Origin of the sequence: Streptomyces sp. NPDC050504 (assembly GCF_044458065.1) — a bacterium.
Lineage (GTDB): Bacteria > Actinomycetota > Actinomycetes > Streptomycetales > Streptomycetaceae > Streptomyces.
In genome coordinates, this window is the sequence record NZ_JBITHO010000010.1 from 109,856 (window position 1) to 166,302 (window position 56,447).

53 protein-coding genes (1 of these 53 cut by a window edge) are annotated in these 56,447 nt (G+C 74.1%); 31 read left to right on the forward strand and 22 right to left on the reverse strand.

The features are described 5' to 3' along the window. Positions 1–196: 196 nt before the first annotated feature. The 11 genes from ACIBNE_RS32480 (at position 197) to ACIBNE_RS32530 (ending at position 10,960) form a co-directional block, all read left to right on the forward strand. On the forward strand, positions 197–610 hold the full coding sequence (locus tag ACIBNE_RS32480; protein ID WP_399277971.1) for a DUF3151 domain-containing protein: 414 nt from the start codon (positions 197–199) through the stop codon (positions 608–610). A 123-nt stretch (positions 611–733) separates the two neighbouring features. Then, positions 734–1,420, forward strand: a complete 687-nt coding sequence (locus tag ACIBNE_RS32485; protein ID WP_399277973.1) for a DUF3152 domain-containing protein — start codon at positions 734–736, stop codon at positions 1,418–1,420. Between the two features lie 101 nt (positions 1,421–1,521). Continuing rightward, a complete protein-coding gene (locus tag ACIBNE_RS32490) occupies positions 1,522–2,349 on the forward strand; it encodes a tryptophan 2,3-dioxygenase family protein (protein WP_399277974.1) in 828 nt (275 codons plus the stop codon). Then, positions 2,342–3,568 carry a kynureninase gene (kynU, locus tag ACIBNE_RS32495; RefSeq protein ID WP_399277976.1) on the forward strand — a complete coding sequence of 409 codons (1,227 nt, stop codon included), beginning with the start codon at positions 2,342–2,344 and terminating at the stop codon, positions 3,566–3,568. Before ACIBNE_RS32490 ends, kynU begins: the two co-directional genes overlap by 8 nt. Before the next feature lie 105 nt (positions 3,569–3,673). Further along, positions 3,674–4,522 (forward strand): alpha/beta hydrolase, encoded by an 849-nt coding sequence (locus ACIBNE_RS32500; protein ID WP_399277977.1) that lies wholly within the window; start codon positions 3,674–3,676, stop codon positions 4,520–4,522. Between the two features lie 148 nt (positions 4,523–4,670). Next, a complete protein-coding gene (locus ACIBNE_RS32505; RefSeq protein WP_399277979.1) occupies positions 4,671–5,603 on the forward strand; it encodes an alpha/beta hydrolase in 933 nt (310 codons plus the stop codon). Beyond that, positions 5,590–6,813 carry an acyltransferase gene (locus ACIBNE_RS32510; RefSeq protein WP_399277981.1) on the forward strand — a complete coding sequence of 408 codons (1,224 nt, stop codon included), beginning with the start codon at positions 5,590–5,592 and terminating at the stop codon, positions 6,811–6,813. The genes ACIBNE_RS32505 and ACIBNE_RS32510 overlap by 14 nt, the downstream gene beginning before the upstream one ends. A 10-nt stretch (positions 6,814–6,823) precedes the next feature. Beyond that, entirely contained in the window at positions 6,824–8,143 is a 1,320-nt protein-coding gene (locus ACIBNE_RS32515) for a sensor histidine kinase (protein WP_399277983.1), read from the forward strand. Continuing rightward, positions 8,140–8,808, forward strand: coding sequence for a response regulator (locus ACIBNE_RS32520; protein ID WP_399277984.1), 669 nt, complete (start codon positions 8,140–8,142; stop codon positions 8,806–8,808). Before ACIBNE_RS32515 ends, ACIBNE_RS32520 begins: the two co-directional genes overlap by 4 nt. Before the next feature lie 137 nt (positions 8,809–8,945). Next, positions 8,946–10,256, forward strand: coding sequence for a sensor histidine kinase (locus ACIBNE_RS32525; RefSeq protein ID WP_399277986.1), 1,311 nt, complete (start codon positions 8,946–8,948; stop codon positions 10,254–10,256). Next, a complete protein-coding gene (locus tag ACIBNE_RS32530; protein ID WP_399277988.1) occupies positions 10,253–10,960 on the forward strand; it encodes a response regulator in 708 nt (235 codons plus the stop codon). The genes ACIBNE_RS32525 and ACIBNE_RS32530 overlap by 4 nt, the downstream gene beginning before the upstream one ends. Positions 10,961–11,183: 223 nt before the next feature. Here ACIBNE_RS32530 and ACIBNE_RS32535 read toward each other — a convergent pair whose 3' ends face one another. Further along, positions 11,184–11,891: a carbon-nitrogen hydrolase family protein gene (locus ACIBNE_RS32535; RefSeq protein ID WP_399277991.1), complete on the reverse strand. Its 708-nt coding sequence runs from the start codon at positions 11,889–11,891 to the stop codon at positions 11,184–11,186. Between the two features lie 313 nt (positions 11,892–12,204). Here ACIBNE_RS32535 and ACIBNE_RS32540 point away from each other — a divergent pair, with 313 nt between their 5' ends. From ACIBNE_RS32540 to ACIBNE_RS32560, 5 genes are all read left to right on the forward strand, one after another. Continuing rightward, a complete protein-coding gene (locus ACIBNE_RS32540) occupies positions 12,205–12,522 on the forward strand; it encodes a hypothetical protein (RefSeq protein ID WP_399277993.1) in 318 nt (105 codons plus the stop codon). Positions 12,523–12,562: 40 nt separating this feature from the next. Beyond that, positions 12,563–13,018 (forward strand): DUF6879 family protein, encoded by a 456-nt coding sequence (locus ACIBNE_RS32545; RefSeq protein ID WP_399278362.1) that lies wholly within the window; start codon positions 12,563–12,565, stop codon positions 13,016–13,018. 31 nt (positions 13,019–13,049) lie between these two features. After that, the gene (locus tag ACIBNE_RS32550) at positions 13,050–13,898 is read left to right on the forward strand and encodes a helix-turn-helix domain-containing protein (RefSeq protein ID WP_399277994.1); all 849 of its coding nucleotides are present in this window, start codon (positions 13,050–13,052) and stop codon (positions 13,896–13,898) included. Between the two features lie 139 nt (positions 13,899–14,037). Beyond that, positions 14,038–15,159, forward strand: coding sequence for an adenosylhomocysteinase (locus ACIBNE_RS32555; protein ID WP_399277996.1), 1,122 nt, complete (start codon positions 14,038–14,040; stop codon positions 15,157–15,159). Between the two features lie 4 nt (positions 15,160–15,163). Continuing rightward, positions 15,164–15,706 carry an NUDIX hydrolase gene (locus ACIBNE_RS32560; protein ID WP_399277998.1) on the forward strand — a complete coding sequence of 181 codons (543 nt, stop codon included), beginning with the start codon at positions 15,164–15,166 and terminating at the stop codon, positions 15,704–15,706. Between the two features lie 45 nt (positions 15,707–15,751). On the opposite strand, the gene ACIBNE_RS32565 is transcribed toward ACIBNE_RS32560, so the two are convergent. Together ACIBNE_RS32565 and ACIBNE_RS32570 are read right to left on the reverse strand one after the other, a co-directional pair. Beyond that, positions 15,752–17,368 (reverse strand): ABC transporter permease, encoded by a 1,617-nt coding sequence (locus tag ACIBNE_RS32565; RefSeq protein WP_399278000.1) that lies wholly within the window; start codon positions 17,366–17,368, stop codon positions 15,752–15,754. Further along, positions 17,365–18,315 (reverse strand): ATP-binding cassette domain-containing protein, encoded by a 951-nt coding sequence (locus ACIBNE_RS32570; protein WP_399278002.1) that lies wholly within the window; start codon positions 18,313–18,315, stop codon positions 17,365–17,367. Before ACIBNE_RS32570 ends, ACIBNE_RS32565 begins: the two co-directional genes overlap by 4 nt. A 92-nt stretch (positions 18,316–18,407) precedes the next feature. Between ACIBNE_RS32570 and ACIBNE_RS32575 the strand changes: the two genes are divergently transcribed. Continuing rightward, positions 18,408–18,947 carry a GbsR/MarR family transcriptional regulator gene (locus ACIBNE_RS32575; protein WP_399278004.1) on the forward strand — a complete coding sequence of 180 codons (540 nt, stop codon included), beginning with the start codon at positions 18,408–18,410 and terminating at the stop codon, positions 18,945–18,947. Between the two features lie 62 nt (positions 18,948–19,009). Here ACIBNE_RS32575 and ACIBNE_RS32580 read toward each other — a convergent pair whose 3' ends face one another. The 3 genes from ACIBNE_RS32580 to ACIBNE_RS32590 form a co-directional block, all read right to left on the reverse strand. Next, positions 19,010–19,483, reverse strand: a complete 474-nt coding sequence (locus ACIBNE_RS32580; protein WP_399278006.1) for an NUDIX hydrolase — start codon at positions 19,481–19,483, stop codon at positions 19,010–19,012. Positions 19,484–19,545: 62 nt separating this feature from the next. After that, on the reverse strand, positions 19,546–20,343 hold the full coding sequence (locus ACIBNE_RS32585; RefSeq protein ID WP_399278009.1) for a HEAT repeat domain-containing protein: 798 nt from the start codon (positions 20,341–20,343) through the stop codon (positions 19,546–19,548). Between the two features lie 152 nt (positions 20,344–20,495). Next, a complete protein-coding gene (locus ACIBNE_RS32590; protein WP_399278011.1) occupies positions 20,496–21,434 on the reverse strand; it encodes a diacylglycerol kinase in 939 nt (312 codons plus the stop codon). A gap of 175 nt (positions 21,435–21,609) precedes the next feature. On the opposite strand from ACIBNE_RS32590, the gene ACIBNE_RS32595 reads away from it, so the two are divergent. Next, positions 21,610–22,893: an adenylosuccinate synthase gene (locus ACIBNE_RS32595; protein ID WP_399278013.1), complete on the forward strand. Its 1,284-nt coding sequence runs from the start codon at positions 21,610–21,612 to the stop codon at positions 22,891–22,893. Between the two features lie 250 nt (positions 22,894–23,143). Here ACIBNE_RS32595 and ACIBNE_RS32600 read toward each other — a convergent pair whose 3' ends face one another. From ACIBNE_RS32600 to ACIBNE_RS32630, 7 genes are all read right to left on the reverse strand, one after another. Continuing rightward, entirely contained in the window at positions 23,144–24,277 is a 1,134-nt protein-coding gene (locus ACIBNE_RS32600) for a serine/threonine-protein kinase (RefSeq protein ID WP_399278014.1), read from the reverse strand. Between the two features lie 81 nt (positions 24,278–24,358). Continuing rightward, positions 24,359–24,976 (reverse strand): hypothetical protein, encoded by a 618-nt coding sequence (locus ACIBNE_RS32605; protein WP_399278016.1) that lies wholly within the window; start codon positions 24,974–24,976, stop codon positions 24,359–24,361. A gap of 190 nt (positions 24,977–25,166) precedes the next feature. Further along, a complete protein-coding gene (locus tag ACIBNE_RS32610; RefSeq protein ID WP_399278018.1) occupies positions 25,167–27,851 on the reverse strand; it encodes a serine/threonine-protein kinase in 2,685 nt (894 codons plus the stop codon). Positions 27,852–27,996: 145 nt separating this feature from the next. Then, positions 27,997–28,824, reverse strand: a complete 828-nt coding sequence (locus ACIBNE_RS32615; RefSeq protein WP_399278020.1) for a hypothetical protein — start codon at positions 28,822–28,824, stop codon at positions 27,997–27,999. A 193-nt stretch (positions 28,825–29,017) separates the two neighbouring features. Further along, positions 29,018–30,958, reverse strand: a complete 1,941-nt coding sequence (locus ACIBNE_RS32620) for a serine/threonine-protein kinase (protein WP_399278021.1) — start codon at positions 30,956–30,958, stop codon at positions 29,018–29,020. Between the two features lie 91 nt (positions 30,959–31,049). Next, a complete protein-coding gene (locus tag ACIBNE_RS32625) occupies positions 31,050–31,544 on the reverse strand; it encodes a MarR family winged helix-turn-helix transcriptional regulator (RefSeq protein ID WP_399278023.1) in 495 nt (164 codons plus the stop codon). Beyond that, positions 31,541–32,167 carry a DJ-1/PfpI family protein gene (locus ACIBNE_RS32630; RefSeq protein WP_399278025.1) on the reverse strand — a complete coding sequence of 209 codons (627 nt, stop codon included), beginning with the start codon at positions 32,165–32,167 and terminating at the stop codon, positions 31,541–31,543. The genes ACIBNE_RS32625 and ACIBNE_RS32630 overlap by 4 nt, the downstream gene beginning before the upstream one ends. Positions 32,168–32,343: 176 nt before the next feature. On the opposite strand from ACIBNE_RS32630, the gene ACIBNE_RS32635 reads away from it, so the two are divergent. The 4 genes from ACIBNE_RS32635 (at position 32,344) to ACIBNE_RS32650 (ending at position 37,758) form a co-directional block, all read left to right on the forward strand. Continuing rightward, entirely contained in the window at positions 32,344–33,702 is a 1,359-nt protein-coding gene (locus tag ACIBNE_RS32635) for an aspartate aminotransferase family protein (RefSeq protein ID WP_399278028.1), read from the forward strand. A 146-nt stretch (positions 33,703–33,848) separates the two neighbouring features. Beyond that, positions 33,849–34,517 (forward strand): GntR family transcriptional regulator, encoded by a 669-nt coding sequence (locus ACIBNE_RS32640; protein ID WP_399278031.1) that lies wholly within the window; start codon positions 33,849–33,851, stop codon positions 34,515–34,517. 7 nt (positions 34,518–34,524) lie between these two features. Beyond that, on the forward strand, positions 34,525–37,014 hold the full coding sequence (locus ACIBNE_RS32645; protein WP_399278033.1) for a dolichyl-phosphate beta-glucosyltransferase: 2,490 nt from the start codon (positions 34,525–34,527) through the stop codon (positions 37,012–37,014). Positions 37,015–37,107: 93 nt separating this feature from the next. Further along, the gene (locus ACIBNE_RS32650; RefSeq protein WP_399278036.1) at positions 37,108–37,758 is read left to right on the forward strand and encodes a hypothetical protein; all 651 of its coding nucleotides are present in this window, start codon (positions 37,108–37,110) and stop codon (positions 37,756–37,758) included. A 265-nt stretch (positions 37,759–38,023) separates the two neighbouring features. Here the strand turns inward: ACIBNE_RS32650 and ACIBNE_RS32655 are convergent, their stop codons facing one another. After that, a complete protein-coding gene (locus ACIBNE_RS32655; RefSeq protein ID WP_399278038.1) occupies positions 38,024–38,878 on the reverse strand; it encodes an SLATT domain-containing protein in 855 nt (284 codons plus the stop codon). Positions 38,879–39,174: 296 nt separating this feature from the next. On the opposite strand from ACIBNE_RS32655, the gene ACIBNE_RS32660 reads away from it, so the two are divergent. The 7 genes from ACIBNE_RS32660 to ACIBNE_RS32690 all read left to right on the forward strand — a co-directional run bounded on the left by ACIBNE_RS32660 (position 39,175) and on the right by ACIBNE_RS32690 (position 45,938). Continuing rightward, a complete protein-coding gene (locus ACIBNE_RS32660) occupies positions 39,175–39,522 on the forward strand; it encodes a YbaB/EbfC family nucleoid-associated protein (protein ID WP_399278366.1) in 348 nt (115 codons plus the stop codon). A gap of 53 nt (positions 39,523–39,575) precedes the next feature. Next, positions 39,576–40,175, forward strand: coding sequence for a recombination mediator RecR (gene recR / locus ACIBNE_RS32665; protein ID WP_399278040.1), 600 nt, complete (start codon positions 39,576–39,578; stop codon positions 40,173–40,175). A 210-nt stretch (positions 40,176–40,385) separates the two neighbouring features. Continuing rightward, positions 40,386–41,042 (forward strand): DUF5063 domain-containing protein, encoded by a 657-nt coding sequence (locus ACIBNE_RS32670; RefSeq protein ID WP_399278041.1) that lies wholly within the window; start codon positions 40,386–40,388, stop codon positions 41,040–41,042. Between the two features lie 294 nt (positions 41,043–41,336). Further along, the gene (locus ACIBNE_RS32675; protein WP_399278042.1) at positions 41,337–42,617 is read left to right on the forward strand and encodes an aspartate kinase; all 1,281 of its coding nucleotides are present in this window, start codon (positions 41,337–41,339) and stop codon (positions 42,615–42,617) included. Then, positions 42,614–43,708: an aspartate-semialdehyde dehydrogenase gene (locus tag ACIBNE_RS32680; RefSeq protein ID WP_399278044.1), complete on the forward strand. Its 1,095-nt coding sequence runs from the start codon at positions 42,614–42,616 to the stop codon at positions 43,706–43,708. The genes ACIBNE_RS32675 and ACIBNE_RS32680 overlap by 4 nt, the downstream gene beginning before the upstream one ends. Positions 43,709–44,052: 344 nt before the next feature. After that, a complete protein-coding gene (locus ACIBNE_RS32685; protein WP_399278046.1) occupies positions 44,053–44,637 on the forward strand; it encodes a SigE family RNA polymerase sigma factor in 585 nt (194 codons plus the stop codon). A 68-nt stretch (positions 44,638–44,705) separates the two neighbouring features. Further along, positions 44,706–45,938, forward strand: a complete 1,233-nt coding sequence (locus ACIBNE_RS32690) for a hypothetical protein (RefSeq protein WP_399278048.1) — start codon at positions 44,706–44,708, stop codon at positions 45,936–45,938. Between the two features lie 10 nt (positions 45,939–45,948). Here ACIBNE_RS32690 and ACIBNE_RS32695 read toward each other — a convergent pair whose 3' ends face one another. The 7 genes from ACIBNE_RS32695 to ACIBNE_RS32725 form a co-directional block, all read right to left on the reverse strand. After that, positions 45,949–46,701 (reverse strand): SURF1 family protein, encoded by a 753-nt coding sequence (locus tag ACIBNE_RS32695; RefSeq protein WP_399278050.1) that lies wholly within the window; start codon positions 46,699–46,701, stop codon positions 45,949–45,951. Positions 46,702–46,817: 116 nt separating this feature from the next. Then, positions 46,818–48,641: a prolyl oligopeptidase family serine peptidase gene (locus tag ACIBNE_RS32700; protein WP_399278052.1), complete on the reverse strand. Its 1,824-nt coding sequence runs from the start codon at positions 48,639–48,641 to the stop codon at positions 46,818–46,820. A gap of 87 nt (positions 48,642–48,728) precedes the next feature. After that, entirely contained in the window at positions 48,729–49,043 is a 315-nt protein-coding gene (locus tag ACIBNE_RS32705; protein ID WP_399278054.1) for a DUF6191 domain-containing protein, read from the reverse strand. A gap of 247 nt (positions 49,044–49,290) precedes the next feature. Then, a complete protein-coding gene (locus tag ACIBNE_RS32710) occupies positions 49,291–51,351 on the reverse strand; it encodes an ABC transporter permease (RefSeq protein ID WP_399278056.1) in 2,061 nt (686 codons plus the stop codon). 64 nt (positions 51,352–51,415) lie between these two features. Next, positions 51,416–52,228 (reverse strand): molybdate ABC transporter substrate-binding protein, encoded by an 813-nt coding sequence (modA, locus tag ACIBNE_RS32715; protein WP_399278059.1) that lies wholly within the window; start codon positions 52,226–52,228, stop codon positions 51,416–51,418. Between the two features lie 223 nt (positions 52,229–52,451). Beyond that, positions 52,452–52,847 (reverse strand): molybdopterin-binding protein, encoded by a 396-nt coding sequence (locus ACIBNE_RS32720; protein WP_399278061.1) that lies wholly within the window; start codon positions 52,845–52,847, stop codon positions 52,452–52,454. 134 nt (positions 52,848–52,981) lie between these two features. Next, positions 52,982–53,614 (reverse strand): TetR/AcrR family transcriptional regulator, encoded by a 633-nt coding sequence (locus ACIBNE_RS32725; RefSeq protein ID WP_399278063.1) that lies wholly within the window; start codon positions 53,612–53,614, stop codon positions 52,982–52,984. Between the two features lie 100 nt (positions 53,615–53,714). Between ACIBNE_RS32725 and ACIBNE_RS32730 the strand changes: the two genes are divergently transcribed. Together ACIBNE_RS32730 and ACIBNE_RS32735 are read left to right on the forward strand one after the other, a co-directional pair. Further along, complete coding sequence (locus ACIBNE_RS32730) at positions 53,715–55,403, forward strand: serine hydrolase domain-containing protein (protein WP_399278065.1); 1,689 nt, start codon at positions 53,715–53,717, stop codon at positions 55,401–55,403. A 10-nt stretch (positions 55,404–55,413) separates the two neighbouring features. Further along, positions 55,414–55,821: an MmcQ/YjbR family DNA-binding protein gene (locus tag ACIBNE_RS32735; protein WP_399278067.1), complete on the forward strand. Its 408-nt coding sequence runs from the start codon at positions 55,414–55,416 to the stop codon at positions 55,819–55,821. Positions 55,822–55,997: 176 nt separating this feature from the next. Here the strand turns inward: ACIBNE_RS32735 and ACIBNE_RS32740 are convergent, their stop codons facing one another. Continuing rightward, a protein-coding gene (locus ACIBNE_RS32740) for an isopenicillin N synthase family dioxygenase (RefSeq protein WP_399278069.1) crosses the window boundary here: on the reverse strand, positions 55,998–56,447 show its 3' portion. 603 nt of this gene lie beyond the right edge of the window; only the last 450 of its 1,053 coding nucleotides appear in the window; the start codon falls outside the window, past its right edge — the gene reads right to left on this strand; the stop codon is at positions 55,998–56,000.

Here is a 56,447-nt window from a genome sequence, read left to right on the forward strand (position 1 = left end):
TGGCCCCGGGGCGCCCCGGGGCCCGGGGCGACCCGGCCCCCCCGGGGGACCCGGAAAAGGACCGGGGCCCCCGGGGGGCCGGCCGCCCCCCCGGGCCCGGGGGCCCCCCCCGGGGGGGGCCGCCCCCGGGCCCGCGGCGTTCTCGGGGGTGGGGAGTTTTCGCCGTGCCGTCCGCCGGACCTGTGACACTGGGGGCATGTCGATTCACGAGAACCTGCTCGGGGGGCCGCCCCCCACCCACCTGCCCGACGAGGCCGAGCCGCGCGAGCTCCTCGCGGGCGGCACCGCGCCCGTGGACGTGGCCGCCAAGTACCCCACCTCCTCGCTCGCCTGGGCGCTGCTCGCCGACGACGCCTTCCAGGGCGGCCGGGCCGTCGAGTCCTACGCGTACGCCCGTACCGGCTACCACCGCGGCCTCGACGCGCTGCGCCGCTCCGGCTGGAAGGGCCACGGCCCCGTGCCGTGGGAGCACGAGCCGAACCGCGGCTTCCTCCGCGCCCTGCACGCCCTCGCGCGCGCCGCGCAGGCGATCGGCGAGGAGGGCGAGTACGAGCGCTGCTCGACGTTCCTGCGCGACTCCTCCGAGACGGCCGCCGACACGCTGGGCTGACCGCGCGGCCTCTGGTCCGACATCGAGTGAATGTACGATCGCACGCACAATCGACACCATTCGTACGTCGGCACCAGAGGCCCCGCCTCTACTCCCCGGTCCGGCTCGGCAGGGGAGTTGCGCATGGCACGGAAGCGCGGGAGCGAGAAACGGTACGTCGGACGGGCCGTGGCCGTCCTCTTCGGCTGTCTGGCCCTCGCGATGGCCGCGGGCGGCTTCGTGCGCTGGCAGGACGACGGGAAGGGCGGGGACGAGCGGAGCCCCGGCACCTTCACCCAGGCGCGCGCCACCGGCCAGGCCTTCGGCAAGGGCCCGCTGCGCCGCTACAGCGTGCAGGTCGAGGACGGCACCGGCGTCTCCGCGGAACAGGCCGCCCGCGAGATCCAGAAGATCCTGGCCCATCCGCGCGGCTGGGCCGCGCACGGCCGGGGCTCCTTCCAGCTCGTCGCCGACCGCCCCGACTTCACCGTCAGGATCGCCACCCCGGACACCGCCGACCGGCTCTGCGCCCCCGTCGGCGACACCGGCGGCGAGCTGAACTGCGAGGTCGGGGACGGCGTCGTGGTGAACCTGCGGCGCTGGAAGCTGGGCTCCCCGACGTTCGACGGACCCCCGGCCGCGTACCGCCACCTGATCATCAACCACGAGGTCGGGCACGAGATCGGCATCAGGGGACACCTGGGCTGCCCGGGGCGGGGACGGCCCGCGCCGGTCATGATGCAGCAGATCAAGGGGCTCGACGGGTGCCGCTCGAACGCCTACCCGTACGACGCCGCCGGGCGGTACGTGGACGGCCCCCCGGCGGACTGACCTGCGACGGGACCCCGTGCTTATGATGCGGGTGGGGACCGGGGCTCCCATCTCCGATCATGGAAGGGGCGGACCGCTACCCGGATGTCGAGGAGACAGCGATGTCACATGACGCCGAGGCCGAGACCCCGAATCTCGATTTCGAAGGCACCACGCCCTACGAGGACTACGTCCAGGCGGACGTCCTGACCCACCTCCAGCACCCGCTGTCGGACGACCCGGGCGAGATGGTCTTCCTCGTCACCACCCAGGTGATGGAGCTGTGGTTCACCGTCATCGTCCACGAGTGGGAGACCGCGACGCGCGCGCTGCGCGAGGACCGCATATCCGTCGCGACCGACGCGCTGAAGCGCTCGCTGCGCGAACTGGAGGCGCTGAACGCGTCCTGGCGCCCGCTGGCGCAGCTGACGCCCGCCCAGTTCAACTCCTACCGCGCCGCGCTCGGCGAGGGCTCCGGCTTCCAGTCCGCGATGTACCGCCGCATGGAGTTCCTGCTCGGCGAGAAGTCCGCGTCCATGCTGGTGCCGCACCGGGGCGCGCCGCGCGTCCACGCGGAGCTGGAGAAGGCGCTGCACGAGCCGAGCCTCTACGACGAGGTGCTGCGGCTCCTCGCGCGGCGCGGCTGCGCGGTGCCGAAGGAGACCCTGGACCGCGACCTCGCACTGCGCTACGAGCCCTCGCCCGAGATCGAGCGGGTGTGGGCCGAGCTGTACCGGGGCGACCAGAACTCCGAGCTGGTCCGGCTCGGCGAGGTGCTGACCGACGTCGGCGAGCTGGTGTGGCGCTGGCGCAACGACCACCTCGTGGCGACCCGGCGGGCCATGGGCTCCAAGGTCGGCACGGGCGGCTCCGCCGGGGTCGCGTGGCTGGAGAAGCGGGCCGCGAAGAACGTCTTCCCCGAGCTGTGGACGGCGCGCAGCCATGTCTGAGGACTCCGTGGGCCGGGGTACGGGAGAGCTCGCGGCGCGCGCCCGGGAGCTGGACGCGGTCGACCCGCTCGGCAAGCTGCGCGAACTCTTCGTGCTCGACGAGCCCGGCCGGGGCGTCTACCTGGACGGGAACTCGCTCGGGGCGCTGCCCAGGAACGTGCCGGAGCGCCTCCAGGAGGTCGTCGCCCGGGAGTGGGGCCAGCTGCGCATCCGCTCCTGGGGCGAGAGCGGCTGGTGGACGGCGCCCGAGCGGATCGGCGACCGGATCGCGCCGCTCGTGGGGGCGGCGCCCGGACAGGTCGTGGTCGGCGACTCGACGAGCGTGAACGTCTTCAAGGCGGTCGTGGGCGCGGTGCGGCTCGCGCCCGAGGGGCGCGACGAGATCCTGGTTGACGCGACGACGTTTCCCACGGACGGGTACATCGCGGCGTCCGCCGCCCGCATGACCGGCAAGCGGATCGTGCCGGTCGAGCCGGGGCGGGTCGCGGAGGCGGTCGGGCCGCGTACGGCGGCGGTCCTCGTCAACCACGTGGACTACCGCAGCGGCCGGCTGCACGACCTGCCCGGCATCACCGCGGCCGTGCACGCGGCGGGGGCGGTCGTGGTGTGGGACCTGTGCCACAGCGCGGGCGCGCTGCCCGTGGGGCTCGACGAACACGGGGTCGACCTGGCGGTCGGGTGCACCTACAAGTACCTGAACGGCGGGCCGGGTTCGCCCGCGTACCTGTACGTGCGCGCGGAGCACCAGGAGCGGTTCGACTCGCCGCTGCCGGGGTGGACCTCGCACGCCGATCCGTTCGGCATGACCCCCGAGTACGCGCCCGGCGCGGGCGCGGTGCGGGGGCGGGTGGGGACGCCCGACATCCTCTCGATGCTCGCCCTCGAAGCGGCGCTCGACGTGTGGGACGAGGAGGGGGTGTCCCCCGGGGCCGTGCGGACCAAGTCCCTGGCCCTGACGGACTTCTTCCTGGAGTGCGTCGCCGCGTACGTCCCCGAGGGGCGGGTGGAGTCCGTGACGCCCGTGCCGCACGGGGAGCGGGGGAGCCAGGTGTCGCTGCGCTGCGGGGACGCGGAGCGCGTGATGGGCGAGCTGATCGGGCGCGGGGTCGTCGGTGACCTCAGGCGGCCCGACGTGCTGCGGTTCGGCTTCACGCCGCTGTACGTGGGGTTCGCCGACGTGGAGTTCGCGGCGCGCGCCCTGGCGGAGGTACTGGGGTAACGGCCCCGTCGCCCCCTGGGGGGGCGGGGTACGCGCCGCGCGGCGGACCCCGTCTCCCCTGGTACCGTCCCCGCAGGTCAGGCCAATTGGAGGGTGGAGCAAGCAATGACGGATCCCGTCGCCCGTGACGCCGCGGAGTACGCCGCGCTGCTCGCGCACCCGGTCGTCGAGCCGGATGCCAGCGCCGCGTACGGCCCCGACCCCGACCAGCTCGTCGACTTCTACGCGCCCCGCGACCGTCAGGACTCCGCCCCCCTGGTCGTCCTGCTGCACGGCGGCGCCTGGCGCGCCGCCCACGACCGGCGGCACGTCACCCCCCTCGCCGGCCTCCTCGCGCGCCGCGGCTTCGCGGTGGCGAACGTCGAGTACCGCAGGGGCGCCGAGGGCGGCGCCGCCGGGCGGTGGCCCGAGACGTTCGACGACGTCGCCGCCGCCATGGACGCGCTCCCCGACCTCGTGCGCCGGCACCTCGACCTGGCCGACCCCCGCCGCACCGTCGTCACCGGCCACTCCGCGGGCGGCCACCTCGCCCTGTGGGCCGCCGCCCGCCACGTGCTCCCGCAGGGCTCGCCCTGGCGCCTGGAGGCGCCCCCGCGGCTGCGCGGGGTCGTCGCGCTCGCCCCCCTCGCGGACTTCACGACCGCCGTCGAACAGCGGCTCTGCGGCGACGCCGTGCTTCAACTCCTCGGCGGGGAAGGGGAGTTCGCCGACCGTTCGCCGCACTCCGACCCCGCCCTGCTGCTGCCCACCGGCATCGCCACCACCCTCGTCCAGGGGCGCGACGACATCGTCGTGACCCCCGCGGTCGCCGACGCGTACGTCGACGCCGCCGCCAAGGCGGGCGAGACCGTCGGGTTCACGCTCCTCGACGGCGTCGGGCACTTCCCGCTCGTCGACCCGGGCGCCGACGCCTGCGCGGTCGTCGTCGAGGAGATCGCCCAACTCGCCTGGTGAACAGGGGGGAGGGCCGCGCGTACTACTCGTAGTACTTGAGAGCTACCCGCCCAGTGGGCTCTCCAGCGGGACGCCGACCACCCTCCTTGATCCGTAACTTCCTCTACCGAAGGGCCGTTCGGCCCACCGGACGAGGGAGTCGACGGACATGGGGACCAGGCACGCGGGCACCGAAATCGCGCGGCGGCTGCGCCGCGCACTGCTCGCCGCGCTGGTCGCCACCGCCGTCGTCGTCCCGGTCGCGGGCGCCGCCCGCCCCGCGGTGCCCGCCCCCGAGCCCGTCGCGTTCGCCGCGTCCGCGACGCCCGCCGAGCGGTACGCCGCCAACCGCGCCAACATCGCGACGGCGGCCCGGATGGCCGAGGGCCACGGCGACCTGCGGCGCGCCGCCGAACTCCGCGCGATGGGCGCTGCCGACCGGCGGTTCCTCGCCTTCGACGGGCGCGGCGCGGGCCGCACCGCCGAGGTCTTCGGCGACCTGGCGGCCGCCCGCCGCGTGGCCGTCCTCGTGCCGGGCTCCGACACGAGCCTGGACAGCTACGGCCGCCTGCTGAACGGCGCCCGCGCGCTCCACGACCGCCTCGGCGCCCGCGCCGCCGTCGTCGCCTGGCTCGGCTACGAGACGCCGCGGACCGTCAGCGCCACCGTCGCCTCGACCGCCCGCGCCGACAGCGCGGCGGATGAACTCCAGCAGTTCGTACGGGAGCTGCCGCCCGGCAAGGACGTCGCGCTGCTCTGCCACTCGTACGGCTCCGTCGTCTGCGGACGCGCCGCCCCGCGCCTCGCGTCGAACGTCACCGACCTCGTCCTCTTCGGCAGTCCTGGCGTCGCCGTCGACACCGCCGCCGAGCTGCGCACCGCCGCCCGCGTCTGGGCCGGGCGCGGCGCGGACGACTGGATCGCGGACGTGCCGCACCTGCGGCTCGGCTCGGTCGGCTTCGGCGCCGACCCGGTGTCCGCCGGCTTCGGGGCCCGCCGCTTCGACGCCGGGCCCGGCGGCCACAGCGACTACCTCGCCCCCGGCTCCGTACCCCTGGACGCCATCGCCCGGATCGTGGAGGACCACCATGCTGCTGCGTGACGTGCGCGGACTCGCCGCGCGGATCGACGCCGCCACCCCCGCCGACCGCGACCGGAGCGTCGACGCGCTGCGCGCCCTGGCCATCCTCGGCGTCGTCCTCGGCCACTGGCTGGTCACCGCCCTGGTCGTCGGCGAGGGCGGCGAGCTGAAGGCCGCTTCGCCGCTGGCGTTCACCCCCGAACTCGCGCCCGTCTCCTGGGTGTTCCAGACCCTCGCGGTGTTCTTCTTCGTCGGCGGCCGGGTCGCGGGCCGCAGCTGGGCGGCGGCCGGGGCGCGCGGCACCGGATACGGCACCTGGCTCGGGCGGCGGCTCGCCCGGCTGTTTTGGCCCGTCGCCGGGCTGCTCGCCCTGTGGACGGTCGTGCTGGCCGCGCTGCTCGTCGGCGGCGCGGCCCCCCGCACCGTCCACACCCTGGGGAAGCTCGCGCTCTCGCCGCTCTGGTTCCTGCTGGTGTTCGCCGCGCTGACCGCCGCGACTCCGCTGGTGGCGCGGCTGCACCCGCTGTGGCCGCTCGCCGTCGTCCTCCACGTCGACCTGCTGCGGTTCGGCCTCGGCGGGCCCGCCTGGCTCGGCTGGGTCAACCTCGCGGCGGGCTGGCTCGTCCCGTACACCCTCGGCGGACTGCGCGTCGGCGGCCGTACGACCCCGTGGGTGCTGTTCGCCGGCGGCGCCGCCGCCACCGCCGCGCTCGTCCTGTGGGCCGGCTACCCGGCGGCGATGGTGGGCGTGCCGGGCGCGGAGGTCTCCAACCTCAACCCGCCGACGCTGGCCGCCGTCACCTTCGGCCTCGCCCAGTGCGGGCTCGCCATGCTGCTGGTCGCACCGCTGCGCAGGGTGCTGCGCAGGCCCGCCGCGTGGGCGGCGGTCGCACTGGTCAACCTGTTCGCGATGACGGTCTTCCTCTGGCACCAGACCGCGATGATGGCGACCACCGCGATCGGGCTGCTCGCGGCCGGGGACCTGCCCGGTCTGCACACCGCGCCCGACGGCACGGGCTGGATCCTCGCCAGGCTGCTGTGGCTGCCGGTCTTCGCCCTCGCGCTGGCCGTCTGCTGGGCGGCGTTCCGCGGGTACGAGCAGGGGCCGCGCGCGGGCCGGGGCGGGCGCCGCGGCAGGGTCGTGCGCGTCCACAGGCCGGGAGGGGCCGGGGAGCGGGCGGCGGGCCGCGTGCGGGGAGGGGCCGGGACGCGGGCGACGGGCCGTGCTTAGGGTGGGGGACGTGGATCACGGGGAGGGCGGGAAGCGGAAGGGCCGGGCGCGCACCGGTTCCTTCGCGCGCGTCGTGCGCGAGGACCTGTTGACGACGCGGTGGCTGCCGCTGCCGCCGCTGCCGGGACCGCGGGTGCTGAGCCGGATCCCGCACATCGTGATCGGGTGGCTCTGCATCCCGCTGCTCCTCGCGCTCGTCGACGGGCTGGTCATGCAGTACGGGGTCGACCCGGAGTTCGCCTGGGTGCTCGGGCTCGGGCAGACGGGCGCCGTGGTGCTCACGATGTTCCGCGCCCCGCTCGGCTTCTGGGTGGGTACGGGCACCGCCCTGGTCACCTTCCTCGCGACCAGGCCCCCGCTGAACCCGCTGGAGCTGAACCCGTCGGCACCCGACCCGGTGCAGGAATGGCCGTGGCCGACACAGTCGTTGCTGTCGATGATCGGCATCATGTTCCTGCTCGCGCTGCGCGTGCGGCTCAAGGCGTCGGTCGTCGCGCTGGGCGTCACCGTCCTGCTCACCGCCCTCACCTTCGCGGTGCAGCGCGGCCCGTACGTCGACAACAGCGCGGCCGCGCTCATCGCGTTCGCCGTCGCCGTCACCGTCGGCGCCGCGCTCAACGGCCGCCGCCAGGCCCGCACCCAGCTCGCCGAGCAGACCACCCTCACCGAGGCCGAGCGGGCCCGCGCCACGCTCCTCGAAGAGCGCAGCCGCATCGCGCGCGAGCTGCACGACGTGGTCGCCCACCACATGTCGGTGATCTCCATCCAGGCCCAGGTCGCCCCGCACCTCGTGCAGGACCCGCCGCGGGAACTGCGCGAGAACCTCCAGGGCATACGGGAGAACGCGCTCGAAGCCCTCACCGAACTGCGCCGCGTGCTGGGCGTCCTGCGCTCCGAGGACCCCGACAGCCCCACCACCCCCACCCAGGCGCCCCAGCCCACCCTCGACGACCTGCCCGCGCTCGTCGCCAACGTGCGCGGAGCCGGGCTCGACGTCACGACCGCCACGCGCGGCGAGGCCCGCCCGCTGCCGCAGGGCGTGGAGCTGTCCGCGTACCGCATCGTGCAGGAGGCGCTCTCCAACACGCTGCGCCACGCGCCCGGCGCGCGCGCCACCGTGGCCGTCGAGTACGCGGGGCGCGCGCTGCGCCTGCGCGTCGCCAACACCCCGCCCACCGCACCCGCCCCGCCCTCGCCCGGCGCCGGGCACGGGCTGCTCGGCATGCGCGAGCGGGCCGTCATGCTGGGCGGCGAACTGGCCGCGGGGCCGACCCCCGACGGCGGCTACGAAGTGACCGCGTTCCTACCGACGGAGACCACGACTCCATGACGATCCGGGTGATGATCGCCGACGACCAGATGATGGTCCGTCAGGGATTTACCGTACTGCTGAACACCCAGCCCGACATCGAGGTCGTCGGCCAGGCCGTCGACGGCCTCGACGCGGTCGCACAGTGCGCGGCGCTCGCGCCCGACGTCGTCCTGATGGACATCCGCATGCCCAACCTCGGCGGCATAGACGCCACCCGGCAGATCACCCAAACGCCGGGCTCGGAGGTGAAGGTGCTGGTCCTGACCACCTTCGACCTCGACGAGTACGTGTACGAGGCGCTGCGCGCGGGAGCCTCGGGCTTCCTGCTGAAGGACGCGTCGGCCGACCAGCTCGCCGAGGCGGTACGGGTGGTGGCGGCGGGCGACGCGCTGCTCGCGCCGAACATCACCAAGCGGCTCATCGCGGAGTTCTCCCGGCTGGACACCGCGCCGCGCGCGCCCGCAGGGGAGCGGGCCAAGGGGCTCACCGAACGCGAGACGGAGGTCCTGACGCTCGTCGCGCAGGGCCTGTCGAACGCGGAGATCGCGCAGCGGCTGGTGGTCGCCGAGCAGACCGTGAAGACGCACATGGGCCGCATCCTGGTGAAGCTGGGGCTGCGGGACCGCACCCAGGCGGCGGTGTTCGCGTACGAGTCGGGGCTGGTCAGGCCCACCGGGTACTGATCGCACCGCGGAGGGCGTCAAGGACGCCGACGCGGTCGGCGCATCGTGGTGTCCGCCGCGTAGTCCTTACGACGGACGCCGAAGGATCCGTACGGGGGCGGACGACGCCCTTCCCCCGCCCCCGTACGGTTTCCCGTGTGAACGAGACCCAGAGCAAGAGCCGGAGTCCCGAGTACGACCTCGCCAAGGGCGCGCTGAGCGGGCTGCGGCAGGAACTGTTCCGGGACGCCTTCGCCTACCGCCCCCTGCCGCCCACGAGCACCGCGGGACCGCTCACCTCGCGGCTCCCGGACCGGATACGCGAGCACGCCGGATGGGCCCCGCACGCCGCGGTGCTCTTCATGGCCGGAGTCTCGCTCTGGCTCGGCTACGTCGTCGGCACCGGTTTCGGCAACCCCGTCGCCTGGGCGCTCACCGGGATCATCCCGGCGGTCGCCGTGGTGATGACGCTGGTCAGGCCGATCGGCGCGTTCTGGCTCTCGCTGGCGATGACCCCGGTCGTCTCGGCCCTCGGGTCGGGCAGCGACTGGCCGTGGACCCCGAGCGCGTTCAGCGCGCACCTCACGGTGCTGATCGTGGTGGCGCTCAGGACCCGCCCGCGCACCACGGGCTGGATGTGGGTGCTCACCGCCGTGCTCGCGATCCTCATGGAGGGCAGCGGCGGCTGGCACCCCGAGTCGAACACCGGCGGGATGCTGCTCGTCTCGGCGTTCCTGCTGATGCTGGTGTCCGTGGGGCAGATCCGCAGCGAGGCGACCCGCGAGGTGACCGCGCAGCGCACGGTGACCGCGGTCGAGCGCGACAAGCGCACGCTGCTCGAAGAGCGCACGACGATCGCCCGCGAACTGCACGACGTGGTCGCCCACCACATGTCGGTGGTGGCGATCCAGGCGGAGGCCGCGCCCTACCGCGTGGAGAACCCGCCGCCCGAGCTTGAGCAGGCGTTCGCCACGATCCGCGAGAACGCGGTGGCCGCGCTCACCGAGCTGCGGCGCGTGCTGGGCGTCGTACGCGCGGAGAACTACGAGGCGCCGGACGCGCCGCAGCCCAGGCTGAGCGACCTCGACGGGCTGCTGCGCGGGGTCCGCGAGACGGGCCTCGACGTCGAGAAGACGGTGACCGGCGCGGTGCGGGAGCTGCCGCAGGGCGTGGAGCTGTCCGCGTACCGCATCGTGCAGGAGGCGCTGTCCAACACGCTGCGGCACGCACCGGGCGCGACGGCGCGCGTCGAGGTCGCGTACGTGCTCGGCGGGCTCGGCCTGCGCGTCGTGAACACCGCGCCGCGCGGCCCGGTGAAGCCCTCGCCGGGCGCGGGCCACGGCATCACGGGGATGCGGGAGCGCGTCACGATGCTGGGCGGCGAGTTGTCGGCGGAGCCGACGGAGGAGGGCGGGTACGAGGTCGCGGCGTTCCTGCCGGTGCCGAAGGAGGAGGTGGCGGCGCCGTGAGCTTCCCCGCAGGGGCGCCCGCCGGTGGTGCCGGTACGCCGGAGTCCCCGATCAGGGTCGTGATCGTCGACGACCAGATGATGGTGCGCGAGGGCTTCTCCGTACTGCTCAACGCGATGCCCGGCATCGAGGTCGTGGGCGAGGCGGTCGACGGGCGGCAGGCGATCGAGCGGGTCGCGGAGCTGCGCCCCGACGTCGTGCTGATGGACATCCGCATGCCGGAGATGAACGGCATCGACGCGACGAAGCAGATCGTGGCGGCGGACGCGGCGGCGAAGGTGCTGGTCCTGACGACCTTCGACCTCGACGAGTACGTGTACCAGGCGCTGCGCGCGGGCGCGTCGGGCTTCTTGCTGAAGGACGCGTCGGCGCGGCAGCTCGCGGAGGGGGTACGGGTGGTCGCCTCGGGCGAGGCGCTGCTGGCCCCGACGGTGACGCGCCGCCTCATCACGGAGTTCGCGAAGATCTCGGAGACGCCGAGGGCACCGGCGCTCGCCCAGGTCGGGGACCTGACGGAGCGGGAGACGGAGGTGCTGGTGCTGATCGCCCAGGGCCTGTCGAACGCGGAGATCGCGGGGCACCTGGTGGTGGCGGAGTCCACGATCAAGACGCACGTGAGCAGGGTGCTGGTGAAGCTGGGGCTGCGGGACCGGACGCAGGCGGCGGTGTTCGCGTACGAGGCGCGGCTGGTGACGCCGTCGTAGGGGGCGGGATCCCACCTGCGGGCCGGTGGGGGCTGGCCGCGCAGTTCCCCGCGCCCCTTGGGTGACCCGGTCACTGGGGTGATTGCCCGGGGGCCGGGGGCGCTCCAGGGTGCACCCCTCGGATCACGAGCCGGAACCGTCACGACCCCTGAACAACCCCGGTCTTGGCTCGTGCTCCTGCGGGGCGCACACCTGGCGAACCCGCGGACCCCGGGCGGGCGGCTCATCCGACGTCGGCGACGACGAGCATGGCCGTCTGCGTGTCGGCCTCCGCCAGAAGCGCTCCGCCCGGGGCCCACACGGAGGAACGGCCGCAGCCGGTCCACGGCCCGGCCGGTCCGACGTGGTTCGCCAGCACGACGTGCATGCCCGAGTCCTCGGCGATGCCGGGATGGACCGTCGCGAGCTCCTCGACTCCGCCGCCGGTGCCGTAGAGCGAGCTGGCGAGGTGGACCTGGCACCCGTCGGCGGAGCCGCGCGCGGTCAGGTCGGGGAAGTGGTTGTCGAAGCACGTGGCGAGCGCGAAGCGGATTCCTCCGAACTCGAACCGGCCGTCGTGCTGTCCGGCGGTGAACACCGCCTGCTCGTGCTCGAACAGGTGCTGCTTCCGGTAGGTGGTGAGCAGTTGGCCGTCGGGCCCGAAGACGAACGTCTCGATGGACGGCCGGGGCCCGTCGGTGGCCGCCGCGCAATTGACGACGGTGGCGATGCCGCCCGCCCGGATCGCGTCCAGGCGCGGATCGTCCGGCGTCATCCACAGGTTGGGCTCGGCGAGTACGGCCTTGAGCTCGTACCCGGTCAGGGCCAGCTCGGGAAACACCACGAGTTCGGCCCCCTGAGTGCGGGCCTGGCCGGCGAGGACGGCCATCTGCCGGACGTTGGCGGCCACGTCGGCCGGTACGCAGGTGAACTGACCTGCCGCGATCTTCATGAAGCCCGATCCTGCCACCCCGCCCGTCTCCGCGAGGGCCGTGCCCTCCGGGACCGCCCCGGCTCCCCGGGGTGGGGGTCGGAGGGGTGCTCACGGCTCGTGATCCGAGGAGTGCACCCTGGAGCGCCCCCGCCCCCCCGGGCAACCAACCCGTGACCGGGTCACCCCATCCCCCTAGGGGCGCGGGGCTGCATCGATGTGCGGCTCCGCCGCGTGGGCGCAAAAAACGGCCCCCCGAGGCAACGGGACCCCAAGAGCCCCGGCTGGCGCCGGCCGGGCCATCGCGGCTCAACTTCACAGGAATGCCGCTCTCTTGACGCTGACAGTCGTGCGGGTGATGGTCGTGCAATCGGGTGTAACCCCTTCGCTGCGGGAGGTAGTCATGGCCCTGGTGTTCGTCGCGAAGGACCCCGACACGGATGAGCGGAACTGCCCGACCGTGTGGGTCGACGTGGAAGCGGAAGAGATGCTGTTCCAAGGGTGGAAGCCTGATGAGGCGAGGTTGGCCGAGTGCCTGCTGACCGGCCCCGTCCCGGACGGTGAAGCAGTGGTTCGGCTGCCCCTGCGCATGGTGGACGCGATCAGGAAGGCGTGCGATGAAGCGGAGCGGGCCGGTGTTCGACTTCGATGAGGTGCTGGCCCGTAGTACCCGATCCGCTGTGCATCTTGAGATGCGCGACTCCTATGCGGTGGACAACGAGACGGGCCGCTACGCCGAGTGGAAAGCGGGCAAGCGCCACGACCCGGACGACCGTTCGTCATGGTGGCGTCCGTGGCACTCGCTCGTCACCGAGACCGTGGCGCGTGGCGTTGTGGTGCGTCGGGCCCGCATCGTCTCCGAGCCTGTTTCGGAGTACATCCGGTTCGAGTACGACGGTACGTTCATGAACGTGGCGGCGGGCGAGCTCGTGCGCTGGCTCCCGCGGCGGCAGGCGTCCGACTTGGCTTTGCCCGGCAACGACTTCTGGGTGTTCGACGGCGGGGTCGTCCGCTTCGGCCACTTCTCGGGAGACGGCGACTACCTGGGCGAGGAATGGACGGAAGCGCCCGCCGTTGCCGAGCTGTGCTCGTCGGCTTTCGAGGCGGTGTGGCGACGCGCGACGCCGCACGAGGATTTCAAGGTCTGACGACTCGACTCGGAACCTGGATGGCCGACGCATGCCCGTATCTCCGTCGTCCAGTGCGCAGGCTGCCCGCGAGGCGCTTGCCGCGCGCCTGCGTGACCTGCGTTTGGACGCCGGGCTCAGCGGACGTGGGCTGGCTGCCGGGGCGGGCTGGAGCGCGGCCAAATCGTCACGGATCGAGAACGCCAAGACCCCACCGTCCGATGCCGACATCAGGGCGTGGTGCGTGGCCTGCGGCGCGGAAGACCAGTCCGCCGACTTGATCGCGGCGAACCGTTCTGCCGACTCCATGTATGTCGAATGGCGCAGGAAGCAGCGGACGGGGTTGCGTAGGCTCCAAGAATCGGCCGTGCCCCTGTTCGAGCGAACGCGTCACTTCCGCGTCTACTGCTCCAACGTCGTTCCCGGGCTGATCCAGACGGACGGGTACGCACGGGCGCTCCTCACCGCCATCACGGAGTTCCGCCGGATCCCCAACGACGTGGACCAAGCGGTAGAGGCGCGCATGGTCCGGTCCCACGTGATCCGCGACGGAGATCACCGATTCGCGCTGATCATCGAGGAGGACGTCTTGTACTACGGCTTCGGCGACGCCGAAGTCATGGCCGGTCAGCTCGGTCATCTGCTGGCCGTCATGTCGCTGCCGTCCGTCTCCCTGGGAATCATCCCCCGCACCGCTCCCCGCCGCATGTGGCCGATCGAGACGTTCATGGTGTTCGACGACGAACGGGCAGCCGTGGAACTCCTGTCGGCGGACGTGACCATCACCGCTCCGTCCGAAGTCGCTCTGTACGTACGGGCTTTCGGTGATCTGGCGGAGATGGCTTTCTACGGCGGGCGAGCCCGTGCGCTGGTGACCGGCGCCATTGCCTCGCTCGGGTGACTCGCGTGCAATCCGGTGCAACAACGTGGTCGGCCCTCCTGTCGCACGTCGAAGATGGCCTTCGCGTCGAGGCGCACGACAGCGGCAGGCGCACGACGGTTTCCGCAGACCGACGTGAGCACCACCGAAGGGGGTTCCGATGGAGACGACCGATCGCGCACGGCTCGACACGTACATCGGCAAGGTCACCGAAGCGTTCGCGCCGCACGACCGCCCTTCCTCGCTGCTGATCACTCATCTGCTGCCCGAGCGGCCCGCGTTCGTCGGTGCCGTCGGCAAGGTGTCGCACCTGCGTGCTGTCCTGCCGAAGCCCAGGTCCGTTCACGCGAGCACGCGCCGGGAGATCGAACGCACCGTGGCGTGCGACGAGCTGTCCCGCGAGCTGTTCGGCGATCCGGACACCGCCGTGGCGTACCTGGAGGCCAGGGCGGCCGGCGAGAGCGTCGTGCTGCTCGATGTGGGCGGGTACTTCGCGCCGTCTCTGGACGCGTTGTGCGAACGGTTCTCGGGAACCGTCCTCGGCGTGGTCGAGGACACCGAGAACGGTCACAAGCGCTACGCGGAGCGGGACAAGCTGCCGTGTCCGGTCGTCTCGGTGGCCCGGAGCCCGCTCAAGACGCCGGAAGACTTCCTGGTCGGACAGTCCGTCGTGTTCTCCACCGAAGCGCTGTTGCGGCAGCGCGGGGACATCCTGCACGGGCGCCCGGCCCTGGTCCTCGGGTTCGGCAAGCTCGGGTCCAGCATCGCCCGTCTCCTGCATGCCAAGGGCGTGCGGGTCATCGTCTACGACATCGACCCCGTACGGCGCGCACAGGCGATGTCAGAGGGGTTCGAAGTGGCCCGGGACCGGGACCGGGCCGTGACCACGGCGGGACTCGTCCTCTGCGCGACGGGAGCGCTGTCCCTGCGCGGCGAGGACTTCCCGCAGCTCAAGAACGGGGCCTACGTGGCGACCGTGACCAGCTCGGAAGACGAGTTGGAACTGAGCGGGCTGCCCTCGGGCTACGTCCGCGACGGCGCAGGCGAGCACGTGAGCCGCTACAGCACGACGGGGCACTACTTCTATCTGCTGAACGGGGGCGAGGCGGTCAACTTCATCCACGGCGCGAGCGTCGGACCGTTCATCTTCCTCGTCCAGGCCGAGATCCTCGCGGGCGCGGCCATGCTGGCGCGCGGAGGGTTGGACGCGGGCATGTGCGAGGTGCCCACCGCAGACCGGGAAGCGATCGCGGCAACCTGGCTCCACTACTACAACAGGTGATCGAATGGCCATCACGGCAGACCACATCCGTACGACCCTCGCGGAGTACGCGGACGCGCACCCCGAGGAACAGCACGCACTTGCCCCGCTTGCCGAGCTTCTGGACCAGGGCGCCGACGTGACCAGCCGGAAGGAGTTCCGCGGGCATGTCACGGCGGGCGCTGTGCTCGTCAACGACCGGGGCGAGGTGCTGCTCGTCCATCACAACGCGCTCGACAAGTGGCTGACTCCGGGCGGGCACCTTGAGCCCGAGGACGCGAACCTGTTGGGCGCGGCGCTCCGCGAACTGGTCGAGGAGACGGGCGTGACGCTCAGTCTCGCGCCCGTGCGGCCCACGCCCGTGCACATCGGCGTGCACCCGATCCCCGCCAACGACAACAAGGGCGAGGGCGCCCACTGGCACGCCGACTTCCGGTACGTCTTCCGCGCCACCGGCGACCAGGCCGTGACGCTCCAGGAGGAGGAAGTGGGCGGCTACGCGTGGCGCGGCGTGGACGCCATCGCTGACGGGACGCTACGGGCCCGGGTCGCCGCAGTGCTCCGGTAGTCCCGCGCGCCCAAGAAGAGCCCCCCGCCCCCCCCGCCCCACGACTCACGTCAGCATGTCGCGGCGGCGCAGGCCCGCCAGTCCCGTCACCACCAGCGCCGCCGTCAGGGCGGTCAGGGCGATCACCGGGCCCCACTCCATCGCCGAGCCCGGCAGCTTCGGGAGGTGGCCGTACGGGGAGGCGTCCAGTACCGCATCCGGCAGGTCCAGCGCGGGGCCCACCCAGCCGATCGCGAGCACCAGGCCCGCCACGCCCCACGCCGCCGCCGCGAACCGCGGCACCGCGCACGCCGGCAGGACCGCGATCCCGCCGATCACCCACACTGCGGGGACCTGGACGAGGGCCGCGCCCAGGACGGGCCCGAAGTCCCGGCCGTAGCCGAGGCCGACGCCCACCCCGCCCGCGAGCAGCAGGGCGACCGTGCCGCCGAAGGCGACCGCCAGGTGGCCCGCGGCCCACTCGACGCGGCCCACCGCGTTCGCGAGGAGCGGCTCCGCGCGCTGGGAGGTCTCCTCGCCGTGCAGCCGGAGCACGGAGGAGACGACGTACAGCGCGGCGACGAGGCCGAGCATCCCGATGACCGTGGAGAGGAACGCGTCGGTCATGCTCGCGTGCCCGCCCATCCGGGCGACGATCTCCCGGGTCTTCTCGCTGCCGCCGATCAGGTCGTCCGCGCCCTTGGCCATCCCGCCGAAGGAGATCCCGACGACGAGGAACGCCGCGCACCAGCCGTAGAGCCCGCCCCGCTGGAGGCGCCAGGCGAGGCCGCCAGCCGTGGCGAGGGAGCCGGACGCGGGGCCCGGCCGGGTCCGGAGGAAGCCCATGCCGATGTCGCGCCGCCCCGCCAGCTCGTACGCGAGGGCGAGCTGCGCCAGCACGGCGACCGCGAACAGCGGCAGCACCCACCAGCGGTCGCCCGCGAACGGCCTGATGTTCTCGTGCCAGCCGAGCGGGGAGAGCCAGGTGAGGACGGACGAGCCGTCGGCCGTGGTGGAGTCGCCCGCCGCGCGCAGCACGAACGCCGCGCCGAGCACGCCCGCCGCCATGCCCTTGGCGAGCCGGGCGCTCTCGGTGAGCTGGGCGACGACCGCCGCCGCGGTCGCGAAGAGCATGCCCGTACCCGTGACGCCGAGGCCGAGCAGGAGCGCGCCGCCCGCGCCCTCGGCGGCGAGCGATCCGGCGATGAGCAGCCCGGCCGCCGCGTTGGCGAGGAGCGCGGCCAGCAGCGCGGCGGTCAGCGGCGCGCGCCGCCCCACCATCGCGGCCGAGATCGTCTCCTGGCGTCCGGTCTCCTCCTCCTCGCGGGTGTGCCGGACCACGATGACCAGGCTCATCACGCCCGCGAGCACCGCCGCGAAGCTGCCGCCGCGCCAGGCGGAGAGCGCGCCGACGGAGTCCCCGAACACCGGCCCGTAGACCGAGCGCATCGAGGAGTTGGCGTTCATCGTCGCCATCGCGTCGGCGCGCTCGGCGGCGGTGCCGTAGACGCTTTCGAGCGCGCCGGGCATGGAGGCGACCATCGCCACGACGACGAGGACCCAGACCGGCATCATGAGCCGGTCGCGGCGCAGGGCGAGCCGGAGGAGGGTGCCCGTGCCCGCCAGCTGCCGGGAGCCGGTCGCGGCGCCCGCGCGCGTCGGCCGCACCGCCGTGGCGGTCATCGCGACACCGCCCCTTCGGCACGGCCGTCGGCGTCGGCGTCCTCCGCGTCCACTGTGTCCTCTGCGTAATGGCGCAGGAAGAGCTCTTCGAGCGTGGGCGGCGTGCTGGTCAGCGACTTGATCCCGGAGTCGGCGAGCGAGCGCAGCACCGCGTCGAGCTTGTCGGTGTCGACCTGGAGCCGTACGCGGCGGCCCTGGACGTCGAGGTCGTGGACGCCGGGCAGCCTGGCCAGCCCGTCCGGCGCGCCCGCGAGTTCGGCGGTGACGCTCGTGCGGGTCAGGTGGCGCAGCTCGGCGAGCGAACCGGTCTCCACCGTACGGCCCTTGCGGATGATGCTGACCCGGTCGCAGAGCGACTCCACCTCGCTGAGGATGTGCGAGGAGAGCAGGACGGTGCGGCCGCGCCGCCGCTCCTCCGCCACGCAGCTCTGGAAGACCTCCTCCATGAGCGGGTCGAGGCCCGAGGTCGGCTCGTCGAGGACGAGCAGGTCGACGTCGGAGGCGAAGGCGGCGACCAGGGCGACCTTCTGCCGGTTGCCCTTGGAGTACGTGCGCCCCTTCTTGGTCGGGTCCAGCTCGAACCGCTCGACCAGCTCGGCGCGCCTGGTCCTGTCGAGGCCGCCGCGCAGCCTGCCGTGGAGGTCGATGACCTCGCCTCCGGAGAGGTTCCGCCAGAGCGTGACGTCGCCGGGGACGTAGGCCACCCGCCGGTGCAGCTCGACCGCGTCGTCCCAGGGGTCCTTGCCGAGCACCCGCGCGGTGCCGGAGTCGGCGCGGAGCAGGCCGAGCAGCACGCGGACGGCGGTGGACTTCCCGGCGCCGTTCGGTCCGAGGAAGCCGTGGACCTCACCGCTCCTGACGGTGAGGTCGAGCGAGTCCAGGGCGTGGGTGCGCCCGAACGACTTGTGCAGTCCGGCCACCTCGATGGCGGTGTTTGCCTTCGTCATAATTCTGAACGTACAGTAGTTTCACGAAGTTGTGAAGTTAAGGAAGCGTATAAAGTCGGGGTGGGCACCGGACACGGGGAGACGATGGCGTTATGAGCGACGAAGACGGCACGACCAGCACGAACACCGCTGAGGGGGAGGCGCGCGACGAGGCCCGTGACGAAGCACGCGACGAGGCGCGTTCGCGCTTCGTCGAGCGCTTCGCCTCGGAGCTGACCGAGGCGGGGATGCAGCGGATGGCCTCGCGGGTGTTCGCCGCGCTCCTCGCGTCCGAGACGGCGAGCATGACGTCGGCGGAGCTCGCCGAGCAGCTGCGGATCAGCCCGGCGGCGGTGTCGGGCGCCGTCCGCTACCTCTCCCAGACCGGCATGGTCGCCCGCGAGCGCGAGCCCGGCTCCCGGCGGGACCTGTACGTGCTCCACAACGAACTCTGGTACGAGACCTTCTCGCGCCGCGACCAGGTGCTCACCCGCTGGGAGAAGGTCCTCAAGGACGGCGCGGAACTGCTGGGCCCGGACAGTCCGGCGGGGCGGCGGGCGGCGGAGAGCGCGGCGTTCTTCGAGTTCATCCAGGAGGAACTGGGCCGCATGATGGAGCGCTGGAGCGCGCACCGGGCGACGCTGGACCTCTAGGGCCCGGGATTCGCGGGGGTACGGCTCCGGGGCCGGTCCGGCGGCGGAGCCCGTACGCCCCCTCAGTGCTGGATCAGCCCGCCGACCGGCACGGCGGCGACGTGGCCGGTCGCCGGGAGCGTTCGCGCCAGCGCGAGGCCGACGTCGACCAGCGAGGACCGGCGCAGCCCGGCGACCTCGGCGACCGGCGTCCAGACGGACTCGGCGATCTCGTCGCCCGGCGCGGGCCGCAACCGCCCGCCGACGATCCGCACCCGGTAGAAGACGCCGACGTTCTGGTGCTCGGGCCCGCCGGGGACCGTGCGCTCGGCCGCGGGGATCACCCGGGAGTCCACGCCGAGCAGCCGCTCGACGACCGCGTCGCAGCCGGTCTCCTCGGCGACCTCCCTGACCACCGCGTCGAACGGGTCCTCCGCGTGCTCGACCCTGCCGCCGGGAAGGGTCCAGTTGCTCTCGCCCCTCGACGACACGTGCCGGGCGAGGAGCACCCGCCCGTCCTCGACGCACACGGCGTATGCCGCCAGCCGGAAGCTCATCCGATGACCCTATCTCCCGTACGGGCCAACCGAGTTGCTGACCGGTCCTGACGGTTCGCGGCTCACGGTTCGCGGACCGCCGCCACCGCCTCCCGGACGTCCGGGTGCGGGTCGTCCGCGAGGCCGCCCAGCAGCGCGGCGACCCCCGGCGTCGACCAACGGGCCACCGCCCACACCAGCGCCTCCCGCACCGTGGGGTCGGGGTGCCCGGCGAGGCGGCTCAACCGGTCGAGCGGGCCGCGCCGACGCATCCCGAACCAGTACAGCGCGTCCCGGATCACGACCGGGTCCCCCGGATCTTCGGCCGCGATCCGGGCGAGCAGCACCTCGACGGGCGGCGGCGGGCCGTCCAGCGGGTGCGGCAACCGCTCGCGCAGGCGCCGCGATCCGTACCCGCCGCGCACGCGGCACCCGAAACAGGTGCAGGGGCGCGTGCCGTGCGCGTCCGGCGCGTAACGCCAGCCCGCCACCTGCGGCGCGGTGCGGATCCGGTGCACCTCGCGCGCCCGGACCGCCCGGGGCACGAACACCTCCCACCCGCGCGGGTCCCTCAGCGCCGCGATCCGCCGCACCGCCTCCGCCGCCGGGACGGACGCCTGGGCGTCCAGCATCCGGTCGCCGTACCGCCCGACCAGCACGTCCTGGGCGTCGTCGAGCCGCACGTGAACGGCCACGAGCCCGCCCCTGCTGCCGAACCTGGCCAGCTCGCGCAGCCATTGGTGGGTGAGGGTGTACGAGGGCAGGACCGGGAAGCAGTACACGCCGCGCGCCCCGCCCTGCCCGTAACTGACCGCCCGTATCCCGGCCCGGCGGACGCGCGGCGCGTTCGCCGCGGAGGTCAAGTGCACGAACATCGCCATGGCACGCGATGCTAGGCGACGGCGTCCACCGCCGGACCGGGATTTTCCAGGCGCGCAACGGGACCCCGAGGACCAGGGACCACGTGCCCCGCGAGCGACCCGCCCCCCGCCCGCGAGCGACCCGCCCCCGCCCCCGCCCCCGCGAGCGGCCCTCACCCGCCCCCGGAAGGCAGCACCAGCGCCCACGCCTCCGCGCGGACCGTCCACGTCCTGCTCAGGACCGGCCCCCGCACCACCGAGTCCGCCCGGTAGCGGAACCCCGACGTCTCGTTCGGGCCCGCTCCCGGCCCGACCGCCGTCACCGTCACGCTCGACGCCTTCGCCCGGACCGGGGAGGTGCCGCCCTCGGCGCCGCCCCCGGCCGACCCCGCGGGCCGTACCGTCACCTCCGCACTGCCGCCCACCGTCCGGACCGTCACCTGCTCCACCGGCTGCTCCGGGTCCGACAGCAGGACGCCGTCCGCCTCGACCCGCACCCGGTGCGCGGCCGGAGCCCCGGGCGCCACGGGGCCCCCACCGGCCGTGGGCCTGAGCAGCGGCCACCATCGGGCCCCGCCCGCACCCCGGAAGCGGGCCCGCCCCCGGTCCCGTACGACCGGCGCCACCGGCGTACCCGCCCGTACGGGCAGCTGGAGGCCCGAAAGCACCACCCCGCCCTCCTCGTCGACCAGCAGGTCGAGCCGGTGCGCCACCCCGTCCAGCGCCGCCCGCGCCGCCCGCACCGCCCCCGTGGGCAGCCCCAGCGACCGGGCCAGTGCCACCGCCCCCGGCGCGCCCACCGGCACCATCGACAGGGGCGCGGCCGACAGCGGCGCGGCCGACAGGGGCGCGCTTTCGGGCGCACCGCCTTCCGCACCGCCCTCCCCGTGCAGCACCCGCACCGCCCGCAGCAGCGCCGCGTCGTCCCCGATCACCACCACCCGCCGACCGCCCCCGCGGGCCAGCGTCCGGGCGAAATCCTCGGGGCTTTCGGGCAGCGCGATCCGCGCCGACGCGCCCCCGGCCAGGACATCCCGCGCGATGCGCACGGACTCGCCGTCCGCGCGCCGGGCGACCGGGTCGATGACCACCAGCAGCTCTGGAGCCGACACCTCGGTCCTTCCTCGGGTAGCATCTTTGTGCAAGAGCCCCTTGCGCTATTGCGCCAGGGGCTTCGTCTATTCCGGGGCACCGGTCCGACGGGTGCGGCCAACGAGGGTCGCCGGTGTACGCGAACGCGTACGCCCCTGACCTTGGACATGCCCCGCCCGGAAGGGGTGTACGCCTGTGCCCGCACTTGTGCTGCTCGGTGCTCAGTGGGGTGACGAGGGCAAGGGAAAGGCCACCGACCTGCTCGGTGGCTCAGTGGACTACGTGGTGCGTTACCAGGGCGGCAACAATGCCGGCCACACGGTCGTCGTGGGCGACCAGAAGTACGCGCTGCACCTCCTCCCTTCCGGAATCCTCTCCCCCGGATGCACGCCGGTGATCGGAAACGGCGTCGTCGTGGACCCGGCGGTTCTGCTCTCCGAGCTGAGCGGGCTGAACGACCGCGGCGTCGACACGTCCAAGCTTCTGATCAGCGGAAACGCGCACCTGATCACGCCGTACAACGTCACGATCGACAAGGTGACGGAACGCTTCCTCGGCAAGCGGAAGATCGGCACGACCGGTCGCGGCATCGGCCCGACCTACGCGGACAAGATCAACCGCGTGGGCATCCGCGTCCAGGACCTCTACGACGAGTCGATCCTGGAGCAGAAGGTCGAGGCGGCGCTGGAGCAGAAGAACCAGCTGCTCGCGAAGGTCTTCAACCGCCGCGCGATCGAGTCCGGCAAGATCGTCGAGGAGATGCTCCAGTACGCGGAGCAGATCCGGCCCTTCGTCGCCGACACCACGCTGATCCTGAACAACGCGATCGACGAGGGCAAGGTCGTCCTCTTCGAGGGCGGTCAGGGCACGCTGCTCGACGTCGACCACGGCACGTACCCCTTCGTGACGTCGTCGAACCCGACGTCCGGCGGCGCGTGCACCGGCGCGGGCGTGGGCCCGACGAAGATCAACCGGGTCATCGGCATCCTCAAGGCGTACACCACGCGCGTGGGCGCCGGACCGTTCCCGACGGAACTGTTCGACGCGGACGGCGAGGCGCTGCGCCGCATCGGCGGCGAGCGCGGTGTCACCACCGGGCGCGACCGGCGCTGCGGCTGGTTCGACGCGGTGATCGCGCGGTACGCGACGCGGGTGAACGGCCTCACGGACTTCTTCCTGACGAAGCTCGACGTGCTGACCGGCTGGGAGCAGATCCCGGTGTGCGTCGCGTACGAGATCGACGGGAAGCGCGTCGAGGAGCTGCCGTACTCGCAGACGGACTTCCACCACGCGAAGCCGATCTACGAGACGCTGCCCGGGTGGTCCGAGGACATCACCAAGGCGAAGACCTTCGCCGACCTGCCGAAGAACGCGCAGGCGTACGTGAAGGCGCTGGAGGAGATGTCGGGGGCGCCGATCTCCGCGATCGGTGTCGGTCCCGGCCGCACGGAGACGATCGAGATCAACTCGTTCCTGTAGGAACTCCTCGTAGGAACTCCTCGTAGGACCCCGGAGGCCCCGCGGGGCGGCACGTTTCGCCGCTGCGCGGGGCCTCGCCGGCGCGAGGCGGGTGTGTGCGCACCTGTACGGAACGGGGCCGTTCGGCACGGGCAACCCAGGGGCGCGGGGAACTGCGCGACCAGCCACTCACCGGCCCGCGGATCCGTCCCGCGCAGGCGGGCTCGCCACCGGCAGGTTTTCGGGAAGGGGCGGGGAGGGGAGCCCCCCGTCAGTCACGGGAGCGGCGCCGACGCCAAGCGCGCCCCTTCGCCGGGGGCGTCTCCGTGCCCACGGGCCTCGGTGCGGGACCCGGGAAACGGAGCCGTACCCGTTCCGGAGCGGGGTCAGGGGGCACCGCGTCCCGGGGCGCGACCCCCGCCTCCGCCTCCGCCCCCGCCTCTGCCCGCGCCGCCGCCCCCGCCTCCAGCGCCAGCAGCCTCGCCGCGTCCCGCCCCAGGCGGAACAGCACCTCGGGCGGGAGCCAGGGCACCCCCGCCCGCCACGGCGCCCGCGCCGCCACCTCCGCGGCCGACGGCCGGGCGGCGGCCCGCTTCGCCAGGCACTCCAGGACCAGCGGAGCCACCGCGTCCGGCATCCCGCCCAGCTCGGGCTCCTCGTTCGCCACCCGGTACATCAGCGAGTGCACCCCGATGTCGGGCGCGCCGAACGGCATCCGGCCGGTCGCCGCGTACGCCAGGACCGCGCCCAGCGAGAACACGTCCGACGCCGGGCCCAGCCGCTCCCCGCGCACCTGCTCGGGCGACATGAAGCCGGGCGAGCCGATCACCACGCCCGTGCCGGTGAGCGTGCCCGCGCCGGTCGCCCCCGCGCCGGTCACCGCGTCCAGCGCCCGCGCGATGCCGAAGTCGATGACGCGCGGCCCCTCCGCCGTGACCAGGACGTTCGACGGCTTGAGGTCGCGGTGGACGAGCCCCGCCGCGTGGATCCCGGTCAGCGCCCGCGCCAGCCCGCCCGCCAGCGCGAGCACCGGACCCTCGGGCAGCGGCCCGTGGTCCGTGCCGACGACGCGGGCGAGCGAGGGCCCGGGGACGTACCCCGTGGCGACCCAGGGGTTCGCGGCGCCGGTGTCGGCGTCGAGCACGGGCGCGGTCCACTCGCCGCCCACCCGCCGCGCCGCGGCCACCTCCCGGGCGAACCGCCGCCGGAACTCCTCCTCGGCGGCCAGCTCAGCGAGCACCAGTTTCACCGCGACCGTACGGCCGCCGGCCGACCTGCCGAGGTAGACGCGGCCCATGCCGCCCGCCCCGAGCACTCCGAGGATGCGGTAGGGGCCCACCTCGGCCGGGTCGTCGGGACCGAGCGGGGCGAGGCCGTCCAGGGAGCCTTCCGGGGCGCCTTCCATGCCCGGATCTTCGCACAGCCGTACGGGAGTTGGGGAGGACGTACGGGAGGCGGGGAGGACGTACGGGGGAGGGGCGCGGGCCTACCAGCGCAGGGGGAACGCCGTGTCCAGCTTCGGCAGCGCGACCCGCTCCTCGGCCAGCCCGCGCCGCACGTCCGCCACCCGCGCGTACCTGCTCTGCGTCACGCGCGGCGTCAGGACGTCGATCCTGCCGACCTCGGTCAGGTGGAAGACGGTCCACTCCCCGTACGGCGCGGAGCGCGCGATCTCCGCGATGCGCTCGGTCTCCTCCTGGGTGTCGATCGTGCCCGGCATCTCCTGGTTGACGGTCTCGACGTCGTCCACCTCGAAGACCCGGCCCGAACCCCGGCCCCGCTGCTGGTACATGACGAGCATGCGGGGGCGCGCGAGGCCGACGTGGCGGACGGTCTGCGGGCAGACGTACACCCCCAGCTCCTCGTAGTTGGCGTCCGCGACGTCGTGGCCGGGCACGACCACGGCGTGGTCGTGGAGCGTGCGGAACCAGTCCATGAACGCCGCCTCCTCCCAGGCCGGTTCGGTGTGCCGGTACCGGTGGGTGGGTTCGGCGAGGAGCCCGCGCGCCGCGAGGTCCCGCACGCCCTTCTTGTTGCGGCGCAGATGGCCCATGACGTCCGCGCTCGTCAGGAGGTGGGGGAGGGACAGAATCGGGTTGCCCATCTGGCGGGGACTCCATTCGATCGCGCGGCTGTGCGGTCCCATCGTGGCGAGACGGGACCCCGGCGGGTCGCGCGTGACCGCAATTAGCCCGTACGGGTGAGGGGAGGGAGGCGGAGGTGCCCCTTTTCCCACCTCCGTCCCCCCGGGCCCCGCGTCCCTGGCCCCCTGGCCCCGCGGGCCCTTGAGTCCGTCAGCCGCGGCGGTACAGCGGGGGCGCCTCGTCCTCGGACGCGTCCGCGCTGATGAGCAGCAACTCGTCGGCGCCGCGCAGCCGTACGGTCCTGGTCGGGCCGTCGTTGCACTTGCCCTCGGGCTCGGCCGCCGTGGTGATGGTGGGGCCCAGGCGCAGCTCGGTCGGCGCGGTGTCGACGGCGACCGACTCGGCCTCGCAGTGCACGGCGTCGGTGTCCCAGGTGTACTTGGCGACGACGCTGCCGTACGCGCCCTGGGTGATCGTGAGGGTGTCGTTCGTACTGGGGTCGGTGTCGACGCCCTTCCAGGTGCCGAAGTACTTGGCGGGCACGACCGCGGTCGGCGGCTTCACGGACGTCAGGACGAGGGTGTTCTCGCCGTCGCCGCTGGTCCACACGAGGGTGCCGTCGCCCTTGGCGCGGAGGGTGGAGTTGCCGTCGTTGCCGCACGCCTCGGCGGGGAGGGAGGTGGTGACCTTCGAGTCGATCACCATCAGGTTCTCGAAGGAGACGAGGGTCGAGTCGTACCAGCACAGCTCCTTGTCGAAGGAGTTCACCGACCTGACCACGACGTCGCCCACGCCGCCCTGGGTGATCGTGAAGCGGCGGAAGCCGGTGACGCGCTGGTTGTCGTCCTTGGCGTAGCCCTGCCAGGTGCCCAGGTACTCCTTGGCGAGGAGGTCCGCGGCGGCGTCGGCGGGCGGCGGCGCGGAGTCCGAAGCGCCGGAGGAGGCGGAGGGGGAGGGGGAGGGCGGGGCCGACGCCTTGTCCCCGGATGGGGTGGTGTCGGACGCCTTGTCGTCCGACCGGGACTTCCCGGAGTCCGCGACGGTCTTCTTCTTGTCGTCGGGGTCCTCGCGGAGCGTGTAGAAGGCGATGCCGGTGCCGACGAGCGCGGCGACGACGACCCCGACGGTTCCGATGAGGAGCCCGGTGCGCTTCTTCTTGCGGGGCGCGGGAGTCGGGGCCGGGGCGAGGGACACGGCGGGGGTGGGGTCGGGGTCCCGGGGGTGGGCGTGCCCGTTCGCGGGCGGCTGCTGGTGGCCGGGGGGCGTGGCGCCGTAGGCGGGGTGGGGGGTGCCTTGAGCCGGAGTGGCAGGGGTGGCTGGGGTGGCCGGAGTGGCCGGGATGTGTGGGGCGGCCGGGGTGGGTGGGGTGCTCGGGGTGCCCTGGGCGTGGGGTGCGGGGGCGCTCGGGGTCGCGGCGGCCGGGGTGCCCGCCGCCGCGGGCGTGCCGCTCGCCGGGGTCGCGTGGCCGATGCGGGGGTCGGGCTTCCCGGCCGCCGGGGGCTCCTGGCTCGCGGCGGGCGCCTGCCCGGGGGAGTCCGTACGGGGATCCGCACCGGAGTCCGTACGGTTTCCGGCCGGTGCCTGGGCGGGCTTTGACGCAGGGGCAGGGGGCTGCGCGCCCCCTGCCGTACCTGCCGTACCTGCGGCCCCGGCGGCACCCGCGCCCGTACCCGTCGCCGCAAGTGGGGCCGACGAAGGCACCGGGGGTGCGGCAGGTGCCGCGGGCGGGGGCGTCGCGGGCTGCCGGGGCGGCAACGACGGCGACGGCGACGCGGCCGGACGCGGGGGCGCCGCGGGCGGCGGACCCGCAGGCGCCTGCGGCGCGAACGCGGGCCGCGCGGGCGGCGCACCGGCCCCCGCCGCAGCGGCCCCCGCCGCACCGGCTCCAGCGGCACCCGCCTCACCCGCACCCGCCGCACCCGCGCCCGCCACCGGTGCCCCCGGTCCCCGCATCAGCGCCGTACCCGGCTCCGCCTCCGCCTCGGCCTCCAGGAGTTGCGCCGCCTTGCGGCCCAACTCGGCGAGCAGGGACGCCGGGAGCCACGGCTCCGCCGCCGCGCCCGTCGCGCCCGCCGCGACCTCCGCCGTGCGCGCCACGACGTCCGCCGGGGTCGGCCGGTCCTGCGGGTTCTTCGCCAGGCACTCCCGCACCAGCTCCGAGAGCGAGTCGGGCAGGCCCGTCAGGTCGGGCTCCTCCTGCGCGATGCGGTACATCACCGCGTGCATCCCGCTGTCCGACGAGCCGAACGGCTGGCGCCGCGTCGCCGCGAAGGCGAGCACCGAGCCCAGCGAGAACACGTCGGACGCCGCGCCCAGTTGCTCGCCGCGCACCTGCTCGGGCGACATGTACCCGGGGGAGCCGATCACCGCTCCCGTACGCGTCAGCTTCCCGTCGCCCGTGACGGAGTCCAGCGCGTGCGCGATGCCGAAGTCGATGACCCGGGGGCCGTCGATCGTGACGAGGACGTTCGCGGGCTTGAGGTCGCGGTGGACCAGGCCCGCGCCGTGGATCGCGGTCAGCGCCCGCGCGAGCCGGTTCGCGAGGATGGACACCGAGCGCTCGGGCAGCGGGTCGGGGCGGCCCGCGATCACGGCGTGCAGCGAGGGCCCGGGGACGTACCCCGTGGCGACCCAGGGACTCGCGGCGCCGGTGTCGGCGTCGAGCACGGGCGCGGTCCACTCGCCGCCCACCCGCCGCGCCGCGGCCACCTCCTGGGCGAACCGCCGCCGGAACTCCGGCTCGGCGGCCAGCTCCGGGCGCACGAGCTTCACCGCGACCGTGCGGCCGCCCGCCGACCTGGCGAGGAACACCTGCCCCATGCCGCCCTCGCCGAGCCTGGCCAGCAGCCGGTATGCGCCGATGGTGCGCGGATCCTGTGGCGTCAGGCTCTGCATGGCGCTGAACGTCCTTCCCCCGGAAACGTGTTGAGCGTGCCTGGTGTGGCTGGCTCGATCATAGGGATCCACGCGCCGCGAGGTCAGGCCGGTTGCGCCTTCGGGGAGGTTCCTCGGGGGGACTTCGCCCGTCCCGGGGGACGGGCTACCGCTTGCGGTCCCGCACGAGGCGCAGCGGCACGTCCTCCGGGTCGTTCGGGTCGGTCAGCAGCATCGATCCGTCGGGCGCCGGGACGAGTTCCGTGGACGGGCTGTCCTCGCAGCCCGCGACCGGGCCGAACTTCAGGCGCTCGGCGGACGCGGAGACCAGCACGAGGCGGCCGGTGCAGGTGGCGGTGCGGATCGTGGTCGCCGCCGTGCCGATCTGGCCCTGCCGGACGGTGACGGCGATCCTGCCGCGGTCGGCGGCGCGCCAGGTGCCGGTGTAGCCGGGCGGCACGGGGCGGGGGCCCGTGGGGGCGGGGCGCAGGACGGTGACGGTGGTGCCCCGGGTGAGCGCGAGGCTGCCGTCGGCCTGGAGCGCCAGGGTCTGGACGCCGGGCGGCTTGGTGCAGGCGCCGCCGGGGATGGCGCCCTTGCGCTCGCCGCTGCGCAGCCGGATGCGGCCGGGCTCGACGGCGCCCAGCTTGAGCGTGGAGCGGCAGAGGTAGGTCTCGCCCATCTCGGTGAGCAGGGCGACGCGCTGGCCCTTGTCGCCCCGGGCGACGTCGAGGCGCGCGTACCCCTTGTTCCCCTGCGGCGTGGGCATCGGGCCCTCCCAGCCGCCCTCGTAGGCGGGCGGCACGGACGAGCCCTTGTCGGCGAGCGGCACGGGCTCGATCCACTCCTCGCCGGGCTGCTTCTCGCCGGGGACGAGCACGAGCACGAGGACCACGGCGACGGCGAGCGCGAGCACGGCGGCCAGTGCGCTCAGCCGGGCGCGCGCGAGGCCGCCGAGCCGGGCGGCGAACCGGCGCGCGCGGGCTGCCCCCACGGCGGCGCCCGCGTCGTCCGCCCCGTCCTTCCGGGGCGTTTGCGCAGGTGGCCGTGCGGACTGGTCTGGTCGGTCGGTGTGCGGATCCACCGTTCGATCCTCGCATGGGGGCGCCCGGTTTCGTCCGGAACGTGGCGAGGGCAACTCGTGGGCGGTACGGAGTGGAATGTTCCGTTCTGTTCTGCCCCCGGGCTCAGCCGCCCTTGGTGTACGTGAGCTGGTCGCCGCTGGTGTTCACGACCCGTTTCAGGCGGCCGTCGGGCAGCAGGGTCAGCGTCGTCGCGCCGCCCGGGGTGCACGAGCTCATCGGCTCGCCCTCGTCGACCGTGGTCGGCCCGATGCGCACCTGGCCGCCCGGCGCGGGCTTCTCGGTCAACTGGGCGCTGAACACGCACCGGTAGGTGCCGCCCCCGTCGGTCGGGCCCTTCGCGGTGAGCGTGAGGACCGTGTCGCCGACGTCGCCCGGGACGATCGTCAGGCTCCGGGTGGACGTCCCCGCGCCGGTGCTGAGCGTGGTCTCCCAGGTGCCGATCAGTCCGGCGGGCACGACGCCCCCGTCGGCGGTCGCCGAGCCGGACGGGGACGGGGAGGGGGACGGCGGGGTGTCGGTGGGGCCGGGGCCGTCCGTGCCGCCCGCGCCCTGCCCGCCCGCCCCGCCGCCGGTGGCCGAACGGGTGGGGCTCGGGTCCGCGTCCTTGTCGGGGCCCGACTTCATGTACGCGTACACCGATCCGCCCGCGCCCACCGCGACCGCGATCGCCACGGCGACCAGCGCGGCGGTGGCGCGCCTGGTCGGGCGCGGGGGCTCCGGCTCGGGCGGGGAGTAGTGGGTGTAGGAGGGCGGGAACGGGGGGTACGCCCCGTATCCGGGCTGCTGCCCCTGCGGTGCGCCGCCGGTCGGTCCGGTCTGCGCGGTCGGTACGGGCGGTCCGGCCGGTGCGGGCGGCCCGGTGTGCGCGGGTGGTGCGGTCGGTTCGGACGGGGGCGTCGGCCGGCCGGGGAACGCGGGGTGGCCGGAGGGCGGGGTGGCCGGAGCGGGGGGCGCCGAGGGCTCGGCGAAGGTGGGGGTGGGGAACGCGGGGGTGCCGTGCTGTACGGAGCCGTCGGCGAGCGGGGCGGGATCCTCCGCGTGCAGCAACTGCACGGCGTGGCGGCCGAGTTGGGCAACGAGGGCGCTGGGCAGCCAGGGTTCCCCGTCGGCTGCGGGCCCGGAGTGCGCCGCGCCCGGGGCGCCGTGCGCGGCGCCGTTCCCGCTCGCGGCGTCCGCGAGCGTGCCGCCCGGCCCCGTACCGCCGCTTCCCCTGCGCTCGGCCCGCGCGAGCACCGCCGCCGGATCGGGGCGGGCCGCGGGATCCTTGTGCAGGCAGTCGCGTATGAGTCCGTGCAGCCCCTGGGGGACGCCCTCCAGGTCGGGCTCCTCCTGCGCGATGCGGAACATCACGGCGTGCGCGCCGCTGTCGGCCGAGCCGAACGGCAGCCGGCCCGTCGCCGCGTACGCGAGCACCGAGCCCAGGCAGAAGACGTCGCACGCGGGCGTGACCTGTTCGCCGCGCACCTGCTCGGGCGCCATGAAGCCGGGGGAGCCGACGAGCGCGCCGGTCCTGGTGAGTCCGCCCTCGCCGCCCGCCGTCAGCGACTCCAGGGCGCGGGCTATGCCGAAGTCGATGACGACGGGCCCGTCGATGGTCAGCAGGACGTTGGACGGCTTGAGGTCGCGGTGGACGATCCCGGCGGCGTGGATGTCGCGCAGCGCCTGGGCGAGACCGGCGGCGAGCAGCCGTACGGAACGCTCGGGCAGCGGGCCGTACGCGGTGGAGACGACCGTGTGCAGCGAGGGCCCGGGGACGTAGGCGGTCGCGACCCAGGGGACGTCGGCCTCGGTGTCCGCGTCGAGCACGGCCGCGGTGAGCCGCCCGCCGACGCGCCGCGCGGCGCCCACCTCGGCGCGGAAGCGGTCGCGGAACTCCTGCTGCTCGGCGAGTTCCTGACGGACCAGCTTGATGGCGACGGTACGGCCCCGGTCGGTGCGGGCCAGGTAGACCTGGCCCATGCCGCCCGCGCCGAGACGGCCCACGATCCGGTACGCGCCGATGCGCGCCGGATCGCCCGGACCGAGATTCCCGGGCTTGTCCATGTCGAAGCGGCCCTCCCCCCAACAACCCCCGCACACGGTTCGACTCAGCGAGAATAGTGCGGGGGAGGCGGGGCGTAGAGCGAGGGTGCGCCTACGCTTCGATAACGGCCCCGGCGGCGGATCCGGCCGGTTCCCCGGCCCCCGCGCCCGCGACGGCTTCGAGCGCGGCGGACAGCCGCTCCAGCACCCGTACGGTCTCTGTGAACTCCTCCTCGCCCAACTCGGCGGCCAGGCGCGCGGCGAGCGCGGCGTGGCCCGGCTCGATGCGGCGGATCGCGGCGCGTCCCCCGTCGGTGGGGCGCAGCAGTTTGGCGCGGCGGTGGGCGGGGTTGGGCGCGTACTCGGCGAGGCCCTTGGCCACGAGCAGGTCGGCCACGCGCTGCACGCTCTGCCGGGTGATGCCCATGGCGCGGGCGATCCCGGCGACGGGGAGGTCCTCGTGGAGCACCGCGCCGAGCACCTGCCACCAGGAGGCGGTGAGCCCGGCGGGGGCGGCCAGCTCCTCGGAGACGGCGAGGAACTGGCCGTTCAGGCGGAAGACGCCGAGTGCGGTGCGGCTCAGGTCGTCCTGGTGGCTCCCGCTCACGCCTCGGCCGCCCCGTCCCCGTCGGCGTTCAGGGTCGCGAAGGCGTCCGGGTCCGAGTCGTGGAAGAGGCGGTACCAGGCGTCGAGCTTCTCGCCCTCGAACGCGCCGAGCAGGCCGAGTGCCTCCCTGGCGAGGGCGACGGGCTCGGTGGGGCCCGCGGTGATGAGGCCGCGGTCGGTGACGGCGTCGGCCTCCCGGTAGCGCCCGGCGCCCCGGTAGCCGGTCGCGGCGAGGTAGAAGGGCGCGGCGCTGGTGTGGTCGCGGTCGTCGAGCAGGCCCTCGCGGGCGAGGCCCGCGGTGGCTCCGCAGATCGCGGCGACGGGGACGCCCGCGTCGAGGAACGCGCGGGCGGCGCGGGCGAAGGGGGCGAGGTCGTCGCCCGCGTCCCAGAGGTCGGCGCCCGGCAGGACCAGCAGGGCGCTGTCCTCGGGGCGGAGGTCGGCGAGCGCGAGGTCGGGGGTGACGCGGAGGCCGCCGATGGAGGTGACGGGGGCGGTGGTGGGGGCGACGGTCCTGATCGTCACGCCGCTGCGGGCGAGCCAGGCGGTGGTGTGGCCCGTCTCCCAGTCGGCGAAGGTGTCGTAGAGGGCGAGGTGGGCCGTGCGGGTGGGTGCGGCGCTCATGGGCGGTGCCTCCTCGGGATTCGTCTTGACAGTATCCTGTCGAATCGACAGTGCGCTGTCAATGGGTTTCCGTCCCCGCGGGGCGCCCGGCCCCCGACACCCTGCCGACCCCCCGCCCGCTCCGCAGACAAGATGGCCATACCCCCGGCCACCTCACCCTCCCTACCCTGACCCCCATGACCCCTCAGCCCGACCCCCAGGCCGGCGCCGCCGTCAAGGCCGCCGACCGTGCGCACGTCTTCCACTCCTGGTCCGCCCAGGACCTCATCGACCCGCTCGCCGTCGCCGGAGCCGAAGGCGCGTACTTCTGGGACTACGAAGGCAACCGCTACCTCGACTTCACCAGCGGCCTCGTCTACACGAACATCGGCTACCAGCACCCGAAGGTCGTCGCCGCGATCCAGGAGCAGGCGGGCAAACTGGCCACCTTCGCCCCCGCCTTCGCGATCGAGTCCCGCTCCGAGGCCGCGCGCCTCATCGCCGAGCGCACCCCCGGCGACCTCGACAAGATCTTCTTCACCAACGGCGGCGCCGAGGCCGTGGAGAACGCCATCCGCATGGCCCGGCTGCACACGGGCCGCCCCAAGGTCCTCTCCGCGTACCGCTCGTACCACGGCGGCACCCAGACCGCGATCAACGTCACGGGCGACCCCCGCCGCTGGCCGAACGACAACGGCACCGCCGGCGTCGTGCACTTCTGGGGCCCGTTCCTCTACCGCTCCGCGTTCCACGCCGAGACCGAGGAGCAGGAGTGCGAGCGCGCGCTCGCGCACCTGGAGCAGACGATCGCCTTCGAGGGCCCCGCCTCGATCGCCGCGATCGTCCTGGAGACCGTCCCCGGCACCGCCGGCATCATGCCCCCGCCGCCCGGCTACCTCGCGGCCGTCCGCGAGCTCTGCGACCGGCACGGCATCGTGATGGTCCTGGACGAGGTCATGGCGGGCTTCGGCCGCACCGGCAAGTGGTTCGCCGCCGAGCACCACGACGTGGTCCCCGACCTCCTCACCTTCGCCAAGGGCGTCAACTCCGGCTACGTACCGCTGGGCGGCGTCGCGATCTCCGCGAAGATCGCCGAGACCTTCGCCACCCGCCCGTACCCCGGCGGCCTCACCTACTCCGGCCACCCGCTGGCCTGCGCCGCCGCCGTCGCGACGATCAACGTCATGGCGGACGAGGGCGTCGTCGAGCACGCCGCCCGCATCGGCGAGACCGTGCTGGGCCCCGGCCTGCGCGAGCTGGCCGAGCGCCACCCCAGCGTCGGCGAGGTGCGCGGCACGGGCGTCTTCTGGGCGCTGGAGCTGGTCCGCGACCGCGAGACCCGCGAGCCGCTGGTCCCGTACAACGCGGCGGGCCAGGCCGCCGCGCCCATGGCGGCCTTCGGTGCCGCGTGCAAGAAGAACGGCCTGTGGCCCTTCGTCAACATGAACCGCACGCACGCCGTCCCCGCCTGCAACATCACCGAGGCACAGGCCAAGGAGGGCCTGGCGGCCCTGGACGCGGCGCTCGCCGTCGCGGACGAGCACACCGCCGCGTAGGCGGGCACACCGCCGCACGGAACCCGCGCCGACGGCCGGACCAGGTCCTTCCGCCCCGAAGGGCCTGGTCCGCGCGGCTTCGGCGACCCCTGCCATAAGGTGACCGGGATGGCCGCTGCGGTCACCGAAGGGGGAGTGGGTACAGCATGTGCGCGAGCGGGGCAGTGACCCGCAGTACGCTGCGGCAACAGATCGCCGACGCGCTGCGCGACGAGGTGCTCGCGGGGCGGCTGCAGCCGGGCCAGGAGTTCACCGTCAAACAGATAGCGGAGCAGTACGGCGTCTCGGCGACGCCCGTCCGCGAGGCGCTGGTCGACCTCTCGGCGCAGGGACTGCTCGACTCCGACCAGCACAAGGGCTTCCGGGTCCACGAGTACTCGGTGGACGACTACCGGGGCATGGTCGACGCGCGCTCGCTCGTCGTCGACGGCGTGCTGCGCAAGGTGTGCCGGGACGGCGCGGTGAACGGCGAGGCGCTGGTCTCCGTGCGGCGGCGGGCCGAGGAGGCGTCGCGGGCCGCGCGGAGCGGGGACCTGGACATACTGATCGGCTACGACCTGCGGTTCTGGCGCGAGCTCGGCACCCTCGTCGGCAACCCGTACATCACCGACTTCCTGCACCGGCTGCGCGTCCAGGGCTGGGTGTTCGCCGTGCCCCACCTGCGCGGCACGCCCGACCCCGCGCGCTGGCTGTGGGGCGGCCACGAGGACCTGGTCGACGCGGTCACCCTCGCCGACGGCGAGGGCGTGCGCCGGGTGATAGCCGCCTACAACGCGCACTCGCTGGAGTGGGCCGACCAACTAGGCGAGCGCTGAGCACGGCATGGAGCACAGCACGGAGTACGGCACCGGACACGGCGCGGACCACGGCGTCGAACTGAGCGTGGTGGTGCCCGCGTTCAACGAGGAGACGCGGCTGCGCCCCACCCTCGACACCATCTGCGCCTACCTGCGCGAGGCCGAGGGCCGCTGGGGCCGCGACTGGGAACTGATCGTCGTCGACGACGGCTCGGACGACGACACCGTACGGGTCGCGCGCGAGGCCGCCGCCGAAGAACCCCGCATCCACGTCGTCACCGGCGACGGCAACCGCGGCAAGGGCCACGCCCTGCGGCGCGGCGTCCTCGCCACGTACGGCCGCAAGGTCCTGGTCTGCGACGCCGACCTCGCCACCCCCATCGAGGAACTGGACAGGCTCGACAAGGAGCTGGCCGACGGCGGGGTGTTCGCCGCGATCGGCTCGCGCGCCCGCCCCGGCGCCACCATCGACGTGCACCAGAGCGCGGCCCGCGAATGGCTCGGGCGGATGGGCAACCGGCTGATACGGGCCGTCGCCGTGCCCGGCGTCAAGGACACCCAGTGCGGCTTCAAGCTCTTCGAGGGCGAGCGGGCGCGCGCCGCGTTCGCCGCGTCGCGGATCGACGGCTGGGGCATCGACGTCGAGGTGCTGCTGCACTTCCGCGGCGAGGGCTGGCCGATGGCGGAGGTGCCGGTGCGCTGGGCCCACCAGCCGGGCTCCAAGGTGCGCCCGCTGGACTACGGGCGGGTGCTGGGCGAACTGGCCCGGCTCAAGGGCCGCTCGGTGCGCCGCTCGGTGCGCCGCACCGACCTCGCGGTGTGCGGACTCTTCCTGCTCTCCTCGGTGCTGCTCTACCGGCACCTGTGGGCGGACCTGGACCGCGCGTACCTGCGCGACTCCCTCCAGGACCAGAACCAGTGGGAGTGGTTCTTCGCCGTCACCGCCGACAACGTCACCCACCTGCGCAACCCGCTCTTCACCACGATCCAGGGCTTCCCCGACGGCGTGAACCTGATGGGCAACACCCCGATGCTCGGGCTGTCCGTCCCGCTCACGCCCGTCACCCTGCTCTTCGGACCCACCGTCACCTGGGCGCTCGTCCTCACCGGCGGCCTCGCCGCGACGGCCGCCGCCTGGTACTGGCTGCTGGCCAGACGCGTCACGGACAACCGCTGGGCCGCCGCGCTCGGCGCCGCGCTCTGCGCGTTCGCGCCGCCGATGATCTCGCAGGGCAACGCCCACCCGAACTTCGCCGTGCTCTTCATGATCCCGGTGATCGTCGACCGGGCGCTGCGGCTCTGCGAGGGCGGCCCGCACCTCGTGCGCGACGGCGTGCTCCTCGGCCTCTTCGCCACGTACCAGATCTTCCTCGGCGAGGAAGCGCTGCTGCTCGCGGCCGTCGGCATGCTGCTCTTCGCGCTCTTCCACGCGCTCGCCGACCGCGCCGCGGCCCGCGCCGCCTGGCGGCCGCTCGCCAAGGGCATCGGCATCGCGGCCGCGACCGCGCTGCCGCTGGTCGCCTTCCCGCTGTACTGGCAGTTCTTCGGGCCGCAGAGCTACCACTCCGTGCTGCACGGCGACAACGCGGGCAACAGCCCGCTCGCGCTGCTCGAATTCTCCGGCCGCGCGCTGCTGGGCGACGAGGCCACCGCCGACCGCCTCGCCATGAACCGCACCGAGCAGAACGCCTTCTACGGCTGGCCGCTCGTGCTGCTCGCGCTCGCGGTCACCGTACGGCTGTGGCGGCTGCCGCTCGTGCGGTCGCTGGCCCTCACGGCGGTCGCGGCGGCGCTGCTGTCGCTGGGCCAGAAGATCCGGATCCCGTACACCGACGTCGTCCTCCCCGGCCCCTGGCGGGCGCTGGCCCACCAGCCGCTCTTCGAGTCGGTCATCGAGTCGCGGGCCGCCATGGTCTGCGCGCCCGCGCTGGGCGCGCTGCTGGCGCTCGCGGCGGCCCGCGTCGCCGAGTCCGGCGCGTCCCCGGCGTACCGGGCGCTCGGCTTCGCCGCGATCGCCGCCGCGCTGCTGCCGATCGTGCCGACGCCCTATCCGGTACGGGACCGGGCCCCGGTCCCCGAGTTCATCGCGGACGGCACCTACCGCGCCTACCTGGCGCCGGGCGAGTCCCTGGTCCCCGTGCCGCTGCCCGACCCGGGCGGGGCGGACGCGCTGCACTGGCAGTCGACCACCGGCCTCGACTTCAAGGTGCCGGGCGGCTACTTCAACGGCCCCTGGGGCCCCGACCGCGTCGGCATCTACGGCGCGTCCCCGCGCCACACCTCCAACCTGCTGCGCGACGTGAGCTACAGCGGCCGGGTCCCGGTCATCGGCCCCGAGTGGCGGGCCCAGGCCCGCGCGGACCTGGAGTTCTGGAACGCGGGCGTCCTGGTGCTCGCCCCGCAGTACCACCAGGACGCCCTGCGCGCCACGGTCAACAGACTCCTGGGGCGCTCGGGGGAGTTCGTCGGGGGCGCGTGGGTATGGGACGTACGCGGGAGCGGACAGGGGAGTTGACCGGTCCTCTTCGCGGCGCGTACGCATCGCACTACGCTGTCCCGACCATGCTGTCCCGACCCTCGAACGCCCCCTTTGGAGAGCGAGTTCCCCTTGGCCTGTGACCTGTGGCTGGTGCCCCTCGTCGACGTTCTGTGCCACAGCCCCGACAATCCCTTCTCCGAGGAGATCGCCCGGTACGACCGGGCGCTGACCGACGCGGGACTGCCGACGGTCCCCGTCTTCGCCTACATGCCGGGACTGTCCGGGGACGTCGCGCCCGTCGCCGGATTCGACTACGACGCGCTGCACTTCCTGCGGCGCGCCTTCCTGCTCCAGATCTGCGGCCTCGCGGTGACGCCGGTCGACGAACTGGGCGGGGACTACGAGCAGTTGCTGGAGATGTTCGAGCCGACCGCGCAGCAGTCGCACCTGGTCTGGCACTACGACCACGCGGGGGCGTACGTCCCGGTGGACTTCCGCGCGCCGCTCTCCGACGACGAACTGCTGGAAGGGGGCGGTCCGCTGGGGTCCACGCACGGGCTGCTGCGGGAGCTGGAGTACGTCGCTCCGGCGATCGGGATCGACCCGGCGAACCCGCCGGCGGCGCCGCTGCCGCCGGAGCGGCCGACGTCGCTGGAGGAGCCGGCGGGGCCGATGCCGTACGACGAGAGTCCGTTCGCCCGGGAGCGGCACGTGTGGCTCGGCCTGCACGCGGCGGCGACCCGGAGCCTGGCACAGGGCTCCATGATCATCTTCAGCTAGCCGAGGGGCGGGGCCCGTTGCGGGGCGGTTGCGCGGGGGCGCCGATGCCCGGGGGTGCCGTTCCGCCTGCGGCGGGCGGTGCCCCTCCCCTCCCCTCCTATGCCCTCCCCTTCCCGAAACCCCGCCGGGGGCGAGCCCGCTCGCGCGGGGTGGGTACGCGCGGCATCTGCCCCACCCGCGCGCAGTTCCCCGCGCCCCTACGGGGTGCGTGTGCGGGACGGGGCCGTTGCGCACAGGTGCGGGGCCCGAGGGCGCGACGCCCGGTCTACCGGGGCGACTCCGGGGGGCGCTGCCTCGGCATGTTGGGGCGCGTGCCCGGAGGCAGGGGGAACCGCCCGGGACGTTCCCCGCCCCCCGGCCCCTCCCCGCGCCCCCCGCCCGCCGTCACCAACGCCTGCATCCCCAGCGGCGCGGGGCCCGCCCGGAACTCCACCATCCAGTCCGCCGTCTCCGTCCGCACCAGCTCCGTCACGTCCTCCGAGAACCGCCGCAGCACCCCCAGGCACCGCTCCGCCGCCTCGCTCGCCGTGCCGTCGGTGGGGCCCAGCACCTCCCGCACGCTCTCCGACGCCCAGTCGAACTGGAGCGCCTGGAGCCGCCGCTGCACCGCCTGCGCGGTCGCGAGGTCCCGCATCCACCCGGACGTCAGCCCGAAGTACCGGTCGCAGGCCATGCACGCCGCCCCCAGCAGCAGCGACAGGTACCCCCACCCCGCCGCCCCCTGGACCGCCCCGGCCAGGTCGAGCAGCGGCAGCGCCGCGCCCGTGACCGCGCCCAGCGCCGAACCCAGCCGCAGCGCCCGCGCCCCGCGCCGCTTGCGGGCGCGGTCGGCGAGGTACCACTCGGCGGTGCGCAGCGCGTTCCCCTCGACCCAGCGGTACAGCTCGTCCAGGCGCTCGGCGGGCTCGCCCCAGTCGCCCAGGGGGAACGGCTTCCCGGTCAGGTCCTGCGGCCAGGGCGCCCCGGGCACGCCGGACGCGCGCGAGGCCCGGAAGCCCTTCCCGGCCCCGGCCCCCGCTCCCGCCCCGCTCCCGGGCCCCGCCCCTTCCCCGCCCGTACCGCCCGCCCCGGAGGAGCCGGAGGCACCCTCACCGCTCTCCTGCATCTCCGGCTGGGTCACCCGGGGCACTCCTCTACTGCTGGGACTGGACGTGACGGAACGTGGCGAGTGGGACGCGTGGTGCGCACACATACGGCAGACACGTGCGACGGCTGCGGGTACGCAGGATTCTTCCTACCGCCGAATGGTGGGCCATGGAGCCCATATCCCGGTATTTCCCCCCTCAAGAGCGGCGTGGTCAGGTATAGGAACCGTGAACTTCTCACTCGAAAGAGTTGGTCCCCTCGCCATGGGCGGCCCGCCCCGCGACCACGTAGGCTCGGCTTGCCCATGTCGTACGAATGCCAGGAGTGACCGTGATTCCCGGTGGTGGCCAGCCCAACATGCAGCAGCTGCTCCAGCAGGCCCAGAAGATGCAGCAGGACCTCGCGCGCGCCCAGGAGGAACTGGCCGCGACCGAGGTGGACGGACAGGCCGGCGGCGGCCTCGTGAAGGCCACGGTGACCGGCTCCGGTGAGCTGCGCGGCCTGGTCATCGACCCCAAGGCGGTCGACCCCGAGGACACCGAGACCCTCGCCGACCTGGTGATCGCCGCGGTCCAGGCCGCGAACGAGAACGCCCAGACGCTCCAGCAGCAGAAGCTCGGCCCGCTCGCCCAGGGCCTCGGCGGCGGTGGCAGCGGCATTCCCGGGCTGCCCTTCTAAAGGGGCTCGCCCACCCACTACCGTAAGCACCAGCCCCTCAGGAAGGCGTTCCGTTGTACGAAGGCGTGGTTCAGGACCTCATCGACGAGCTGGGCAGGCTGCCGGGCGTCGGTCCCAAGAGCGCGCAGCGGATCGCCTTCCACATCCTCCAGGCCGAGCCGACCGACGTGCGCCGCCTCGCGCACGCCCTGCTCGAAGTCAAGGAGAAGGTCAGGTTCTGCGAGGTCTGCGGCAACGTGGCGCAGCAGGAGCGCTGCAACATCTGCCGCGACCAGCGCCGGGACCTGTCGGTCATCTGCGTGGTGGAGGAGCCCAAGGACGTCGTGGCGATCGAGCGGACGCGCGAGTTCCGCGGCCGGTACCACGTCCTGGGCGGCGCGATCAGCCCGATCGAGGGCGTCGGCCCCGACGACCTGCGCATCAGGGAACTGCTCGCCCGCCTCGCGGACGGCACGGTCCAGGAGCTGATCCTGGCGACCGACCCCAACCTGGAGGGCGAGGCCACGGCCACGTACCTCGCCCGGATGATCAAGCCGATGGGCCTCAGGGTCACCAGGCTGGCCAGCGGCCTCCCGGTCGGCGGCGACCTGGAGTACGCCGACGAGGTCACGCTGGGCCGCGCCTTCGAGGGAAGGCGGCTGCTGGACGTATGAGGTCACGCTGTCGGCCCCGCACGCCTGCCGGACGGAGTCCGGCGCAGCGTCCCGAAGCCCGCGGAGCGGCGCGAGGGGCGCAGACAGGGGTGCCGCCGACGAGGTCACGCTGGGCCGCGCCTTCGAGGGAAGGCGGCTGCTGGATGTATGACGGTAGGGGCGGTACGGGCGCGGCGCCCGCCGCACCAGGCACACCCGGAGGTCTCCGCCATGTCTGACGCCACGCTGCACTCCGCCACCCAGGACCCGGACGACTTCGCGGTCCAGATCGCGGACCAGATCGAGTCCTTCATCGTCGCGGTGACCGAGGTCGCGAAGGGCGACGAGCCGGACAGCGCGGTGCCGTTCCTGCTCCTTGAGGTCTCCCAGCTGCTGCTGGCCGGCGGGCGGCTGGGCGCGCACGAGGACATCGTGCCCGACGAACGGTACGAGCCCGACCTGGGGCCCGAGCCCGACGTGGACGACCTGCGCGAGCGCTTCGCCCGCATCCTCGACCCGGTGGACGTCTACTCCGAGGTCTTCGATCCGTACGAGCCCCGGAAGGCGGCGGTGGCCTGCCGGATCTCCGACGACCTCGCGGACGTCGTGACGGACCTGCGCCACGGGCTCGCGCACTACCGGGCGGGGCGGACCACCGAGGCGCTGTGGTGGTGGCAGTTCTCGTACTTCTCCAACTGGGGGTCCACCGCGTCGGCGACGCTGCGCGCGCTCCAGTCCCTGGTGGCCCACGTCCGCCTCGACCAGCCGCTCCAGGAGCTGGACGGGCTCGACACGGACGAGGCGCTGGCGGAGGAGGGCCTGGAGGAGGAGGCGGGGCGCGTCATGGCCGAGGAGATCGCCGCCCCCCTGGGCCTCCGCACCCCCTGACCGCGCCCCTGAACCTCCGCACCCCCTGACCGCGCCGCGCGATCCCGCACCCCCTGACCGCGCCCCCGCGCACCCGCGCCCGCGCCCGCTCCCGCCCGTCCCGTGTGACGCAGGACACTTCTGGTGTACCGCGGCGGCGGCCGGGCAGGCACGTGAACGAGCGGCCGGTCCCCCCACACCGTCCCCGACGACCAGCACGTGAGCGGGACATCTCACAGTGCGGTACGACCGGGTCGGATTCCGGCCGCTCGTTAGACTGAGCCGACCGCAGTAGAGACCGAGCGAGGAGCGCACGTGGGCCTTGTCGTGCAGAAGTACGGAGGCTCCTCCGTAGCCGATGCCGAGGGCATCAAGCGGGTCGCCAAGCGAATCGTCGACGCCAAGAAGAACGGCCACCAGGTCGTTGTCGTGGTGTCGGCCATGGGCGACACGACGGACGAGCTGATCGATCTCGCCGAGCAGGTATCCCCGATCCCTGCCGGGCGCGAATTCGACATGCTGCTGACGGCCGGAGAGCGGATCTCCATGGCCCTGCTGGCGATGGCGATCAAAAACCTGGGCCACGAGGCCCAGTCGTTCACGGGCAGCCAGGCCGGCGTCATCACCGACTCGGTCCACAACAAAGCGCGCATCATCGATGTCACGCCGGGCCGCATCCGCACCGCGCTCGACGAGGGCAACATCGCCATCGTCGCGGGCTTCCAGGGCGTGTCCCAGGACAAGAAGGACATCACCACCCTGGGCCGCGGCGGCTCCGACACCACCGCCGTCGCGCTGGCCGCCGCCCTCGACGCCGAGGTCTGCGAGATCTACACGGACGTCGACGGCGTCTTCACCGCCGACCCGCGCGTGGTGAAGAAGGCGAAGAAGATCGACTGGATCTCCTTCGAGGACATGCTGGAGCTGGCCGCGTCCGGCTCCAAGGTGCTGCTCCACCGCTGCGTGGAGTACGCCCGCCGCTACAACATCCCGATCCACGTCCGGTCGTCCTTCTCGGGGCTCCAGGGCACGTGGGTCAGCAACGAACGTCCCTCAGGAAAGGGAGACGCGCAGGTGGAGCACGCCATCATCTCGGGAGTCGCCCACGACGTCTCCGAGGCCAAGGTCACGGTCGTCGGCGTCCCCGACAAGCCGGGCGAGGCCGCCGCGATCTTCCGCGCCATCGCGGACGCGGAGATCAACATCGACATGGTCGTGCAGAACGTGTCCGCCGCCTCCACCGGCCTCACGGACATCTCCTTCACGCTGCCCAAGGCCGAGGGCCGCAGGGCGATCGACGCGCTGGAGAAGACCCGCGAGCGCATCGGCTTCGAGTCGCTGCGCTACGACGACCAGATCGCCAAGATCTCGCTGGTCGGCGCGGGCATGAAGACCAACCCCGGCGTCACCGCGGGCTTCTTCGAGGCGCTCAGCGACGCGGGCGTGAACATCGAGCTGATCTCCACCTCGGAGATCCGGATCTCGGTCGTCACCCGCGCCGACGACGTCAACGAGGCCGTGCGCGCCGTGCACACCGCCTTCGGCCTGGACTCGGACTCCGACGAGGCCGTGGTCTACGGGGGCACCGGAAGGTGAAGCCCAAGCCGACTCTCGCGGTCGTGGGTGCGACCGGGACGGTCGGCTCGATCGTGCTCCAGATCCTGTCGCAGCACGCCGACGTCTGGGGCGAGATACGGCTCCTCGCGTCCGCGCGCACGGCCGGCCGCAAGCTGGCCGTGCGCGGGGCCGAGACCGAGGTGCTGGAGCTCGGCGAGGAGGCGCTGGAGGGCGTCGACGTGGCGCTGTTCACCGTGCCCGCCGAGGTCTGCGCCCGCTGGGCGCCGGTCGCCGTCGCCAAGGGCGCCGCGGTGGTCGACGGCTCGGGCGCCTTCGGGGCCGAGCCCGACGTGCCGCTCGTGGTGCCCGAGCTCAACTCCCACGGCGTCCGGCTCAGGCCGCGCGGCATCGTCGCCTGCCCCTCGCCCGTCACGCTGTCGCTGATCGTCGCGGTGGGCGCGCTGCACGCCGAGTTCGGACTGCGCGAGCTGGTCGTCTCCACCTACCAGGCGGCGAGCGGCGCGGGCCCCGAAGCGGTCGCCGCGCTGCGCGCCCAGCTCGCCGAGGCGGCGACCGGCGGCAAGGAGCTGGGTTCCGCTCCCGGGGACGTGCGCAGGGTGCTGGGGGAGACCACGGGGCCGCTGGCCGCGCCCCTCGCGCTCAACGTCGTCCCGTGGACCGGCGCGACCCCCGGGAGCCCCGACGACCGGTCCGCCGACGGCTGGTCGTCCGACGGCTGGTCCTCCGACGAGCTGCGGATCCGCGGCGAGGTGCGCAAGGTGCTGGACCTGCCGACCGCGCGGATCACGGCGACCTGTGCGTACGTACCCGTGATCACCACCCACTCCGCGTCCGTGCACGCGCGCTTCGAGAACGAGGTCGCGGTGGAGCGGGCGCACGAGATCCTGGCGACCTCGCCCGGCGTGGTGCTCTTCGACGACCCGGCGGCGGGTGACTTCCCGACGCCCGCCGACGTGGTGGGCACCGATCCGACCTGGGTGGGGCGGGTGCGGCGGTCCCCCGACGACCCGCGCGCCCTCGACCTCTTCGTGTGCGGCGACAACCTCCGCAAGGGGGCGGCGCTGAACGCGGCTCAAATCGCGGAGGTCATCGCCGCCGAAGCTTTGTAGGATCTGTGAACGCTCTGTGAGCAGATCGTCGGAAGACGACTTCGCCGGTCCGCTTGAAGTGCGGCGACGCGATGACGGACGATGCGCTACCGCCTTGCTGCAACCGGCAGTTGGGCAGCGGGCGTCTTGAGAGTGTCGTCCCCGGGCGCTACAGCGGCAAAACGGGGCATTGGGGAAAAGCGGGTATGCATGACAGCATTTGACGCACTGTCAAAAGCGGTGCTGTGCGCGTACAACCCTGACAGGGGGGAGCGTGTCCAACTTGCGTGGCAGAGGTTCTCGATTTCACAGTGGTGCGCCCGCTCCGGCGCCCGCCGCGTCCCCGTACGCCGGTCCGCAACGGCATGCCGGTGATCGCCCCCATGCCAGCCGCACGCCCCTCCCGCATCACGGATCTCGCAGACCGCCGCGAGGGCGCTGACGACGCCATGGCCGCGGGCACCACCGTCGATCACCTCACCGAGACCTACCGCACCCACTACCGGTCGCTCCTCGGCCTCGCCGCGCTCCTCCTCGACGACACCGCGTCCTGCGAGGACGTCGTGCAGGAGGCGTTCATCCGCGTGCACTCGGCGCGCAGCCGCGTCCGGGAGCCCGAGAAGACCCTCGCGTACCTCCGCCAGACCGTCGTCAACCTCTCCCGGTCCGCGCTGCGCCGCCGCATCCTCGGACTCAAGCTGCTCTCCAAGCCGATGCCCGACATGGCGAGCGCGGAGGAGGGGGCGTACGACCAGCTGGAGCGGGACGCGCTGATCAAGGCGATGCGGGGACTCCAGCGGCGCCAGCGCGAGGTGCTGGTGCTGCGCTACTTCGCGGACATGACGGAAGCCCAGGTCGCCGAGACCCTGGGCATATCGCTCGGCTCGGTCAAGGCGTACGGGTCGCGCGGCATCGCCGCGCTCCGGGTCGCCATGGAGGCACCGGCATGACCTGGTCGACCGGTGGAGCGGGTGGCAGCAGGAAGCACGGGCCGGACGGGCCGGACGGGAACGGGATTGTGAACAGCGAGCCGGAAGAGAGCGGGCTCGGAGGGCTTTCGGGGCTGGGCGGGCCGATCGGGCCGGCGGCCCCCGCGGCAGCCGACGGCACGGACGGCTCTGGAAGTACGGGCGGCTCCGGCGGTACGGGCGGCTCCGGCGGCCCCGGCAGTACGGGCGGTCCCGGTGGCACGGGCGGTCCGGGCGGGTTCGACGAGCTGGCGCTGCGGCGGCTGATGAAGGGCGCCGTGCAGGACCTGGAGCCCCGGGACGGCACCCTGGCGCACCTGCGCAGCGCGGTCCCCGCGCGCCGCGCGCGCAAGCGGCAGGCCGTGGTGGGCGTGGCCGCCGCCGTGATGCTGATCGGCACGGCGGTGCCCGCCTTCGTGCACGTCGCGAAGTCCGGCGGCGGCTCCGACGAGCGCCCAGCCGTGGCGGGCCACCCCGACGAGCAGGCCCAGGGCGGCAGCGGCCAGGAGACCGGCGTCGAGGACGGCGGCGGCGGCACGCGGCGGCCGACCGACGCGACGAGCCACGGCGGCAGCCCCGACAGCGAGGCGACGCCCTCGCCCGGCGCCGAGCCAGGCAAGAGCACGGGCGGCACGGAGACGGGCGGCTCTGCCACCCCCTCGACCGGCGTGTCCTTCGCGAACTCCCCGTCCTGCGACCCGGGACAGCTCTCCATCACCCGCGCCACGGTCAGCGAGCCGGACCCGTCGGGCAAGGTGTACGGCACCTTCCGCATCGCCAACGCCTCGGGCAGCGACTGCGCGGTCACCGACAGCGGCACGGTCAACTTCCAGGCGATGGGCGCGGCCGACAGCTCCAAGATCGAGGTCGTCGAGCACAAGGCGGGCGACCCGGCGCCGGGCCTGCCCGACCCCTCCCAGGAGGCCGCGGGCCTGGTCCTGAAGCCGGAGGCGGCGTACGAGGTGCGCTTCGCGTGGGTGCCGACGGCGACCTGTCCGACGGTCAAACCCTCGCCCACCCCCACGCCGACGGACGTGGGCACGGGCGAGATCGGCGGAGGCAGCGGCGGAACGACCGGCTCGGCGGGCGAGAGCCCGGGAGACGGCAAGGACAACCAGCCCCAGGCGCAGCTGGTCCGCGACGACCCGGACGCGGGCAGCACCAAGGACGGCACGGTCGCGGTGAAGCACACGCCGGAGCCGGGGGCGCCGACCGCCGAGGCGACGATCCCCAACGCGTGCGCGGGGACGATCTACAAGACGGGCGTCCTGAACGCCTCGTAGGGGCCGCTCGTCAGCTCTCCGCGGGGGCCAGGCCCAGGGCCTCGTCCCTGGCGGCCTCGGCCTCGCGGCGCATCAGCCGCCACCACATGAACAGGACGAACGCGGCGAAGACGAACCACTCGCCGGTGTAGCCCAGGTTCTGGAACGCCTTCAGGTCGAGCCCGCTGCCCTCGGGGGCGGACGCGGGCACGGCGACCAGACCCGCGTCGGCCTCGCCCAGCGTGATCCAGGCGTCGTACACGTCGTACGGGACGAGGTTCACCAGCGTCGCCGCGCTGATCATCCCCAGCTGGCCGCGCGGCAGCCCGCCGCCGGTGTGCACCCCGTCGGTGCCCGCGTTCTCGGACGCCTGGAGCGCGCCCGTGACGGCGACGGGCCCGGTGGGCGGCGCGGGCGCGGCGGCCCCCTTCGGCAGCCAGCCGCGCACGACGGGCAGCGCGTCGCCGCCGTCGGTCCTGAGCAGGGTGAGGACGTACGAGCCGGTCTTCCCGTCGACCTTGCGGTCGGGCACGAGGAACTGCTCCGCGTAGCGGCCGGAGGCCGCGGTCGCCCTGCCCGAGGTCTCCTTGTCGACGGGCAGCAGCTCGGCGAGCGGCTCGGCGGCCGAGGCGACGACGGGACCCGGCTTCGACTCCTTGTGGGAGTCGACGCGGTCCTCGAAGCGGCCGAGCTGCCAGGTGCCCATGAAGACGCAGAAGGGGATGGCGAGGGCGACGAACGCGTTGATCCCCCACCAGCGGGGCGTCAGCAAGAACCGGTACACGCCTCCACGGTACGGGGCGCCGCTCCGCGGACGCGTGGCGGGTGGTCCCGCCCCACAGCGCCCCGCCCCGGGCGCGGGCCCCCGCGGGGCGGGCCCGCGGAGCGGCGCCCCTCCGCTCAGGACAGGTGCTTCGCCGCGAACTCCAGCTCCAGCCGCACCTGCTTGATCCGCTCCTCCACCACCAGCGACCCGTGCCCCGCGTCGTACTGGTACACCTCGTGCACCGCCCCCCGCGCGGCCAGCCGCTCCACGTAGTTCTCGATCTGCCGGATCGGGCACCGGGGGTCGTTGACCCCGGCCGAGACGTAGACGGGCGCCCGCACCGCGTCGACGTACGTGATCGGCGACGAGACCTCGTACCGCTCGGGAACCTCCTCCGGCGTCCCCCCGAGCAGCGTCCGGTCCATCGCCTTCAGCGCCTCCATCTCGTCCTCGTACGCCGTGACGTAGTCCGCGACGGGCACCGCCGCCAGGCCGACCGCCCACGCCTCGGGCTGCGTGCCGAGGCCCAGCAGCGTGAGGTAGCCGCCCCACGACCCGCCCGCGAGCACCAGCCGCGCCGGGTCGGCGAGCCCGGAGGCGACCGCCCACTCCCGCACCGCCGCGATGTCCTCCAGCTCGATCAGCCCGACGCGGTGCTTCAGCGCGTCGGTCCACTCGCGCCCGTACCCGGTCGAGCCGCGGTAGTTGACCCGTACGACCGCGTAGCCGTGGTCCACCCACGCCGCGGGTCCGGCCGCGAACGCGTCGCTGTCGTGCCAGGTCGGGCCGCCGTGGATCTCGAACACGGTCGGGAACGGACCCTCGCCCTCCGCGGGCCGCTGCACCAGCGCGTGGACGCGGCCCCCGGGCCCCTCCACCCACGCGTCCTCCACCGGCACGGACTCCGGCGCCTTCGCGCCGGGCGCGTCCAGCACCACCTCGCCCGTGGTGGACCGCACCACGGGCGGCTTCGCTGCGGACGACCAGAGGTACTCGACGGTGCCGTCGGGCCGCGCGGTCGCGCCGGAGACCGAGCCGACGGGCGTCTCGATGCGGGTCAGTTCGCCGCTCGCCAGCTCGTACCGCCACAGCTCGCCGCGCGCCTCGAAGCTGTGCCCGATGAGCAGCGCGGAGCCGTCCGGGTACCAGTCGGCGCTCACGTCGCCCGGCAGGTCGACCGCCAGGTCCGTCGTCGCGCCCGTCGCGACGTCCCAGAGCATCGGCTCCCACCGGCCGCGCCGCTGGTGGCCGATCAGCAGCCGGGTGTCGCCCGCGACGGGGGCGAAGCCCAGCACCTCCAGGCCCAGCTCCTCGGTGCCGCCCGCGGTGTCGTCCAGCTCGGCGACGACCTCGCCCGCGGGGTCCGGTCCGTCGAGCCGCAGCACGCGCAGCGCGGAGTGCATGGCGTCGCCGTGCTCGGTGTGCTCGACGGCCAGCAGGGTGCCGTCGTGGGAGAGGTCCCCGACGTTCGCGGACTCGCGGTGCCGGTAGACCTCGACGGGCTCGGCGCCCTCGCCCCGTACGACGTGCACGGTCGAGCCGTCCTCGTCCGTGGACCGCCCGACGGCGATCACCGAGCCGTCGCGGGAGAGCGCGAGGCCCGCGGGGTAGGAGGCGTCGAGCCCCGGGACGGCGGGCACGTCGTCCCCGCCGTCGAAGGGCTGGCGCATCCAGACGCCGAACTCGTCGCCGTCGGTGTCGCTGAACCACCACACCCACGCGCCGTCCGGCGACAGCGTGCCGTCCGTCGTCCCGTTGGGCCGGTCCGTGACCTGTCGCCGCGCGCCGGTGGCCCGGTCCCAGGCGTAGAGCTCGTACGTCCCGGTGGCGTTCGAGACGAACAGCGAACGGTCAGGGGCGTCCTCGGCCCACTCGGGGAGCGAGACCCGGGGGGCCCGGAAGCGCTGCTCCCAGGCGGGGGCGTCGGTGTTGCGGGAGGAGACGGTGTCGTCAGTCATGCACCCATTCTGGGGCCCGCCCCCGGCGCCCCGGCGCGCCCGTGGGGCGGGGCGGTCAGGGGGAGGGGTGGTGACGGGGCGGGGCGGTCACGGGGCGGGGCGGCGTATGACCGCGCGGCCGTTCTCCAGGTCGACGGTGCTGTGGTGCGGGGGCGCGCCGTCCTCCTCGTCGTCGCGCAGGAGGAGGGAGCTCTGGCGCTCCTTCAGCTCGTTCTGCTTGCCCGCGGAGAAGGTGGCGTGCAGCTGCTCGAAGCCGGTCGCGGAGACCTGGCCCCGGCTGCCGCTGCCGCGCCACGGCAGGAGGCCGGCGCGGCCCAGGCGGAGGAGGAGCTGGTCCACGAAGGCGATCACGGTCAGGGCGATCACCAGGGTGGGGAGGGTCACGAGGACGGCGAACTCCATGGGGTCCAGTGTGCGGGGTGCGCGGCGCGAGCAACAGGGCGGTGCGCGTCCTTCCGTACGACGGGGCGGGGGGACGGGGCCGTCCCCTCCCGCCTCGTGCGGTTCCCCGCGCCCCTGAAGGGGCCCTGTGCCCAACGGCCCCGTCCGGCACAGGGCCCCGTCAGGGGCGCGGGGGCGCATCGACGCGCGGCTCCGCGGGGGGCGGGCGCGGAAACGGCACCCCGAGGCGCCGTGCCCCCGCCCGCGTCTACGTCCCCACCAGCCGGACCTCCGTGGCCTTCACGCTCGCGTACACCCGCACGCCTTCGCCCAACCCCATCTCCCCGGCCCCCGCGGGCGTCACCTCCGCGACCAGCTCCGGCGCCCCGTCGCAGTCGATCAGCACCCGCAGCCTGCTGCCGAGCGCGGTGATCTCGCGGACCGTACCCGGGTACACGTTGCGCGCGCTCCCCGTCGGCCGCTCACGATGGAGCGACACCGCCTCGGGCCCGATGATCGCCAACGCGGTCCCCGGCGACCCGGCCGAACCCGGCGTCCCCGCAGGGGCCCCCGCCCCCGCCAACGGCTCCGCCCCCGCGCCCGCCAACGGCTCCGCCGCCACGATGCACGCGCCGCCCGGCAGCGCGAGGCCCGTCCGCGTCGCGACGCCCTGCCAGGCGTTGCGGCCCAGCATCCGGGCCACCCACGGAGAACGGGGATGCCGGGCCACCTCCGCGGGCGCCGCGTCCTGCAACGTGCGCCCCTCGTCGAGCACGAGCACCCGATCGGCCAGCGACACCGCCTCCACCGGATCGTGCGTGACGATCAGGCACACCCCGCCGAACCCCGCGAGGTGCCCGCGCAGCGTGTGCCGCACCCGGGCCCGCGTGGTCTGGTCGAGCGCGGCCAGCGGCTCGTCGAGGAGCAGCAGCCTGGGCCGCGCGGCCAGCGCCCGCGCCAGCGCAACCCGCTGCGCCTGCCCGCCGGACAGCTGCGCGGGCCTGCGGTGCGCGAGGTGCCCGACGCCGAGCCGGTCGAGCCAGCGCAGTGCCTCGCGCCTGGCCTCGCGGCGGGGCACGCCGTGCGCGCGGAGCCCGTACGCGGTGTTGCCGAGCGCGCTCAGGTGCGGGAACAGCGCCCCGTCCTGCGGCACCCACGCCACGTCCCTGCGGTGCGGCGGGAGCGCGGTGACATCGGCGTCGCCGAGGCGGAGCCGTGCGTGGGCGCGCGGGGTGAGGCCGAGGAGGGCGCGCAGCAGGGTCGTCTTGCCCGCGCCGTTGGGTCCGACGACGGCGATGGTCGTGCCGGGCTCGGCGGTGAGCGTGAGCCGGGTGAACCCGGTGACGGCCGCGTCCAGGGGCCAGCGCCCGGCCGGTACGTCGTCGCCCACGCCCCCAGGGACGGCGGCGCTCGCCGGTGCGTCGGTCGGCAAGGCGCCCGGTCCCGGTGACGTGCCGGAGAGCGCCGCCCCGGGCTCCTCGTCCGGTACGTCGGGCACGCCCCGCCCCCGACCCACCACGCCCGAGCCCGCGCCCCCGCCCGTCCACCGCCCGCGCAGCGCGACCAGCACCGCCATCGCGATGGCGAGCAGCAGCAGCGACACGGACGTCGCGGCCTCCGGCTCGTCCTGGAGCAGCAGGTACACCTGGAGCGGCAGCGTCTGCGTGGTCCCGGGGAGGTTCCCGGCGAACGTGATCGTCGCCCCGAACTCCCCGAGCGCCCGCGCCCACGTCAGCGCCGCCCCCGCGGCGAGCCCGGGGGCGACCATGGGCAGGGTCACGGTGCGGAAGACCCGTACCGGGGACGCCCCGAGCGACGCGGCGGTCTCCTCGTAGCTGGTCATCAGCCCGGCCAGCGCCCCCTCCAGGCTGATGACCAGGAACGGCATCGCCACGAACGTCGCCGCGACCACCGCGCCCGAGGTGTGGAACGGCAGCGTGACGCCGAACGTCTCCTCCAGCCACGGCCCGAGCAGTCCGCGCCGCCCGAAGCCGAGCAGCAGCGCGACCCCGCCGACGGTCGGCGGCAGCACCATCGGCAGCAGGACGAGCGAGCGGACGACCGCCTTGCCGGGGAAGTCGACGCGGGCCAGCAGCCAGGCCAGCGGCACGCCGAGGACCAGCGAGAGGCCGAGCGACCAGAAGGAGACGACCAGCGAGAGCCGCAGCGCCTCCGTGACGCCCTCCGCGCCCAGGTGCGCGCCGAGCCGCCCCCACTCGGTGCGCACGAGCACCCCGACCAGCGGGATCGTCAGCAGCGCGATCGCGACGAGCGCGGGCACGGCCAGCACGAGGGGCGGGCGGGTGCGGCCGGGGGCGGGGCGTTTCATGTCGGGTCCAGGGGGTCGTACGACGTACCGGTCGAAGGTGCGAGCTCAGGCTCTCGGCGCACCGCTACGGCTGCTGGAAGCCCGCGTCCCGCAGGATCTTCTGCGCCTCGGGCGACGCGAGCCACTTCACGAACGCCTCGGCCGCCGCGCTGTTCCCGGACGTCTTCAGGGTCGCGGCCGGGTAGGAGGCGACGGCGTTCTGCGCGTCCGGGATGTCGACGGCGTCGACCTTGTCGGTGGCCGTCTCGGCGTCGGTCCTGTAGACGAGCCCCGCGTCCGCCTCGCCCAGCTCGACCTTGCTGAGGACGGCCCGCACGTTCGGCTCCTGCGAGACGGGCTTCACGGTGAGCTTCTGCGCGTCCAGGATCTTCTTGCTGTAGCGGCCGACCGGCACCTCGGGCGCGGCGAGCACGACCTTCAGCGCGCTGTCGGTGAGGCCCTTGAGGTCCTTGACCTTCTTCGGGTTGCCCTCGCCGACGGCGATGACCAGCCGGTTCTTGGCGATCACGGTCGGCGTGCCGGTGTCGGACCTCAGCCCGTCCATGGTCTTGGTGTCGGCGGTCACCAGGGCGTCGGCGGGCGCGCCCTGCCTGACCTGGGCGGCGAGCTCCTGGGACCCGGCGAAGGAGAACGTGATCTTCGTGCCGGGGTGCGCCTTCTCGTACGCGGCGCCCGCCGTCTTGAAGACGTCGGTGAGCGAGGCGGCGGCGAGGACGGTCAGCTTCGCGGAGGACGTCGAGTCCTTCTTGCCGTCGCCGCCGCGCCCCTTCTTGCCGTCCTTGTCGTCGCCGCCGCAGGAGGCGAGGAGCGGTACGAGCAGGGCGGCGGTGACGACGGCGGCCGCGGCGCGGCGCCGGGCGAGGGTCTTGTGAGTCATGTGGACGGCACTTCCTGGGAGCGGGCGCCTGCACGGGGCGCGGGGCACGGGGCGCGGGGAGTGGGGAGCGGAGGAGCGGAGGAGCGGGAGCGTGGGGCCGCACCGGGGACGGCCGGTGCGGCGGCTCGGGACGGCGGCTCGGGACGGGCGGCCGGGACGGCGGCCGATCCGGACGGCCGGGGGCGCGGCGGATCCGCGACGGCCGGGGCCGTCGCGGCCGACCTCAGACGCGGTCGATGTGCACGCTGGTGGACTTCACCCGGGCGGTGGCCCGCATGCCCACCTCCAGGCCGAGTTCCTCGACTGCTTCCCTGGTCAGCAGGGACACCAGCCGGTGCGGCCCCGCCTGGATCTCGACCTGGGCGGCCACGTCGCCGAGCTTCACGGCGGTCACGATGCCCGGAAAGGCGTTCCTGGCGGAGGTGTACGAGGGGTCGTCCTCGCTCCCGCCGTTCTGGCCGACCTCGATGGAGAACGCGGCCAGGTCGCGTCCGTCGATCAGTCGGCGGCCGCTCTCGTCGCGGTGGGTCGCGACCCTGCCCGCGTCGGCCCAGCGGCGGGCGGTGTCGGGACTGACGCCGAGCAGCTGCGCGGCCTGACCGATCGTGTAGGACTGCATGTGCGTCAAGATAGGGGAAGGTTCATCGCATTTACAGCCCCTTCAGGGGAACCCACATGGCAGATGCGAACCCCCATGGACGATCCGACGATCCGGTGGTCCGGTGGTCCGGCGGCCCCCGGGGAGCGCGGTCCTCAGCCGTACTGGCGGCAGCGGCCGGGGAACACGGCCCGTACGCGCCCGGTGAGCAGCCCGAGCGCGAGCGCGGCGCGGGACGCGTCGGCGTCCGCGTCCGAGCCGAGCTGCTGCCCCAGCCCCTCGACCAGGCTGTGCAGTTCGAGCGCGGCCAGCTCGGGATCGGTGTCGTCCGGCACCTCCCCGCACTCCTTGCCGTTGCGGACGGCCGTGGCGAGCATCGAGCGGATCAGCCGCCCGGTCTCGGCGTGCGCGTCCGCGAGGCTCGGGTTGTCGACGGTCCGCCCGAGGAACGCCAGGTTCACGCGGTGCGCCGAGCGCCGCCGCTCGTCGACGGGCAGCCACTCGGCCAGGCCCTCGACGACGACGTCGCGGATCGGCAGCCGCTGGCGCGTGGCGCGTTCGCCGAGCGTGGAGACGCGGTCGATGACCTTCCGCACGACGCGTTCGTGGGTGAAGCGCAGCATCTCGTCCTTGGTCGGGAAGTAGTGCTGCACGTGCCCGACGGAGACGCCGGCGGCGGCGGCGGTCCTGGCGACGGTGACCTGGTCGAGCCCCTTCTCGGTGATCAACTCCTGTACGGCGTCGGCGACCTGGACGCGTCTGGCTTGGTGATCGACGACCTTCGGCATGCCGCCAGGGTATCGGCCGCGGGGCCTTGCGGACCGCGTAAACAATATGCTCGTATTGTAAAAACGCGAGGCGCGGGAGAGCGCAGGGGGAGGCGGAGCCATGACGGTGTTCCAACGGCGCGTGCGGACACGGGGGTTACGGCGGTGGCGGGCGGGGGCGGCGCTCGCGGCGCTGCTGCTGGTGACGGGCACGGCGGGCACGGCGGGCACGGCGGGTGCGGCGGGCGCGCGAGGAGAGCCACGCGCGGTCGGCCCCGGCACGGACGGCCCCCGCACCACCGCGCCCCGTACCGCTGAACCCCGTACCGCTGAACCCCGCGCCACCGCGCCCCGTACCGACTGGTCCCGCATCGACGCCTTCGTCCGCGGCCGGCTGGACGCCACCGGCACCCCCGGCGCGGCGCTCGCCGTGATCGAGGGCGGCAGGGTGGTGCACGAGCGGGGCTTCGGCGAGGACGGCCGGGGCCGCCCCGTCACGCCCGGCACCCCGTTCCTGTGGGGCTCGGTGTCCAAACCGGTCACCGGGGTCGCCGTGATGCAGTTGGCGGAGGCGGGCCGGATCGACATCGACGAGCCGGTGCGGACGTACCTGCCCTGGTTCCGGCTCGCGGACGGGGCGGCGTCCGCCCGCATCACGCCCCGCCACCTGCTGACGAACACCAGCGGCATCCCGACGGCGGCCAGCGGCGAGGTCGGCGACCGCTACGACAACGCGCCGTCCGCGCTGACCAGGGCCGTGCGCGCGCTCGCCGACGTCTCCCCGCAGGCGCGGCCCGGGGAGTCGTACGCCTACTCCAGCGCGGGTTACGCGGTGCTGGGCGCCCTGGTCGAGGAGGTGACGGGACAGCCCTTCGGCGCGTACCTGCACGCGAAGGTGCTCGGCCCGCTGGGCATGGAGCACGCGGTCGTCACCGAAGGGGACTTCGCGCGCGAGCGGGTGGCGCCGGGGCACAGGTCGGTGTTCGGCAGGCAGGTGGCGTTCGACGCGCCCTACGACACGTCGGGCGTGCCGTTCGGTCACGTCGGCGGCAGTCTGCGGGACTTGACGCGTTTCGTACGGGCCGAGCTGGGGGGAGGCGCGCTGGAGGGGCGCCGGATCCTTTCGCCCCGTACGACGGCCGACACCCAGTACGGCCACGTCAGGAGCAGCACGGGCCGCTACGGCCTCGGCTGGTCGGTCGGCACGCTCAAGGGCACGGGCGAGCGCACGGTCTGGAAGGACGGCGCGCTGCCCGGGTTCCACGCGATGGTGGTCATGCTGCCGGAGAGCGACCGGGCGGTGGTCGTGCTCCAGAACGCGTACCACCAGCTGCGCGCGCGGGAGTTCGGCGACGCGGCGTTCGGCACGGCGCAGCTCCTGTCGGGCGCACGACCGACCACGACCCCGAGGGACCCCCTGGTCACGGCCCTTCCCTGGACGCTCGGGGCGCTGTCCCTGGTCCTGCTGACCGCGCTGGCGGCCCCGGCGGTACGGCGCCGGGGCCGGGCGCACAGGGCGGCGGTACGGGCCCGCTCCCGCACCCGGACGACGCTGACGACCCTGGCGGCGACCACGGCGTGCCTGGCCCTGGCCGGCACCCTGTGGTGGTTCCCGACGACGATGGACGGCACCCTGCGGATGGCTCTGCTGTGGGCCCCGGACACGGGGTGGGCGGCGGTGACGGCGTTGGCGCTGTCGCTCCTGCTGGCGGCGGAGCGGGTGGCCCTGGGGGTGCGGGACGTACGGGCGGGGAGGCGCCGGGGAAGCGACGGGGAGGCGGGCCCGCGCGAGCCTTCGCCGGTCGCTTAGGGTTCGGTCCATGTCCAGTCCTGGAGACGTGCCGCCGGAGATCCTGAACCGGCTGCGGCCGATCTGCCTGCGGTTGCCCGAGTCGTACGAGGAGCCCGCCTGGATCGGCATGCGCTGGCGGATCCGCAAGCGGACGTTCGCCCACGTCTTCGTGCCGGACGTGGACCGCCACCCGTTGTACGCCTCGCACGCGGCAGCGGGCCGGGAACCGGTCGTGATGACCTTCCGGGTGCCCGCCGACGACCTGCTGGGCCTGACCGCGGGCGGGTACCCGTTCTTCCGGGCCAGTTGGGGCTTCAACGTCGTCGCGGCCGCGCTCGGCGAGGACACGGACTGGACCGAACTCACGGAACTGATCACCGACAGCTACCGGGAAATGGCCCCCAAGTACCTGGCGGCCCAGGCGACCCTCCCGTAGCCGCGCGAGAGCGGGGCAGACGCCGCAGCCGCCCGTGCACCCCGGGGCGGGCGCCCGCCCCGGGGCCCGGGACCCGCGCCCCGGGACCCGGCAGAGCCCGTGCGCCCCGCCGTACGCGAAACGGCACCCCGGGGGACGGCCCCCAGAGAGCGCCCCCGCTCCGCCCCCGCCCCGCCTCACCCCAAGATCGCCCGCATCTTCGCCGCCAGATAGTCCCCCGCCCGAACCCCCGCGTACCGCCGCCGCCCCACGGGCGCCCCCAGCGACTCGACGAGAGTGCCGGGCGCACACCCGTGGAAGTACACCAACGACGTCAGCTCCTCCCGGGCCGCATCGGACGGCGGCGCCAGCACCCGGTGCCGCCCCGACCGCCACCGGTCCCCGCTCCAACGGGCCATGAGGTCGCCGATGTTGAGGGTGACGGCCCCCGGCACGTACGGCGCGTCCCGCCACCCGGCGGCCCCCGCATCGCCCCTGGTCCCGGCCCTGGCCCCGGCCGTGCCTCCGGCCCCCGCCCCGGCCGTGCCTCCGGCCCCCGCCCCGGCCCCGGTCCCGGCCCCGGCCCCGGCCCCCGTCCCCTCCTCCTCGTAGACCTGGAGCCCGCCCCTCCCCGGCTCCCGGTCCAA

Bases quoted from the DNA above. Each gene is read 5' to 3' on its own strand.
- ACIBNE_RS32730 (WP_399278065.1), top strand. From the start codon at position 53,715: ATGACGGTGTTCCAACGGCGCGTGCGGACACGGGGGTTACGGCGGTGG.
- ACIBNE_RS32545 (WP_399278362.1), top strand. From the start codon at position 12,563: ATGCGCGACTCCTATGCGGTGGACAACGAGACGGGCCGCTACGCCGAG.
- ACIBNE_RS32705 (WP_399278054.1), bottom strand. From the start codon at position 49,043: ATGGAGTTCGCCGTCCTCGTGACCCTCCCCACCCTGGTGATCGCCCTG.
- ACIBNE_RS32635 (WP_399278028.1), top strand. From the start codon at position 32,344: ATGACCCCTCAGCCCGACCCCCAGGCCGGCGCCGCCGTCAAGGCCGCC.
- ACIBNE_RS32610 (WP_399278018.1), bottom strand. From the start codon at position 27,851: ATGCAGAGCCTGACGCCACAGGATCCGCGCACCATCGGCGCATACCGG.
- ACIBNE_RS32700 (WP_399278052.1), bottom strand. From the start codon at position 48,641: ATGACTGACGACACCGTCTCCTCCCGCAACACCGACGCCCCCGCCTGG.
- ACIBNE_RS32640 (WP_399278031.1), top strand. From the start codon at position 33,849: ATGTGCGCGAGCGGGGCAGTGACCCGCAGTACGCTGCGGCAACAGATC.
- ACIBNE_RS32645 (WP_399278033.1), top strand. From the start codon at position 34,525: ATGGAGCACAGCACGGAGTACGGCACCGGACACGGCGCGGACCACGGC.
- ACIBNE_RS32600 (WP_399278014.1), bottom strand. From the start codon at position 24,277: ATGGAAGGCGCCCCGGAAGGCTCCCTGGACGGCCTCGCCCCGCTCGGT.
- ACIBNE_RS32520 (WP_399277984.1), top strand. From the start codon at position 8,140: ATGACGATCCGGGTGATGATCGCCGACGACCAGATGATGGTCCGTCAG.
- ACIBNE_RS32685 (WP_399278046.1), top strand. From the start codon at position 44,053: ATGCCGGTGATCGCCCCCATGCCAGCCGCACGCCCCTCCCGCATCACG.
- ACIBNE_RS32585 (WP_399278009.1), bottom strand. From the start codon at position 20,343: ATGGCGATGTTCGTGCACTTGACCTCCGCGGCGAACGCGCCGCGCGTC.
- ACIBNE_RS32720 (WP_399278061.1), bottom strand. From the start codon at position 52,847: ATGCAGTCCTACACGATCGGTCAGGCCGCGCAGCTGCTCGGCGTCAGT.
- ACIBNE_RS32605 (WP_399278016.1), bottom strand. From the start codon at position 24,976: ATGGGCAACCCGATTCTGTCCCTCCCCCACCTCCTGACGAGCGCGGAC.
- ACIBNE_RS32630 (WP_399278025.1), bottom strand. From the start codon at position 32,167: ATGAGCGCCGCACCCACCCGCACGGCCCACCTCGCCCTCTACGACACC.
- ACIBNE_RS32670 (WP_399278041.1), top strand. From the start codon at position 40,386: ATGTCTGACGCCACGCTGCACTCCGCCACCCAGGACCCGGACGACTTC.
- ACIBNE_RS32490 (WP_399277974.1), top strand. From the start codon at position 1,522: ATGTCACATGACGCCGAGGCCGAGACCCCGAATCTCGATTTCGAAGGC.
- modA (WP_399278059.1), bottom strand. From the start codon at position 52,228: ATGACTCACAAGACCCTCGCCCGGCGCCGCGCCGCGGCCGCCGTCGTC.
- ACIBNE_RS32555 (WP_399277996.1), top strand. From the start codon at position 14,038: ATGGAGACGACCGATCGCGCACGGCTCGACACGTACATCGGCAAGGTC.
- ACIBNE_RS32505 (WP_399277979.1), top strand. From the start codon at position 4,671: ATGGGGACCAGGCACGCGGGCACCGAAATCGCGCGGCGGCTGCGCCGC.
- ACIBNE_RS32500 (WP_399277977.1), top strand. From the start codon at position 3,674: ATGACGGATCCCGTCGCCCGTGACGCCGCGGAGTACGCCGCGCTGCTC.
- ACIBNE_RS32560 (WP_399277998.1), top strand. From the start codon at position 15,164: ATGGCCATCACGGCAGACCACATCCGTACGACCCTCGCGGAGTACGCG.
- ACIBNE_RS32480 (WP_399277971.1), top strand. From the start codon at position 197: ATGTCGATTCACGAGAACCTGCTCGGGGGGCCGCCCCCCACCCACCTG.
- ACIBNE_RS32725 (WP_399278063.1), bottom strand. From the start codon at position 53,614: ATGCCGAAGGTCGTCGATCACCAAGCCAGACGCGTCCAGGTCGCCGAC.
- ACIBNE_RS32565 (WP_399278000.1), bottom strand. From the start codon at position 17,368: ATGACCGCCACGGCGGTGCGGCCGACGCGCGCGGGCGCCGCGACCGGC.
- kynU (WP_399277976.1), top strand. From the start codon at position 2,342: ATGTCTGAGGACTCCGTGGGCCGGGGTACGGGAGAGCTCGCGGCGCGC.
- ACIBNE_RS32620 (WP_399278021.1), bottom strand. From the start codon at position 30,958: ATGGACAAGCCCGGGAATCTCGGTCCGGGCGATCCGGCGCGCATCGGC.
- ACIBNE_RS32570 (WP_399278002.1), bottom strand. From the start codon at position 18,315: ATGACGAAGGCAAACACCGCCATCGAGGTGGCCGGACTGCACAAGTCG.
- ACIBNE_RS32535 (WP_399277991.1), bottom strand. From the start codon at position 11,891: ATGAAGATCGCGGCAGGTCAGTTCACCTGCGTACCGGCCGACGTGGCC.
- ACIBNE_RS32580 (WP_399278006.1), bottom strand. From the start codon at position 19,483: ATGAGCTTCCGGCTGGCGGCATACGCCGTGTGCGTCGAGGACGGGCGG.
- ACIBNE_RS32485 (WP_399277973.1), top strand. From the start codon at position 734: ATGGCACGGAAGCGCGGGAGCGAGAAACGGTACGTCGGACGGGCCGTG.
- ACIBNE_RS32510 (WP_399277981.1), top strand. From the start codon at position 5,590: ATGCTGCTGCGTGACGTGCGCGGACTCGCCGCGCGGATCGACGCCGCC.
- ACIBNE_RS32710 (WP_399278056.1), bottom strand. From the start codon at position 51,351: ATGAAACGCCCCGCCCCCGGCCGCACCCGCCCGCCCCTCGTGCTGGCC.
- ACIBNE_RS32575 (WP_399278004.1), top strand. From the start codon at position 18,408: ATGAGCGACGAAGACGGCACGACCAGCACGAACACCGCTGAGGGGGAG.
- ACIBNE_RS32550 (WP_399277994.1), top strand. From the start codon at position 13,050: ATGCCCGTATCTCCGTCGTCCAGTGCGCAGGCTGCCCGCGAGGCGCTT.
- ACIBNE_RS32735 (WP_399278067.1), top strand. From the start codon at position 55,414: ATGTCCAGTCCTGGAGACGTGCCGCCGGAGATCCTGAACCGGCTGCGG.